The sequence below is a fragment of the Nocardia mexicana NBRC 108244 genome (assembly GCF_001613165.1).
Classification (GTDB): Bacteria; Actinomycetota; Actinomycetes; order Mycobacteriales; family Mycobacteriaceae; genus Nocardia; species Nocardia mexicana.
The window spans coordinates 1-55,520 of the sequence record NZ_BDBV01000052.1; the positions used below are offsets into that span (position 1 = coordinate 1).

Annotated in this window: 59 protein-coding genes and 1 riboswitch (1 of these 60 running past the window's edge); of the genes, 34 read left to right on the forward strand and 25 right to left on the reverse strand. The window is 69.3% G+C overall.

The window, feature by feature from the left end:
- On the reverse strand, positions 1-218 hold a 218-nt coding region (locus tag NM1_RS42395), incomplete at its 3' end, for a hypothetical protein (RefSeq protein WP_218022172.1).
- A gap of 152 nt (positions 219-370) precedes the next feature.
- Here NM1_RS42395 and NM1_RS20925 point away from each other — a divergent pair.
- Complete coding sequence (locus tag NM1_RS20925) at positions 371-1,648, forward strand: PucR family transcriptional regulator (protein ID WP_246011494.1); 1,278 nt, start codon at positions 371-373, stop codon at positions 1,646-1,648.
- 8 nt (positions 1,649-1,656) lie between these two features.
- Here NM1_RS20925 and NM1_RS20930 read toward each other — a convergent pair whose 3' ends face one another.
- Positions 1,657-1,890, reverse strand: coding sequence for a DUF2277 domain-containing protein (locus NM1_RS20930; protein WP_068022279.1), 234 nt, complete (start codon positions 1,888-1,890; stop codon positions 1,657-1,659).
- 158 nt (positions 1,891-2,048) lie between these two features.
- On the opposite strand from NM1_RS20930, the gene NM1_RS20935 reads away from it, so the two are divergent.
- Entirely contained in the window at positions 2,049-2,873 is an 825-nt protein-coding gene (locus NM1_RS20935) for a DUF1266 domain-containing protein (protein WP_068022282.1), read from the forward strand.
- A 147-nt stretch (positions 2,874-3,020) separates the two neighbouring features.
- Here the strand turns inward: NM1_RS20935 and NM1_RS20940 are convergent, their stop codons facing one another.
- Complete coding sequence (locus NM1_RS20940) at positions 3,021-3,941, reverse strand: hypothetical protein (protein ID WP_068022285.1); 921 nt, start codon at positions 3,939-3,941, stop codon at positions 3,021-3,023.
- A gap of 313 nt (positions 3,942-4,254) precedes the next feature.
- Between NM1_RS20940 and ftsH the strand changes: the two genes are divergently transcribed.
- The 19 genes from ftsH to NM1_RS21035 all read left to right on the forward strand — a co-directional run bounded on the left by ftsH (position 4,255) and on the right by NM1_RS21035 (position 23,415).
- Positions 4,255-6,669 (forward strand): ATP-dependent zinc metalloprotease FtsH, encoded by a 2,415-nt coding sequence (ftsH, locus tag NM1_RS20945; protein ID WP_068022288.1) that lies wholly within the window; start codon positions 4,255-4,257, stop codon positions 6,667-6,669.
- Positions 6,670-6,845: 176 nt separating this feature from the next.
- Complete coding sequence (gene folE / locus NM1_RS20950; RefSeq protein WP_246011510.1) at positions 6,846-7,469, forward strand: GTP cyclohydrolase I FolE; 624 nt, start codon at positions 6,846-6,848, stop codon at positions 7,467-7,469.
- A 20-nt stretch (positions 7,470-7,489) separates the two neighbouring features.
- Complete coding sequence (folP, locus tag NM1_RS20955) at positions 7,490-8,362, forward strand: dihydropteroate synthase (RefSeq protein ID WP_068022553.1); 873 nt, start codon at positions 7,490-7,492, stop codon at positions 8,360-8,362.
- A complete protein-coding gene (folB, locus tag NM1_RS20960) occupies positions 8,359-8,754 on the forward strand; it encodes a dihydroneopterin aldolase (RefSeq protein ID WP_068022298.1) in 396 nt (131 codons plus the stop codon). Before folP ends, folB begins: the two co-directional genes overlap by 4 nt.
- 34 nt (positions 8,755-8,788) lie before the next feature.
- Positions 8,789-9,340 carry a 2-amino-4-hydroxy-6-hydroxymethyldihydropteridine diphosphokinase gene (folK, locus tag NM1_RS20965; RefSeq protein WP_068022303.1) on the forward strand — a complete coding sequence of 184 codons (552 nt, stop codon included), beginning with the start codon at positions 8,789-8,791 and terminating at the stop codon, positions 9,338-9,340.
- Positions 9,341-9,345: 5 nt separating this feature from the next.
- The gene (locus tag NM1_RS20970; protein ID WP_068022556.1) at positions 9,346-9,816 is read left to right on the forward strand and encodes a DUF3180 domain-containing protein; all 471 of its coding nucleotides are present in this window, start codon (positions 9,346-9,348) and stop codon (positions 9,814-9,816) included.
- A 70-nt stretch (positions 9,817-9,886) separates the two neighbouring features.
- Positions 9,887-10,891, forward strand: a complete 1,005-nt coding sequence (locus NM1_RS20975; RefSeq protein WP_211339449.1) for a DUF6779 domain-containing protein — start codon at positions 9,887-9,889, stop codon at positions 10,889-10,891.
- 123 nt (positions 10,892-11,014) lie between these two features.
- Positions 11,015-11,974: a Rossmann-like and DUF2520 domain-containing protein gene (locus NM1_RS20980; RefSeq protein ID WP_068022308.1), complete on the forward strand. Its 960-nt coding sequence runs from the start codon at positions 11,015-11,017 to the stop codon at positions 11,972-11,974.
- Positions 11,974-13,035: a pantoate--beta-alanine ligase gene (gene panC / locus NM1_RS20985; RefSeq protein ID WP_084519854.1), complete on the forward strand. Its 1,062-nt coding sequence runs from the start codon at positions 11,974-11,976 to the stop codon at positions 13,033-13,035. Before NM1_RS20980 ends, panC begins: the two co-directional genes overlap by 1 nt.
- A 12-nt stretch (positions 13,036-13,047) precedes the next feature.
- Positions 13,048-13,467: an aspartate 1-decarboxylase gene (gene panD / locus NM1_RS20990; RefSeq protein ID WP_068022311.1), complete on the forward strand. Its 420-nt coding sequence runs from the start codon at positions 13,048-13,050 to the stop codon at positions 13,465-13,467.
- Positions 13,468-13,475: 8 nt separating this feature from the next.
- The gene (locus NM1_RS20995; RefSeq protein WP_068022314.1) at positions 13,476-14,267 is read left to right on the forward strand and encodes a type III pantothenate kinase; all 792 of its coding nucleotides are present in this window, start codon (positions 13,476-13,478) and stop codon (positions 14,265-14,267) included.
- 213 nt (positions 14,268-14,480) lie between these two features.
- Complete coding sequence (locus tag NM1_RS21000; RefSeq protein WP_373864059.1) at positions 14,481-15,080, forward strand: cysteine dioxygenase; 600 nt, start codon at positions 14,481-14,483, stop codon at positions 15,078-15,080.
- Positions 15,077-15,514 carry a rhodanese-like domain-containing protein gene (locus NM1_RS21005; protein WP_068022317.1) on the forward strand — a complete coding sequence of 146 codons (438 nt, stop codon included), beginning with the start codon at positions 15,077-15,079 and terminating at the stop codon, positions 15,512-15,514. Before NM1_RS21000 ends, NM1_RS21005 begins: the two co-directional genes overlap by 4 nt.
- Before the next feature lie 288 nt (positions 15,515-15,802).
- Positions 15,803-17,269 (forward strand): lysine--tRNA ligase, encoded by a 1,467-nt coding sequence (gene lysS / locus NM1_RS21010; protein WP_068022320.1) that lies wholly within the window; start codon positions 15,803-15,805, stop codon positions 17,267-17,269.
- Between the two features lie 114 nt (positions 17,270-17,383).
- Positions 17,384-17,749 (forward strand): histone-like nucleoid-structuring protein Lsr2, encoded by a 366-nt coding sequence (locus NM1_RS21015; protein ID WP_068022322.1) that lies wholly within the window; start codon positions 17,384-17,386, stop codon positions 17,747-17,749.
- 220 nt (positions 17,750-17,969) lie between these two features.
- Positions 17,970-18,593 (forward strand): FHA domain-containing protein, encoded by a 624-nt coding sequence (locus NM1_RS21020; RefSeq protein WP_068022325.1) that lies wholly within the window; start codon positions 17,970-17,972, stop codon positions 18,591-18,593.
- A 111-nt stretch (positions 18,594-18,704) separates the two neighbouring features.
- On the forward strand, positions 18,705-19,649 hold the full coding sequence (locus tag NM1_RS21025; RefSeq protein WP_068022327.1) for an esterase/lipase family protein: 945 nt from the start codon (positions 18,705-18,707) through the stop codon (positions 19,647-19,649).
- A 240-nt stretch (positions 19,650-19,889) separates the two neighbouring features.
- Entirely contained in the window at positions 19,890-22,436 is a 2,547-nt protein-coding gene (locus tag NM1_RS21030; protein ID WP_068022330.1) for an ATP-dependent Clp protease ATP-binding subunit, read from the forward strand.
- Positions 22,437-22,605: 169 nt separating this feature from the next.
- Entirely contained in the window at positions 22,606-23,415 is an 810-nt protein-coding gene (locus tag NM1_RS21035) for a phytanoyl-CoA dioxygenase family protein (RefSeq protein ID WP_068022332.1), read from the forward strand.
- Between the two features lie 39 nt (positions 23,416-23,454).
- On the opposite strand, the gene NM1_RS21040 is transcribed toward NM1_RS21035, so the two are convergent.
- The 3 genes from NM1_RS21040 to NM1_RS21050 all read right to left on the reverse strand — a co-directional run bounded on the left by NM1_RS21040 (position 23,455) and on the right by NM1_RS21050 (position 24,764).
- A complete protein-coding gene (locus tag NM1_RS21040; protein ID WP_068022334.1) occupies positions 23,455-23,736 on the reverse strand; it encodes a hypothetical protein in 282 nt (93 codons plus the stop codon).
- A gap of 172 nt (positions 23,737-23,908) precedes the next feature.
- Positions 23,909-24,172: an SHOCT domain-containing protein gene (locus NM1_RS21045; RefSeq protein ID WP_068022336.1), complete on the reverse strand. Its 264-nt coding sequence runs from the start codon at positions 24,170-24,172 to the stop codon at positions 23,909-23,911.
- Between the two features lie 130 nt (positions 24,173-24,302).
- Positions 24,303-24,764, reverse strand: coding sequence for a YfbM family protein (locus tag NM1_RS21050; protein WP_068022341.1), 462 nt, complete (start codon positions 24,762-24,764; stop codon positions 24,303-24,305).
- Between the two features lie 143 nt (positions 24,765-24,907).
- Between NM1_RS21050 and NM1_RS21055 the strand changes: the two genes are divergently transcribed.
- Entirely contained in the window at positions 24,908-25,546 is a 639-nt protein-coding gene (locus tag NM1_RS21055) for a vWA domain-containing protein (RefSeq protein ID WP_174556897.1), read from the forward strand.
- Between the two features lie 71 nt (positions 25,547-25,617).
- Here NM1_RS21055 and NM1_RS21060 read toward each other — a convergent pair whose 3' ends face one another.
- Positions 25,618-26,280: a response regulator transcription factor gene (locus tag NM1_RS21060; protein ID WP_068022345.1), complete on the reverse strand. Its 663-nt coding sequence runs from the start codon at positions 26,278-26,280 to the stop codon at positions 25,618-25,620.
- Between the two features lie 226 nt (positions 26,281-26,506).
- Positions 26,507-27,823: a sensor histidine kinase gene (locus tag NM1_RS21065; protein ID WP_068022347.1), complete on the reverse strand. Its 1,317-nt coding sequence runs from the start codon at positions 27,821-27,823 to the stop codon at positions 26,507-26,509.
- A gap of 127 nt (positions 27,824-27,950) precedes the next feature.
- On the opposite strand from NM1_RS21065, the gene NM1_RS21070 reads away from it, so the two are divergent.
- Together NM1_RS21070 and NM1_RS21075 are read left to right on the forward strand one after the other, a co-directional pair.
- Positions 27,951-28,910 carry an ABC transporter ATP-binding protein gene (locus NM1_RS21070; RefSeq protein WP_084519857.1) on the forward strand — a complete coding sequence of 320 codons (960 nt, stop codon included), beginning with the start codon at positions 27,951-27,953 and terminating at the stop codon, positions 28,908-28,910.
- A complete protein-coding gene (locus NM1_RS21075; RefSeq protein WP_068022350.1) occupies positions 28,907-29,788 on the forward strand; it encodes an ABC-2 transporter permease in 882 nt (293 codons plus the stop codon). Before NM1_RS21070 ends, NM1_RS21075 begins: the two co-directional genes overlap by 4 nt.
- Positions 29,789-29,831: 43 nt before the next feature.
- On the opposite strand, the gene NM1_RS21080 is transcribed toward NM1_RS21075, so the two are convergent.
- Positions 29,832-30,443, reverse strand: coding sequence for a TetR/AcrR family transcriptional regulator (locus NM1_RS21080; RefSeq protein WP_068022567.1), 612 nt, complete (start codon positions 30,441-30,443; stop codon positions 29,832-29,834).
- Between the two features lie 72 nt (positions 30,444-30,515).
- On the opposite strand from NM1_RS21080, the gene NM1_RS21085 reads away from it, so the two are divergent.
- Together NM1_RS21085 and NM1_RS21090 are read left to right on the forward strand one after the other, a co-directional pair.
- A complete protein-coding gene (locus tag NM1_RS21085) occupies positions 30,516-30,884 on the forward strand; it encodes a DMT family transporter (protein ID WP_246011496.1) in 369 nt (122 codons plus the stop codon).
- 112 nt (positions 30,885-30,996) lie between these two features.
- Complete coding sequence (locus NM1_RS21090) at positions 30,997-31,440, forward strand: OsmC family peroxiredoxin (protein WP_068022355.1); 444 nt, start codon at positions 30,997-30,999, stop codon at positions 31,438-31,440.
- A gap of 93 nt (positions 31,441-31,533) precedes the next feature.
- On the opposite strand, the gene NM1_RS21095 is transcribed toward NM1_RS21090, so the two are convergent.
- Together NM1_RS21095 and NM1_RS21100 are read right to left on the reverse strand one after the other, a co-directional pair.
- Complete coding sequence (locus NM1_RS21095) at positions 31,534-32,277, reverse strand: CbtA family protein (protein WP_068022356.1); 744 nt, start codon at positions 32,275-32,277, stop codon at positions 31,534-31,536.
- Complete coding sequence (locus tag NM1_RS21100) at positions 32,268-32,462, reverse strand: CbtB domain-containing protein (RefSeq protein WP_068022360.1); 195 nt, start codon at positions 32,460-32,462, stop codon at positions 32,268-32,270. The genes NM1_RS21095 and NM1_RS21100 overlap by 10 nt, the downstream gene beginning before the upstream one ends.
- A 38-nt stretch (positions 32,463-32,500) precedes the next feature.
- A riboswitch (cobalamin riboswitch) is annotated at positions 32,501-32,641 on the reverse strand.
- On the opposite strand from NM1_RS21100, the gene NM1_RS21105 reads away from it, so the two are divergent.
- On the forward strand, positions 32,639-35,353 hold the full coding sequence (locus NM1_RS21105; protein ID WP_246011497.1) for a discoidin domain-containing protein: 2,715 nt from the start codon (positions 32,639-32,641) through the stop codon (positions 35,351-35,353). Its footprint overlaps the riboswitch before it by 3 nt.
- Before the next feature lie 82 nt (positions 35,354-35,435).
- Here the strand turns inward: NM1_RS21105 and NM1_RS21110 are convergent, their stop codons facing one another.
- On the reverse strand, positions 35,436-35,753 hold the full coding sequence (locus NM1_RS21110; protein WP_068022365.1) for an antibiotic biosynthesis monooxygenase family protein: 318 nt from the start codon (positions 35,751-35,753) through the stop codon (positions 35,436-35,438).
- Between the two features lie 56 nt (positions 35,754-35,809).
- Between NM1_RS21110 and NM1_RS21115 the strand changes: the two genes are divergently transcribed.
- The 3 genes from NM1_RS21115 to NM1_RS21125 all read left to right on the forward strand — a co-directional run bounded on the left by NM1_RS21115 (position 35,810) and on the right by NM1_RS21125 (position 39,092).
- Positions 35,810-36,553 (forward strand): alpha/beta fold hydrolase, encoded by a 744-nt coding sequence (locus tag NM1_RS21115; protein ID WP_068022368.1) that lies wholly within the window; start codon positions 35,810-35,812, stop codon positions 36,551-36,553.
- A gap of 333 nt (positions 36,554-36,886) precedes the next feature.
- Entirely contained in the window at positions 36,887-38,056 is a 1,170-nt protein-coding gene (locus NM1_RS21120) for an acyl-CoA dehydrogenase family protein (protein ID WP_068022371.1), read from the forward strand.
- Positions 38,057-38,282: 226 nt separating this feature from the next.
- Positions 38,283-39,092 carry an enoyl-CoA hydratase/isomerase family protein gene (locus tag NM1_RS21125; protein WP_068022373.1) on the forward strand — a complete coding sequence of 270 codons (810 nt, stop codon included), beginning with the start codon at positions 38,283-38,285 and terminating at the stop codon, positions 39,090-39,092.
- Between the two features lie 7 nt (positions 39,093-39,099).
- Here NM1_RS21125 and NM1_RS21130 read toward each other — a convergent pair whose 3' ends face one another.
- From NM1_RS21130 to carD, 6 genes are all read right to left on the reverse strand, one after another.
- Positions 39,100-39,396, reverse strand: coding sequence for a DUF4190 domain-containing protein (locus tag NM1_RS21130; protein ID WP_068022376.1), 297 nt, complete (start codon positions 39,394-39,396; stop codon positions 39,100-39,102).
- Between the two features lie 62 nt (positions 39,397-39,458).
- Complete coding sequence (rlmB, locus tag NM1_RS21135; protein ID WP_068022378.1) at positions 39,459-40,427, reverse strand: 23S rRNA (guanosine(2251)-2'-O)-methyltransferase RlmB; 969 nt, start codon at positions 40,425-40,427, stop codon at positions 39,459-39,461.
- Between the two features lie 52 nt (positions 40,428-40,479).
- Positions 40,480-41,871 (reverse strand): cysteine--tRNA ligase, encoded by a 1,392-nt coding sequence (gene cysS / locus NM1_RS21140; RefSeq protein WP_068022381.1) that lies wholly within the window; start codon positions 41,869-41,871, stop codon positions 40,480-40,482.
- 102 nt (positions 41,872-41,973) lie between these two features.
- On the reverse strand, positions 41,974-42,462 hold the full coding sequence (ispF, locus tag NM1_RS21145; RefSeq protein WP_068022571.1) for a 2-C-methyl-D-erythritol 2,4-cyclodiphosphate synthase: 489 nt from the start codon (positions 42,460-42,462) through the stop codon (positions 41,974-41,976).
- Positions 42,463-42,476: 14 nt separating this feature from the next.
- On the reverse strand, positions 42,477-43,157 hold the full coding sequence (locus NM1_RS21150; protein WP_246011512.1) for an IspD/TarI family cytidylyltransferase: 681 nt from the start codon (positions 43,155-43,157) through the stop codon (positions 42,477-42,479).
- A gap of 80 nt (positions 43,158-43,237) precedes the next feature.
- The gene (carD, locus tag NM1_RS21155) at positions 43,238-43,726 is read right to left on the reverse strand and encodes an RNA polymerase-binding transcription factor CarD (protein WP_019931623.1); all 489 of its coding nucleotides are present in this window, start codon (positions 43,724-43,726) and stop codon (positions 43,238-43,240) included.
- Between the two features lie 359 nt (positions 43,727-44,085).
- On the opposite strand from carD, the gene NM1_RS21160 reads away from it, so the two are divergent.
- The 3 genes from NM1_RS21160 (at position 44,086) to disA (ending at position 47,548) form a co-directional block, all read left to right on the forward strand.
- Positions 44,086-44,856, forward strand: coding sequence for a copper chaperone PCu(A)C domain-containing protein (locus tag NM1_RS21160; protein ID WP_373864060.1), 771 nt, complete (start codon positions 44,086-44,088; stop codon positions 44,854-44,856).
- A gap of 53 nt (positions 44,857-44,909) precedes the next feature.
- Positions 44,910-46,301, forward strand: coding sequence for a DNA repair protein RadA (gene radA, locus NM1_RS21165; RefSeq protein WP_084519859.1), 1,392 nt, complete (start codon positions 44,910-44,912; stop codon positions 46,299-46,301).
- A 137-nt stretch (positions 46,302-46,438) separates the two neighbouring features.
- Positions 46,439-47,548, forward strand: coding sequence for a DNA integrity scanning diadenylate cyclase DisA (gene disA, locus NM1_RS21170; RefSeq protein ID WP_084519860.1), 1,110 nt, complete (start codon positions 46,439-46,441; stop codon positions 47,546-47,548).
- A 7-nt stretch (positions 47,549-47,555) separates the two neighbouring features.
- Here the strand turns inward: disA and NM1_RS21175 are convergent, their stop codons facing one another.
- Together NM1_RS21175 and NM1_RS21180 are read right to left on the reverse strand one after the other, a co-directional pair.
- Complete coding sequence (locus NM1_RS21175) at positions 47,556-48,203, reverse strand: DUF4232 domain-containing protein (RefSeq protein ID WP_068022391.1); 648 nt, start codon at positions 48,201-48,203, stop codon at positions 47,556-47,558.
- A gap of 98 nt (positions 48,204-48,301) precedes the next feature.
- Positions 48,302-48,925 carry a carbonic anhydrase gene (locus NM1_RS21180; protein WP_068022577.1) on the reverse strand — a complete coding sequence of 208 codons (624 nt, stop codon included), beginning with the start codon at positions 48,923-48,925 and terminating at the stop codon, positions 48,302-48,304.
- Between the two features lie 90 nt (positions 48,926-49,015).
- Here NM1_RS21180 and NM1_RS21185 point away from each other — a divergent pair, with 90 nt between their 5' ends.
- Entirely contained in the window at positions 49,016-49,894 is an 879-nt protein-coding gene (locus NM1_RS21185; protein ID WP_068022393.1) for an iron-sulfur binding domain-containing protein, read from the forward strand.
- Between the two features lie 24 nt (positions 49,895-49,918).
- Here NM1_RS21185 and NM1_RS21190 read toward each other — a convergent pair whose 3' ends face one another.
- The 5 genes from NM1_RS21190 to otsB all read right to left on the reverse strand — a co-directional run.
- Positions 49,919-50,557: a Uma2 family endonuclease gene (locus NM1_RS21190; protein WP_169814301.1), complete on the reverse strand. Its 639-nt coding sequence runs from the start codon at positions 50,555-50,557 to the stop codon at positions 49,919-49,921.
- Between the two features lie 47 nt (positions 50,558-50,604).
- Positions 50,605-51,498, reverse strand: coding sequence for a metal ABC transporter permease (locus NM1_RS21195; RefSeq protein ID WP_068022396.1), 894 nt, complete (start codon positions 51,496-51,498; stop codon positions 50,605-50,607).
- Positions 51,495-52,361, reverse strand: a complete 867-nt coding sequence (locus NM1_RS21200; RefSeq protein WP_068022583.1) for a metal ABC transporter ATP-binding protein — start codon at positions 52,359-52,361, stop codon at positions 51,495-51,497. Before NM1_RS21200 ends, NM1_RS21195 begins: the two co-directional genes overlap by 4 nt.
- A gap of 402 nt (positions 52,362-52,763) precedes the next feature.
- Entirely contained in the window at positions 52,764-53,609 is an 846-nt protein-coding gene (locus NM1_RS21205) for a metal ABC transporter solute-binding protein, Zn/Mn family (RefSeq protein ID WP_084519862.1), read from the reverse strand.
- Positions 53,610-53,927: 318 nt separating this feature from the next.
- Positions 53,928-55,520: the 3' portion of a trehalose-phosphatase gene (gene otsB, locus NM1_RS21210; RefSeq protein WP_068022402.1), read on the reverse strand. Its footprint extends 981 nt past the window's final position; the window shows 1,593 of its 2,574 coding nt (coding positions 982-2,574); its start codon lies beyond the right edge, outside the window; it ends in the stop codon at positions 53,928-53,930.

The window sequence follows — 55,520 nt, forward strand, 5'->3', positions numbered from 1 at the left end:
GCGGGCTTCGAGGCCGAACTCTTCGATGCCGATCCTGTCGCGGTCTTCTTCGCCGCAGCCTTCTTGGCCGCGGTCTTCTTTGCCGGGGCCTTCTTCGCGGCGGTCTTCTTCGCCGTGCGGGACTCGGCGGTCTTCCCGGCCGGAGCCCCGTCGGAATTCTCGGCGGGCGTACTGCGTGCTGACTTGCCCGCCTCCGGGGCCGGGTCGGTATTCGTCACGTTCTGCTCTCCCACGTGCGCTGCGTTGCGACTTTGTGAATCACTTCACTGAACTATGATCGTCACACAAGCGATATCGCGACTTCTTGGCCTTGACGGTCAATGGCCCCCGGGAGTTTTGTACTCTGAGAACAATTTTCGGAGGTACTCTCGTGACGATCGACGCGACCGGCGTGGTGGTGCGGCAGTGGCTCGCGGATTTCGTCGCCGAAACGCTGCGCACCGAGACGCTCGAGCAGGTGGTACAGCGGCTGAACCGGGAGATCATCGGTCGCGTCCCGGAACTCGCGGACCGTGACATGCGCCGCGACCTGGAGACCAGTACCCGGGCGCACGCGCTGGTCGTGCTGAGCGGCCTGACCCAGGACAAGCTGGACTATCCGGTGCCCGAGCAGGCGCACGCCTTCGCGCGCACCATCGCGCGGCGCGGCCACGATCTGCGGCTGCTGCTGCGGGTCTATCACGTGGGCCAGGAGGCCGTGCTCGAGTACATGACGGAGGTGCTCGAACAGCGTCGGCTGCCGCCGGAGACCGAACGTGCGACGCTGCTGCGCCTGTTCGACCGATCCATCCGCTGGATCAGCACCTCGATCGAGGCGCTCACCGACACCTACATGGAGGAGCGTGAACGCGGGCTGCGCGCGGCGCTGAACCAGCGCACCGAGATCGTGCGGGCGCTGCTGGCCGGGGAGGATCTGGATGCCGACCAGGCCACCGCCCGCCTCGGGTACCGCCTGGCACAGCGGCATCTCGCGTGCGTGCTGTGGACCGACGAGGATTCGGTCGCCGGTGCGCTGACGGCCGACGGCGATCCGGTACTGCCCGCGGCGCCGGGCGAGAGCGAGGCGCTGGGGCGGCTGGAACGGGTGGCCGCCCGGCTCGCGGGCGCGGTCGGCAACGGCGGGGTGCTGACGGTGCCGTCCGGCGCGGCCGCGCTGTGGGCGTGGATCGGAGTGGACGGCGACGCGGTCCCGGACGGCTCGGCAATGAGTGTCGAGCCCCCCGTACGGATCGCGGTCGGGACGCCCGCGGATCGGATCTCCGGGTTCCGGCAGAGCCATCGGGAGGCCGTCGCCGCCCGGCACGTCGCCGAGCGGGCGGTGCGCGCCGTCCCGCGGCTACTGCGCTATCCCGAGGTGGAGGTGGCCTATCTCGCCGGCGCGGACGAGGCGGCGATGCGGGCGCTGATCGACCGCGAACTCGGCGCGCTGGTGCGCCCGGATGCCGCTTCCGCCCGCCTGCGCGACACCCTGCACGCCTACCTGCGCTGCCACCGCAGTCCGGATGCCGCCGCGAAAAGGCTTGGGGTGCACAAGAACACGGTGCGCTACCGAATACAGCGAATCGAGGAGCTGCTCGGGCACCCGATCGAGCAGCGCAGCCTGCGACTGGAGATCGCACTGGACTGCGCGGCGATCTACGGGGTGTGAGCGGGCGGTCAGCGCAGGGGAGAGTCGGTGGTCGGCGGCAGGCCGCGGGTCGGCAGCTCCGCCAGCAGCGTGGTGGTCGCCGCGGCGATGGTGGCGACGGCCTTGTCGAAGGCGGGTTTCGTGGTGGACGACAGGCCGGACACACCACCGACCTTCCGCACGTATTCCTGTGCGGCCGCGTAGATTTCCTGCTCGGTCGCGGGTGGCTCGAGCCCACGCAGGACGGTGATGTTTCTACTCATGGCCAGAGATTAGCCCTCGGTTCCGGCCCGCGACAGCGCAACAATCTACAGCTGTGAAAATTGTGTGCTGGGTTCTCGGGTGGCTACTGCGGCGAACCGCGACGCCGAAGGTGGCGCAATTCGACACGGCCCAGGATCCATGGGACACAATCGGAGGCATGGCTGCCCGCGACGTGCCGACGCTGACCACCTTCCCCTACGAGGATCTGGACCGGCGCGAGGAGGATCACTGGTCCGGTGCGCAGGTCTCCGACGACGAGCTGCGCGCGCTGTCGCTAGGCGCGTTCTACTCGGCGCGCTGGGATGCCTTCCACGATGCGCTGCTACTCGGTCCCGAGCGCGAGCATCCGATGGGCGACCGGCGTGAGCTGGCCATCGACACCCTCACCGGCGCCTGGGGCATCACCGATGGCACCGAGGCGATGGCATCGATGGAGCAGTTGCTCGACGGCATGCACTCCCCGCTGTACGCGCTGGTGCACCCGCTGGTGACCACCGCGATCAATTCCCCCGAGCGGGACCGGTTCGGCGAGCGCGCCGACCGGCACCGCGCGTTCCTGCGGCAGGTCGGATCGTTCCGCGGCATGGACAATCCCGAGGCGCTGGTGCGCGATTACGACATCTGGTCGCAGGCGATCAAGCTCGGCCTCATCGACCACCTGGTGGAGCCGCTGCCCGCCGATATCGAGGCATGGGATCTGGCGCGCGTGGTGGCGGTGGCGCGGATGGCGTTCACCGCGGGGTACCTCGACGCCGAGGTCGCCTGGGACTACGTGATGCGGGCGCTGGCGCCCGCGCAGCGGCGCTACCGCAACTGGCGGCAGTTCGGCGACGCCTTCCTGACCGGCTGGACCTACTGGCAGGCATGCGAGGACCTGGCCGAACTCAAGTCGGGCGGGGTGGACCGGCGGCTGGAACTGGTTCGCCTGTGGATGCGGCCCACCAGCCCGTGGCGCCGCATCTCGCTGCAGCCCACCGAGTGATTCCGGCCAAAAGCGCGCCGGAATGACGAGGTGTCCGCGCGCGAATGACTAGAGGGCGTTCGCGCGCGCGAATGACAGAGGGCGTTCGCGCGCTCGAATGACGAAGGCCCGCGCCGAATGGCGCGGGCCGGTTTCGTCCTGTGGCGTTCAGTCCGGCAGGGAGCGGAGGATGCCCCGGCCGTAGCGCTGGAACTGGGCGTCGTCGACCATGCCGAGCGAGTGCCGCTCGACCAGCAGCTCCCATTCCGAATACAGCTGCGACACACCGGGATCCGGCGGTGCGACGGCACCGTCAGCGGATTCGCGCTGGATCGCGAAGGTGAGCGCGCCCACGACCCGGTCGGTATCGGCGCGGTCGACGCCGGTGAAGTGCAGCGTGGCATTGCCGTCGGTGACGTCGACGCCGTATTCGCCGGTGGTGTCGGAGTCGTCGGTCAGCCGTGCGGACAGCAGCGCCCCGACGGGCATCTCGTAGGCGTAGCGGGCGGCCGAGCCGACGGAGACGAACAACATCCGCCCGGTGGTGACCGCCAGCAGCCCGCGGCCGCGCCCGGTCGGTGGCTCGGCACTGACCAGTGCGGCCTCCAGCGCGAACTCCTCGGGCGTGACCAGCCGGTGCAGTGCCGCGATCGCCGAGCGGGCCTCGCGCCGCGGCGCCATCCGGCGCACGGCGCGATCCACATCGGCGCGGGAGGGGCCGGACTTGCCCCAGGCGGGGGCGGGAGGTGTGAGATCCGGCATGGACATGTCGATGCGCTGGGTCGCCACGATCTGGGCGTTGATCCGCTCCACGATCACGGTGGCGGCCGGCACGTCGTGCTCCGCGATCAGCACCGGGAGCGGGGTGCGGTCGGCGGGAATGCCGGTCAGTAGCGAGGTGGGGTACCGCAGATAGATTTCGATGACGACGGCGTCGTCGGTGCGCCGGTTCAGCCTGACCTTGAGCAGATCGGAGATCGGCACGTCGAGCACGCGCTCGCCGTCGGTCCCGCCGGGGCGCAGCACCTGCAGGCGCCCGCCGCCATGACGCAGAATCGCTGTGGGTGTCCGTAGCTCGACTATGTCCATACCCCCTGCGCTTGTTGTGTCGTCGCTCACAATAGGACGTGCATGCCATGATTGTTGCCACTCGGGTAGACACCCACAGGTGTCGGGCCCGGGAGGACGGGAACCACCTGCGTTCTCCGACCGTTTACTACCTGAACTGCCATCAGCTGCCGAACTGCGCGATGTATCGAGTAGACCGTACGCGGTAACGTGGCTTGTCCGCATCCGTTCCGCCGGACCCGGCCGGGATTCGGAATGGTTACGGCCAACGCTCGACGCATCGTAGGCACGCACCGGAATTACCGGAAAGGACTGGCCCGCCGGCCGACGCTCTATGAACCGCAAGACAGTGTTTCGCAACCTGGCCATAGTCGCGGGCATCCTGCTCGTGATCTATCTGGTCAGCTACTTCAGCAACGACACGCGCGGCTGGAAGAACGTCGATACCTCGGTGGCGCTCACCCAGCTGCAGGACAAGCCCAACGTCAAGCAGGTCCAGATCGATGACAAGGAACAGCAGCTGCGCATCACCCTGAACAAGGGCAACGATGCGACCGGCGGCCAGACCCAGATCATCGCCAAGTACCCCGGTGGCAGCGAGGTCTCCGCCCAGGTGCTCAAGGATGTGCAGGACTCGGGCGCGCCCTACAACACCTCGGTCAAGCAGGACAGCTGGTTCACCCAGATATTGCTGTTCGTGCTGCCGATGGTGATCCTGCTCGGCCTGTTCGTCTTCGTGATGGCGCGCATGCAGGGCGGTGGCCGCGGCGGCATGATGGGCTTCGGCAAGTCCAAGGCCAAACAGCTGTCCAAGGACATGCCCAAGACCACGTTCGCGGACGTGGCCGGCGCCGACGAGGCGGTCGAGGAGCTCTACGAGATCAAGGACTTCCTGCAGAATCCGGCGCGCTACCAGGCGCTGGGCGCGAAGATCCCGAAGGGCGTCCTGCTGTACGGCCCGCCCGGTACCGGTAAGACGCTGCTGGCTCGGGCGGTGGCCGGCGAGGCCGGGGTGCCGTTCTTCACGATCTCCGGTTCGGATTTCGTCGAAATGTTCGTGGGTGTCGGCGCGTCGCGCGTGCGCGACCTGTTCGACCAGGCCAAGCAGAACAGCCCCTGCATCATCTTCGTCGACGAGATCGACGCGGTCGGCCGCCAGCGCGGCGCGGGCCTCGGCGGCGGTCACGACGAGCGCGAGCAGACGCTGAACCAGCTGCTGGTCGAGATGGACGGCTTCGGCGACCGCACCGGTGTGATCATCATCGCGGCCACCAACCGCCCCGACATCCTGGACCCGGCGCTGCTGCGTCCCGGCCGTTTCGACCGCCAGATCCCGGTCAGCAACCCGGATCTCGCGGGCCGGCGCGCCATCCTGCGCGTGCATTCGTCGGGTAAGCCGATCGCGCCCGACGCCGACCTGGACGGGCTGGCCAAGCGCACCGTCGGCATGTCCGGCGCCGATCTGGCCAACGTCATCAACGAGGCCGCGCTGCTGACCGCGCGCGAGCACGGCAACGTGATCACCGGCCCCGCGCTCGAGGAGTCGGTGGACCGCGTGATCGGCGGCCCGCGCCGCAAGAGCCGCATCATCAGCGAGCACGAGAAGAAGATCACGGCCTACCACGAGGGCGGTCACGCCCTGGCCGCCTGGGCGATGCCCGATATCGAGCCGGTCTACAAGGTGACGATCCTGGCCCGCGGCCGCACCGGCGGCCACGCCATGACCGTGCCCGAGGACGACAAGGGCCTGATGACCCGCTCGGAGATGATCTCCCGGCTGGTCATGGCGATGGGCGGCCGCGCGGCCGAGGAACTGGTGTTCCACGAGCCCACCACCGGCGCGTCCTCCGATATCGACCAGGCCACCAAGATCGCCCGCGCGATGGTCACCGAATACGGCATGAGCGCGCGGCTGGGCGCGGTCCGCTACGGCCAGGAACAGGGCGACCCGTTCCTGGGCCGCACGATGGGCACCAGCCCGGACTACTCGCACGAGGTCGCCCGCGAGATCGATGAGGAGGTGCGCAACCTGATCGAGGCCGCGCACACCGAGGCCTGGGCGATCCTCAACGACTACCGCGACGAGCTGGACTCGCTGGCCACCGCGCTGCTCGAGCGCGAGACGCTGCACCGCAAGGACCTCGAGGAGGTGCTGTCGACCGTCGACAAGCGGCCGCAGATCACGGCGTTCAACGACTTCGGCAACCGCGTTCCGTCGGATCGGCCGCCGGTGAAGACCCCGCGCGAGCTGGCCGCCGAGCGCGGCGAGCCGTGGCCGGACGAGCAGGAGGAGGCGGTCAAGAAGGCCGCCGTACAACCGGTTCCGGCCAACGGCTATCCGCCGGAGCCCGGCCATCAGGCCGCGCAGCCGGGTTACGGATATCCGGCGCCGCAGCCGAGCGGCTACCCGCAGCCCGGCGGTTCCGGGCCCGCGTATCCGCGCCAGGGCGGCGGCACGCACGGTTCGCGGCCCGATTACGGCGCCCCGGCCGGATGGTCGGCGCCGGGTTGGCCGCCGCAGGAGGAGCAGTCCGGTCGGCAGCCGGGCCCCGGTGCGCCGGGCCCGGGATACGGCGGCGCGCAGGGTCAAGGTGGCGCGCCGGGACAGGGCGGTTGGGCGCCGGCGGGTGGCCAGCGTTACGGCCGTCCCGGGTGGAACCAGCCGGGCGATCCGGAGGGGCCGGGCTACGGCCGGCCCAACGGCGAGGGCGAGGGCAGCGAATGGGACGGACCGAACGGCCGGCACTGATCGCCCTGTGATTAGGCTCGAGGTACGGGGTGCCGAGGAATTGCCGGTGCCCCGGTCGCGTTCGAGGCTAGAGGGCCGCGACCCGCACTGCCGGGCGCGATTGATGACTTGAGTTGTGGAGGTGTCCTCGAGTGTCGGTCAACAACCGTGCCGTTGCCGAATCCGACGCGTCGTCCGTGGTCGCGGAGGACTTCGAGTCCGCCGTGAGCCCGGTCGCCCTGGACACCGGCCGCCCCTTCGACCAGGACCGCGCCGAGGCGGCCGTCCGGGAACTGCTGCTGGCGGTCGGTGAGAACCCCGACCGCCCGGGCCTGGCCGATACCCCTGCCCGCGTCGCCCGTGCCTATCGGGAGATGTTCGCGGGCCTGTACACCGAGCCCGACTCGGTACTGAACACCACGTTCGACGAGGGACACCAGGAACTCGTGCTGGTGCGCGACATCCCGCTGTACTCGACGTGCGAACACCATCTGGTCTCGTTCCACGGTGTCGCGCACGTCGGGTACATCCCCGGTCCGCACGGTCGCGTCACCGGGCTGTCGAAGCTGGCCCGGCTGGTGGACCTGTACGCCAAGCGGCCGCAGGTCCAGGAGCGACTGACCAGCCAGATCGCCGATGCGGTGATGCGCAAGCTGGATCCGCGCGGGGCGATCGTGGTGGTCGAGGCCGAGCATCTGTGCATGGCGATGCGCGGCATCCGCAAGCCCGGCGCCAGCACGACCACCTCCGCCGTGCGCGGTCTGCTACAGACCAGCGCGTCCTCCCGCGCGGAGGCACTCGATCTGATTCTGCGGAAGTGAGTGAGCGTGCCGTGTCCGGACTGACGCAGCTCCCGCAACCGCGCGGGGGGCGTTCCTGCGTGGTGATGGGCGTCGTCAACGTCACCAGCGACTCGTTCTCCGACGGCGGGCGCTATCTGGATCCGGGGCTGGCCATCGCGCACGGTGTGCGGCTGTACGAGGCCGGTGCGGACATCATCGATGTGGGCGGCGAATCGACCCGCCCGGGCGCGGTCCGCATCGACCCGCAGATCGAGGCGGACCGGGTGGTTCCGGTGATCCGTGGCCTGGTCGCGGCCGGGGTGCCGACCAGCGTGGACACCATGCGGGCGGGCGTCGCCGAGGCGGCCGCCGCGGCGGGCGTTTCGGTGGTCAACGACGTCTCGGGTGGCCGGGCGGACCCGGACATGGTGAAGGTGGTTGCGGCGGCGGAGATTCCGTGGATTCTCATGCACTGGCGCGCGGCCGCCGACTACCGGCACACCGGCCCCGCCGAACATTACGACGACGTGGTCTCCGAGGTGCGCGAGGAGCTGTCGATCCAGGTGGATCTCGCCATGTCCGCGGGCGTGCACCCGAGCCGCCTGGTGCTCGATCCCGGCCTGGGTTTCGCCAAGAACGCCGCGCACGACTGGGCCCTGCTGGGCGCCCTCCCCGAACTGACCGCCCAGGGGCTGCCGGTGCTGATCGGCGCCTCCCGCAAGCGGTTCCTCGGTGCGCTCCTGGCCGACGCGGGCGACGGGACCCCGCGCCCACCCGACGGCCGCGAGGTCGCGACGGCCACGGTGTCGGCGCTGGCGGCCCTGCACGGCGCGTGGGGTGTGCGAGTGCACGACGTGCGGTCCTCGCTGGACGCGATCGCGGTGACGGATGCCTGGCGGCGGGCCGCCGGCGAGAGACAGGGGCGCGAGTGAGTTCCGACCGCATCGAGCTGCGCGGGCTGCGCGCCTACGGTCACCACGGCTGCTTCGACTTCGAGCGCCGCGACGGCCAGGAATTCGTCGTCGACATCACCCTGTGGATGGATTTCGCATCGGCCGCGAAATCCGACGATCTGGACGACACGGTGGACTACGGCGCGCTGGCCGGTCGCGCGGTGGCGATCGTGACGGGCGAGCCGCGCAACCTGATCGAGACGGTGGTCTCCGAGATCGCCGACGACGTGATGACCGATCCCCGCGTCGCCGCCGCCGAGGTGGTTGTGCACAAGCCGTCGGCGCCGATCCCGCACACCTTCGCCGATGTGCGGGTGGTCGCGACTCGCGGCCGCACCGATACCCGATCCGGAGCGGTATCGGACGGATGAGTGTGCCGGAGTGGAAGATTCGTGAGGTGGGGGTATGAGCCGCGCCGTATTGTCGATCGGGTCGAATCTGGGTGACCGGGCGGCGCATCTGCGCAGCGTGGTCGATGCCTTTGCGCCGCATCTGGTTGCGGTGTCGTCGGTCTACACGACCGCGCCGTGGGGGCCGGTGCCGCAGGAGGACTACCTGAACGCGATTGTGCTGGTGGACGATCCGGACGCCGGGCCGTGGGAGTGGTTGCGGCGCGGGCAGGAACTGGAACGGGCGGCGGGCCGGGTGCGCGAGGTCCGGTGGGGCGCACGGACCCTCGACGTCGATGTGGTCTGGTGCGGGGAACATCGCGACGGCGGCGTGCACGCGGTCCGCAGCACCGATCCGGCGCTGATCCTGCCGCATCCGCAGGCGCACAACCGCGCCTTCGTGCTGGTGCCGTGGCTCGAGGTGGAGCCCGACGCCGTGCTCGAGGTGGACGGGGTGCCCCGCCCGGTGCGGGACCTGCTGTCCGTGCTGGACTCCGGCGAGCGAGAAGGGGTGCGTCGCACCGATATCGCACTGCTCTCGGATTCGAGGCACAGGACGCACTCATGAACGTCATGAAGCCGACGCGGCTGCTGGACCTGACGGCGAATGTGCTGATCGCGGCCGTCGTCGCGTGGATCGCCACGCGCTGGGCCTATTCCAGCTTCCCGCCGATCACCGTGATTGCGGGCGCTTCGCTGTATCCGGTGGCCGCGCTGGAGGCGGTGCTGGCCTTCATGATTCGCGCGCGGGTCGGCGACCGGCGCATCGGCGACGGCCCCAAACAGCTGCATCCGATCACCGCCGCCCGCGCGGTGGCGCTGGCCAAGGCGTCGGCGCAGGTGGGTTCGCTGGCGGCCGGTGTCTGGCTGGGCTTTCTGATCTGGGTGTTCCCGCAGCGCTCCACGCTGCGCGCCGCGGCCGCGGACACCCCGGGGGCCATCGTCGGTCTGGTGGCGGGCGTGCTGCTGGTGGCGGCGGCCCTGTGGCTGGAGTATTGCTGTCGCGCACCGCATGACCCGCCAGACGAACCGGCAACTTCGTAGCAAACTTGTTGCTCGGAATCACCGACCGACCTGGCAGCCGGAACTCTCCATCCGAGCTACCCTGGCGTGCATGGTTTCACCCTCCCGTAGCAGTACTTCCCGTCGACGGCGGGACGACGCGGGAAAATTGTTCGTCGGTGTTTTGATTCTGCTCGGTCTGATTGCCAGCGTTTTCCTGATCTTCAGCAACAGCCTGCAACTGATCCGCATCGGTCTGGTGGCGGCGCTGTGGGCGGCCGTGATCGGCGCATTGGCGGCCACTCGATACCGCCGTGAGTCGGCGGTCGATCAGGCCAAGGCACGTGATCTGCAAACGGTGTACGAGCTGCAGCTGGAACGGGAAATCAACGCCCGGCGCGAGTACGAGCTGGGGGTGGAGGCACGGGTCCGCGAGGAGGTCGGTGCCGACGCCGCCGAGATGGCCGCACTGCGGGCCGAACTCGCGGTGCTGCGGGAAAGCCTGCAGCGGCTGTTCGACGGTGATCTGCCGGTGGAACGGCCGGCCCTGCGCGCCGACGCCGTCCGCATGCAGGAGCTCCCCGAAGCGGCGGCGAACGGTAGCTCGTCGGAAACCGAGACCTGGGACGCGTGGAGTTCGCCGATGGTCCCGCGTGCCTCGATGCGGCCGGTCTTCGAACCCGACCATCCCGAACCGCCGATCTTCGCGAGCCCCGACGACGATCCGGTGACGGCCGAAACCGCCGTGGTCTCGGCGGATTTCGGGGAGACCGAGGACGGTGCGGATGAGGTGGAGTCGTTCGGGTACGCGGAGTACGGACATGCCGATCGGCGCACCGAGCCGATCGGCGGCGCGCAGCGCAACGGGTGGGAGTCCGATTCGAACGGGTGGGAGTCCGATTCGGTCGTGACGCGGTCGGCCGAGCGGCTGTCGCCGAATCCCGGCGGTGGTGAGGTGGAGCCGCCGTGGGCGCCCGCGCCCGCCGCCGCGCCGGTGTCCGTCGGGAGCGCCAGCTCGCGGCGGCGTCGACGGGCGGAATCGGAGGGCGACGCCTATCCGGGGCGTCAGCTGTCGGTCGCCGAGATCATGGCAAATCTCCGCTCGGAGCAGAGCTGAAATTTCGGCTCGTGGGCAACATCACCGGCCCAGGATCTGTCCGCGGCCGGAGCCGCGGCCTATTCTCGGTGTCGATACGTCCGGTACCCGCGCGGCGGGACTGGAACGACTTTCGAGAGGACAATGGTGACCTCTGAATCTGCGCGGCCCGAGGCGGGTCGCAGTGCCTCAGGGAGTGATCCGGCGCCCGCACGGCTGACGGTGGGAATCGTCTCGGCGGGACGCGTGGGATCGGCGTTCGGCGCCGCGTTGGAGCGCGCCGGGCATGTGGTCTTCGGTGTCTCCGCGATCTCGGACGATTCGGTGCGGCGCGCGCACACGCGGCTGCCGGATTCGCAGATCCTGCCCGCCGAAGAGGTGGCCGCCCGCAGCGAACTGCTGGTCCTGGCGGTCCCGGACAGTGAGCTGCCGGGCCTGGTCGCCGGACTGGCGAGCGCGCAGGCCGTGCGGCCGGGCACGATCGTCGTGCACACCTCCGGCGCGAACGGCATCGCGGTGCTGGCGCCGCTGACCGAGCGCGGCGCCCGCCCGCTGGCGATTCATCCGGCGATGACCTTCACCGGGCACGACGAGGACGTCGCCCGGCTGGGCAACGCCTGCTTCGGGATCACCGCGGCCGACGAGGTCGGCTACGCCATCGCGCAGTCGCTGGTGATCGAGGTGGGCGGCGAGCCGGTGCAGGTGCCCGAGGAACACCGCACGCTGTATCACGCCGCCCTGGCGCACGGCAGCAATCATCTGGTCACGTTGATCGTCGACGCCGTCGCCGCGCTGCGGGCGGCCCTCGACGGTCCGGGGCTGCTCGGCCAGCAGCAGGTCGACGACCAGCCGAACGGGCTGGCCGAACGCATGCTGGCGCCGCTGGCCTCGGCCGCCCTGGACAATGCGCTGCGGCGCGGCCAGTCGGCCCTGACCGGCCCCGTGGCACGCGGCGACGTGGACGCGGTCGCCGCCCACCTCGATGCTCTCGCCGACGTCGACCCGCGCCTCGCCGCCGGTTACCGCGCCCAATCGTTGCGCGCGGCCGAACTCGCCCGCACCAACCCCGCCCTGATCGATCTGCTGGCGGAGGAGAGGTACTGATGTCCGCCCCGAAACCGAATCTGCAGGCGCTGCGCGCGGCGTACAAGCCGGGCGAGCTGAACATCGTGCACGATCCCGGCACGCTGACCGCGGTGTCGAACGCGCTGCGCTCGGTGGGCCGCTCGGTAGCGCTGGTGCCCACCATGGGTGCGCTGCACGAGGGGCATCTGCAGCTGGTGCGCCAGGCCAAGCGGACCAACCAGATCGTCATCGTCTCGGTCTTCGTGAACCCGCTGCAGTTCGGCGCGGGTGAGGACCTGGACAAATACCCGCGCACGCTCGACGCCGACGTGGACATGCTGCGCGGTGAGGGCGTCGAATTGGTGTTCGCGCCCAGCGCCGCCGAGATGTACCCGGACGGGCCGCGCACGTCGGTGCACCCGGGCCCGCTCGGCGCGGAACTCGAGGGCGCCTTCCGCCCGACCCATTTCGCCGGCGTGCTGACCGTCGTGGCGAAGCTGCTGCAGATCGCGCACCCGCACGAGGCGTTCTTCGGCGAGAAGGACTACCAGCAGCTGACCTTGATCCGGGAGATGGTGCGGGACTTGAACTTCGACGTGAAGATCGTCCCGGTCGCCACCGTCCGCGAGGCCGACGGTCTGGCCATGTCCTCGCGCAACCGGTACCTGGAACCGGCGCAGCGCGAACTGGCCACCACGCTGTCGGCGGCGCTGGCCGCGGGCCGCCATGCCGGTGGACAGGGGCCGGACGCGGTGCTGGCCGCGGCGCGGGCCGTGCTGGACGCCGCGACCGGTGGTATCGACGTCGACTATCTCGAGCTACGCCGGGCTGACCTGGGGCCGATCCCCGCGGCAGCGGATTCCGTTGCGGCAGTATCGGATTCCCCCTGGAGCGGCAATGCCCGCCTGCTCATCGCCGCGCGCCTCGGCGCCACCCGGCTCATCGACAATGTGGCCCTGTCCGTCGGAACCCCGGCGGTGTCCGATGCGGCGTACACGGGTCCCTCCGTGGTTACGCAGGCTGCCGCCTCCGGGCCCGTCGCTCCCGCCGGTGGCCACCCGACAACTCCCAATACCCAGCCTGCCCAGGCGAATCGGTAGGAAAGGCCGCCCATGTTGCGCACCATGATGAAATCGAAGATCCACCGCGCCACGGTGACCCACGCCGACCTGCACTACGTCGGCTCCGTGACCGTCGACCCGGATCTGATGGATGCCGCCGATCTGCTCGAGGGCGAGCAGGTCTGCATCGTCGACATCGATAACGGCGCCCGGCTCGAGACCTACGTCATCGCGGGCGAGCGCGGCTCCGGGGTGATCGGAATCAACGGTGCCGCAGCGCATCTCGTGCACCCGGGTGATCTGGTGATCCTGATCGCCTACGCCATGATGGACGAGGCCGAGCTGCGCGAGTACGCGCCGCGGGTGGTGTTCGTCGACGAGCGCAACCGCCCGGTGGAGCTGGGCTCGGATCCGGCGCACGCACCCGCCGGATCGGGGCTGTCCTCGCCGCGCACGCTCACTCCCGCATAGGTCGCCGGATGCTGCTGACGATCGACGTCCGCAACACCAGCATCGAGATCGGCCTGTTCTCCGGCAGCGGGGAGCACGCGAAACTCGGGCAGACCTGGCGTATCCACACCAATCCGCTGCTGACCGCCGACGAGTTCGGCATGCAGCTGCGCGGGCTGATCGGCGATCAGGCCGATCAGGTGATCGGGGTGGCGGCGCTGTCGACCGTGCCGCCGGTGCTGCGGGAACTGCGGGAAATGCTCGGCCGGTACTGGAGCCACGTGCCGCACGTGCTGGTGGAACCGGGTGTGCGCACCGGCATTCCGCTGCTGGTGGACAACCCGAAGGAGGTCGGCGCCGACCGCATCGTCAACTGCCTGGCCGCGTACCACCGCTTCCAGTCGCCCGCCATCGTGGTCGATTTCGGCACCGCCATCTGCGTGGACCTGGTGTCGGCGAAGGGCGAGTTCATCGGCGGCGTCATCGCGCCCGGCGTGGAGATCGCGACCGAGGCGATCGTGGAGCGGACCGCGCTGCGCCGGGCCGAACTCGCCCGGCCGCGCTCGGTGGTGGGCAAGAACAGCATGGAGTGCATCCAGGCGGGCGCGGTATTCGGCTTCGCCGGACTGGTCGACGGCCTGATCGACCGCATTCGCGACGAGAACGACGCCTTCGCGGGCGACGACGTCGTCATCGTGGCGACGGGGCAGACGGCGCCGCTGATCGTGCCCGAATCCGAAACCATCGAACGCCATGAACCCCACCTGACGCTGGACGGGCTGCGCGTGGTCTTCGAGCGCAACCTGCAGCGCCGCAAGTAGCGGGCCGGATGTGGGGAACCCAACACGATGCTTGCACCGGGAGCGCGCACTGCTAGACTTCCGCTCGTGTCTTACCGCGTGAGCAACCAGGAGTGTTGTCGAGGCTGATTCGCCTCGGCTGATGTCGGGGCTTCGCATTCCCCGACCATTCTCACTTCTCCTGGAGTTCCGCTCATGCGCTCCTCTGCAGTTTCCTATCCCGCACGTACCCGTGTGCCCTCGCATCCCGGCGTCGCGCCGAATTCCGGCGTCCGGCTCGGCAGCGAGATCACCGAGCGTCCCGTGGCCTCCGCGCTGCCCACCCAGCTGCGCCCGGCCGACCTGCTGCGCTTGACCGACGAGGGCGCCGAGGACGTGCTGGCCGGGCGCTACGACCACCTGTTACCGGCGAACGGCAGCTGGCCCGCCGACAACCGCTGGGCGGTCCGGCTGCTCGCCGACGACGAGGTCGATGTCTGGCTGATCAGCTGGGTGCCCGATCGATCCACCGAGCTGCACGACCACGCCGGCTCGCTGGGCGCGCTCACCGTGCTCAGCGGAGCGCTCTCGGAATTCCGTTGGAACGGAAAGGAATTGCGTCAGCGCACGCTGTCGGCCGGGGACCAGGCGTCGTTCCCGCTCGGCTGGGTGCACGACGTGGTCCGCGCGCCCGACCAATTCGCGGGTGCGCCCGAACCGTCGAATCCGACGCTGTCCGTGCACGCCTATTCACCACCGCTCACCGCCATGTCCTATTACGAGGTCACCGGCCACGGCACGCTGCGCCGCTCCCGGACCGTCCTCACCGACCAGCCCGAAGGCGACGTGAAATGACCCACGTGACGTACGGAATCGATCAGATGCTGGAGAACGCGCGGGAGCAACTGCGGCGGATCTACGCGTTCGAATTGCCGGAGGCGATCGCCCGGGGTGCGCTGCTGGTCGACATCCGGCCGCAGGCGCAGCGGGTGAAGGAAGGGACGCTGCCGGGTGCGCTGGTGATCGAGCGGAATGTGCTGGAATGGCGCCTCGACCCCACCAGTTCCGCCCGGCTCGCCCTCGCCGCGGATCACGACGTGGAATGGATCGTCGTCTGCTCGGAGGGCTACACCTCGAGCCTGGCCGCGGCGTCGCTGCAGCAGCTGGGTTTGCACCGGGCCACCGATCTGGTGGGCGGGTATCAGGCGGTGAAGGCGGCCGGATTGCTGTCGGTGGCCGCGGGCGCCCCGCACATCGCCCGCGAGGTGGTCGCGCTCGCCTCGTTGTAATTCCGGCCGATTGCGCTCGAATTACGGAGCAACCCAGCGCATTTCGATCGACTGTCCGTTACGTCACAATTCTCGGGTGGTGGTTGCGGGCCTCGTGTTCCGTGCTCGAGTCGATGCCGATTCGTTACTGCGCGGGCGTGCTCGGGCAGCGCGCAAAACGATTTCCGGCGCACGCTAGGGTAGATCGTTGTGAGCACCTCGAACACCCCTTCGTCCGGTAGCTCCGCGGGTTCGGTTCCCGCGGGGCAATCCCGTCCTGCCGCAGCGGAAGTCGACGTTCCCGAGCAGATGCGGATTCGCCGGGAGAAGCGGGAGCGGCTGCTCGAAGAGGGCGGCGAGGCCTATCCGGTGGTGGTGCCGCGTACGCACACCCTGGCCGAAATTCGGGCCGCCTATCCGGACCTGGCGGCCGACACGAGCACCGGGCTGCAGGTCGGTGTCGCCGGGCGCGTCATATTCATGCGTAATACCGGCAAGCTGTGTTTTGCGACGCTGCAGGAGGGCGACGGCACCAAGCTGCAGGCGATGATCAGCCTGAACGGTGTCGGCGCCGACGCGCTGGCCGCCTGGAAGGCCGATGTGGACCTCGGCGACTTCGTTTTCGTGCACGGTGAGGTGATCTCCTCGCGCACGGGTGAATTGAGCGTCATGGCCGATTCCTGGTCGATGGCCGCCAAGTCGTTGCGGCCGCTGCCGGTGGCGCACAAGGACCTGAGCGAGGAGTCGCGGGTGCGTCAGCGCTACGTCGACCTGATCGTTCGGCCGGAGGCCCGGGAAATGGCGCGGACCCGGGTCAAGGTGGTGCGTGCGGTGCGGAATGCGTTGGAGCGCAGGGGTTTCCTCGAGGTCGAGACCCCGATGCTGCAGACCCTGCACGGCGGTGCGGCGGCGCGCCCGTTCGTCACCCACTCCAATGCCCTCGATATGGAGCTTTACCTGCGCATTGCGCCGGAGCTGTTCCTGAAGCGCTGCGTGGTCGGCGGCATCGAGAAGGTTTTCGAGGTCAACCGCAACTTCCGAAACGAGGGCGCCGACTCCACGCATTCGCCGGAGTTCGCGATGCTGGAAACCTATGAGGCCTACGGCACCTATGACGATTCCGCGCGGATGATGCGGGAATTGGTCCAGGAGGTGGCGCAGGAAGTCTTCGGCAGCCAGGTCGTGACGCTGGCGGACGGCACCGAATACGATCTGAGCGGCGAGTGGACCACGGTGGAGATGTATCCGTCGCTGTCGGACTCCCTCGGTGTTGCGGTCACGCCCGAAACGACCGTACCGGAATTACTGGCGCTGGCCGATCGGGTGGGCCTGGAAATTCCGCAGGACAAGGGCTACGGTCATGGCAAACTCGTCGAGGAACTGTGGGAACACACCTACGGCGACAAGCTGTACGCACCGACTTTCGTGCGCGACTTCCCGGTCGAGACCTCCCCGTTGACCAGACAACATCGCAGCAAGCCGGGCGTGACCGAGAAGTGGGATCTGTATGTCCGCGGCTTCGAGTTGGCGACGGGGTATTCCGAACTGGTCGATCCGGTGATTCAGCGGGACCGGTTCATCGATCAGGCGAGATTGGCGGCCGCGGGCGACGATGAGGCCATGCGCCTTGACGAGGACTTCCTCGCGGCGATGGAACACGGTATGCCTCCGACAACCGGAACCGGTATGGGAATCGATCGGTTGCTGATGGCGTTGACGGGGCTGGGAATCCGGGAAACGATACTGTTCCCAATTGTGCGTCCGGCCGCTCGCTGAGCGGTCGGATTGAATGCCGAAGTCTCGTCTTGGAAATCTCGGAATTCGAGGTATTCTCAACTCGGGCATCGGCCTGGTATGCGGGTCGCACGATTTCGAGAGGACGTTCATCTCATGGCAAAGAAGGTCACCGTTAGCCTGATCGACGATGTCGACGGTGAGTCCATCGCGGACGAGACCATCGAGTTTGCGATCGACGGTGTGTCGTACGAGATCGACTTGTCCGCGGCAAATGCGGCAAAGCTGCGGGACGGATTGGACCAGTGGGTCTCCAGTGCGCGCCGGGTCAGCGGTCGGCGGCGCAGCAAGCCGGCGGGTGCGACGGCGGGTGCGACCAAGAGTCGGGTGTCGATGGATCGTGAACAGAGTGCGGCAATTCGCGAATGGGCGCGCCGCAAGGGTCACAAGGTCTCCGCGCGCGGTCGTATCTCCGCCGACATTACCGAGGCTTACAACAAGGAAGTGGGTCGTAGCAACTAGTCCTGGCATCCAGGGCACGGCTACTCGTTGTTGCTTTCACCGCTGCCGTCCGGAGGAAATCGTGCACCGTCCGGACGGCAGCGGTATTTTCATATCGATTCCGCATAACCGATGGCCGACGTTTGTCGCCACGTGATCTTGCTCGGGTGGGGGCCGCGCGGCACCATGGAACCGTGCGAACGACGTCACTGGCTGAGTGGAGAGTTGAGGGACCGGCGCAGTGACCAGATTTCAGGGATCGTTCCTGCGATTCAACGACGAGACGGGTAGCCGCCAGGAGTTGGTTCTTTCCCCCGAGCGCGAACGCGTCACGATCGGACGTTCACAGCAGGCCGATCTGACGCTGGCGTGGGACGCCGAGGTATCCCGGCTGCACGCGTCGCTGGAGTATCTGGGCGCGCACTGGACGATCGTGGACGACGGGCTGTCGCGCAACGGGACGTTCGTGAACGGGGAGCGCCTGGTGGGCCGGCGGCGGCTGTCGCCCGGCGATCGAATCCGGGTGGGCACCTCGCTGCTGTCGTTCCACGATTTCACCGGCGTCGCCGACGACGCCACCCGCACCTCCACCGGATCGCTGCCCACGCTGCGATCGCTCACCGAGACCCAGCTGTCGGTGCTGATCGCGCTGTGCCGTCCCTATAAGAACAACGCCGGTTTCGCGACGCCCGCGCCGAATCAGCAGATCGCCGACGAGCTGTACCTGAGCGTCGACGCGATCAAGACCCATATGCGCACGCTCTTCTCGAAGTTCGGCGTCGAGGACCTGCCACAGAACCAGAAGCGCGTCCGCCTGGCCATGCTGGCCATGCAGAGCGGCATCATCTCCGAGCGCGACTTATAGCCCACCTCCAGTCATTCCCGGCGTGCTCTTGGCCGGGATCTCCCATTCCACCCTGCACTGGAACATGTTCTGGTTAGCCTACCCAGAACACGTTCCAGTTTGGGAGGGATCATGCGGCGGTTACCGGGATCTTTGCTGGTCATCATGGCCCTGGTCGCATTGTCGGTGGGTTTGGCGAGCCCGGCTCGGGCCGACTATCCGGTCGTCTACAACTTCTTCGCCGGGATCCCGAACGAGCTGCGGCATCCGGGCGGCTCGCTGCCGGGGTCGAACGACTGGTCGTGCCGCCCCACTCCCGAACACCCGGATCCCGTCGTGCTGGTGCACGGAACCGGCGGTGGCGCCCAAACCAATTGGGGCGTATACGTTCCGCTGCTGGCGAACGAGGGGTACTGCGTCTACTCGCTGACCTACGGCGCCCTCGACCTGCCGTGGCCGCTGTCGGCGATCGGCGGGATGCGCCCGATCGAGCAGAGCGCGGCGCAGGTCGCGGCCTTCGTCGGGCGGGTGCGCGCGGCGACCGGGGCCGCGAAGGTCGACCTGATCGCTCATTCGCAGGGCAATATCGTCGGCAACTACTTCGTGAAGCGGCTGGGCGGTGCGGAGCAGGTGAACCGCTTCGTCGCCCTCGCCGCACCCTGGCTGGGCACCTTCGATCCGATGATGGACCCGGTGCGTGCCTTCGCGCGGCAGCTCGGTGCCGAACCCGCCGTCGACGCGATGCTGAGCGCGGGGCTGTGCGCGCCCTGCGCCCAGATGGCCGGGCACACCGAATTCATGAACGCGCTGCTCAGCGATGGCGTCTACGACCCGAACGTCGAGTACACCAATATCGAGACGGTCTACGACGAACTGATCGTGCCGTACACCGTGGGTCTCACGCCGGGCCCCCGGACGACGAACGTCCTGGTGCAGGACGGCTGCCCCGCCGACTACTCCGATCACGCGGGGATAGCGGGCAGCGAACGGGCCGCGACCGTCGCGCTCAACGCCCTGGATCCGGAGCATCCGCGGCCGGTGCCCTGCCGATTCGCCCCACCTCTCACCGGTGGGTAGGGCAAAGTCCCTGTTCGCTGTCGGCGTACGTCCTGGCGAAACGATCCGGGCAACGGTCGCGTTATGACTGAATGACTCGTGTTGTCGCCGGTTCGCAATAGGGTGGACGGACGACGGCCGTGACCCCCGCCAACTAGAGTGGAGGCGGGGGATGTGACCCCAGGGCTTCATGGCAGGCTGACGCTCAGTCGACTGAAGCGCCGGTAGGCCGTAGAAAGCGGAGCAGGAAGTGAGGGAGCGATGTTCGAGAGGTTCACCGACCGCGCTCGGCGGGTCGTTGTCCTGGCCCAGGAAGAAGCCAGGATGCTCAACCACAACTACATCGGCACCGAGCACATCCTGCTGGGCCTGATTCACGAGGGTGAAGGTGTCGCGGCGAAGTCCCTGGAGTCTCTGGGGATTTCGCTCGAGGGTGTGCGTTCGCAGGTCGAGGAGATCATCGGCCAGGGCCAGCAGGCGCCGTCGGGGCACATTCCGTTCACCCCGCGCGCCAAGAAGGTGCTGGAGCTGTCGCTGCGCGAGGCGCTGCAGCTCGGCCACAACTACATCGGCACCGAGCACATCCTGCTCGGCCTGATCCGCGAGGGTGAGGGTGTCGCGGCGCAGGTGCTGGTGAAGCTGGGCGCCGACCTCAACCGGGTGCGCCAGCAGGTCATCCAGCTGCTGTCCGGCTACCAGGGCAAGGAGCCGGTGGAGTCCGGCGCCCGCGGGGAGTCGGGTACGCCGTCCACCTCGCTGGTGCTCGACCAGTTCGGCCGCAACCTGACGCAGGCCGCGCTCGAGGGCAAGCTCGACCCGGTCATCGGCCGCTCGAAGGAGATCGAGCGCGTCATGCAGGTGCTGAGCCGCCGCACCAAGAACAACCCGGTGCTGATCGGCGAGCCCGGTGTCGGTAAGACCGCCGTGGTTGAGGGCCTGGCGCAGGCCATCGTGAACGGCGAGGTCCCGGAGACGCTGAAGGATAAGCAGCTCTACACCCTCGACCTGGGTTCCCTGGTCGCGGGCAGCCGCTACCGCGGTGATTTCGAGGAGCGCCTGAAGAAGGTGCTCAAGGAGATCAACACCCGCGGCGACATCATCCTGTTCATCGACGAGCTGCACACGCTGGTCGGTGCGGGCGCCGCCGAGGGCGCGATCGACGCGGCGTCGATCCTGAAGCCGAAGCTGGCCCGCGGCGAGCTGCAGACCATCGGCGCCACCACCCTCGACGAGTACCGCAAGTACATCGAGAAGGATGCCGCGCTGGAGCGCCGCTTCCAGCCGGTGCAGGTGGGCGAGCCGACGGTCGAGCACACCATCAACATCCTGAAGGGCCTGCGCGACCGGTACGAGGCGCACCACCGGGTGTCCATCACCGACGGTGCCCTGGTCGCGGCCGCCACGCTGGCCGACCGCTACATCAACGACCGGTTCCTGCCGGACAAGGCGATCGACCTGATCGACGAGGCCGGTGCGCGCATGCGCATCCGTCGCATGACCGCCCCGCCGGACCTGCGCGAGTTCGACGACAAGATCGCCGACGCCCGCCGGGAGAAGGAAAGCGCGATCGACGCGCAGGACTTCGAGAAGGCCGCGCGGCTGCGCGACAAGGAGAAGCAGCTCGTCGCCAAGCGTGCCGAGCGCGAGAAGCAGTGGCGTTCCGGCGATCTGGATGTCGTGGCCGAGGTCGACGACGAGCAGATCGCGGAGGTGCTGGCCAACTGGACCGGTATCCCGGTGTTCAAGCTCACCGAGGAGGAGACCACCCGTCTGCTCCGCATGGAGGACGAGCTGCACAAGCGGATCATCGGCCAGGAGGATGCGGTCAAGGCCGTCTCCAAGGCCATCCGCCGCACGCGCGCCGGTCTGAAGGATCCGAAGCGTCCCTCGGGCTCGTTCATCTTCGCCGGTCCGTCCGGTGTCGGTAAGACCGAGCTGTCCAAGGCGCTGGCGAACTTCCTGTTCGGCGACGACGACGCGCTCATCCAGATCGACATGGGCGAGTTCCACGACCGCTTCACCGCCTCGCGGCTGTTCGGTGCCCCTCCGGGCTACGTCGGCTACGAGGAGGGCGGCCAGCTCACCGAGAAGGTGCGCCGCAAGCCGTTCTCGGTCGTGCTGTTCGACGAGATCGAGAAGGCCCACCAGGAGATCTACAACACCCTGTTGCAGGTCCTGGAGGACGGCCGCCTCACCGACGGTCAGGGTCGCACGGTCGACTTCAAGAACACCGTGCTGATCTTCACCTCGAACCTCGGCACCTCGGATATCTCGAAGGCCGTGGGTCTGGGCTTCACCCAGTCCAACAGCGAGGGCTCGAACTACGAGCGGATGAAGCTGAAGGTCAACGACGAGCTGAAGAAGCACTTCCGGCCCGAGTTCCTCAATCGCATCGACGACGTGATCGTGTTCCACCAGCTCACCACGGAGCAGATCGTGGAGATGGTGGACCTGATGATCGGCCGCGTCGGCGTGCAGCTGAAGAACAAGGACATGGAGATGGAGCTGACCGACCAGGCCAAGAGCCTGCTCGCGAAGCGCGGCTTCGACCCGGTGCTGGGCGCCCGCCCGCTGCGCCGGACCATCCAGCGCGAGATCGAGGACCAGCTGTCGGAGAAGATCCTGTTCGGCGAGCTCGGTGCCGGCCAGATCGTCGAGGTCGACGTGGAAGGCTGGGACGGCGAGAGCGCCGGCGAGGACGCCAAGTTCACCTTCACCGGTCGGGCCAAGCCGCCGAAGCCGGTCGAGGACGAGGAGCAGCCGGTCGAGGTGCTGGCCGGAGACTCCGCGGCGGCGTCCGGGGAGTAAGTCCATCCGCAAAGCCCCGTTCCACCAGGTTTGCCTGGGGAGCGGGGCTTTTGCGTTGTCCGGCCGTCGGGCATTGTTCGACTCGCAATGGCGGGTCCCGGAGAAATTCGGTGGCGGCGCGTCCGGCGGGTGAGGCATCGTCGAAGCGGATCGACGACGAAAGGACCGCATGCTCTCCGAGGAACAGATCGAGGCGTTCGTCGCGGACGGATTCGTGAAGGTGGAGGGGGCGTTCCCCCGTGCGGTGGCCGAGGCCGGGCGGGAGATCCTGTGGCGGGCAACGGGATGCGACCCGGACGATCCGTCGACGTGGACGCAGCCGGTGATCCGCCTCGGCGATCATGCCGAGGAACCGTTCCGGCAGGCGGTGAACACCCCGGCGCTGCGGGAGGCCTTCGATCAGCTGGTCGGGGCGGGCCGATGGTGGCCTCGGGGGAGCCTCGGCACCTTCCCCGTCCGATTTCCCAGCAGCGCCGAGCCCGGTGACGACGGCTGGCATGTCGACGCGAGTTTCGAAGGCGACGATCCGGCGAACTTCCTGACCTGGCGGCTCAATCTGTGGTCGAAGGGACGGGCGCTGCTGATGCTCTTCCTGTTCTCCGATGTGGGCGCGGACGATGCCCCGACGCGCATCCGTGTCGGATCGCATCTGCGGCTGCCGAGTGTCCTGGAGCCGTTCGGCGCACCGGGTGTCCCGATGGGGGAGTTGGCCGATACCTACGCGGCCACCGCCGACCTTCCGGAGGCGACCGCCACCGGCGAGGCCGGAGACGTCTACCTGTGCCACCCCTTCCTCGTGCACGCCGCCCAGCCCAACCGGACGGGCCGCCCGAAGTTCATGGCCCAGCCGCCGCTGATCCTCCGCGAGCCGTGTGTACTGAACCGGCCCGACGGCGCGTATTCGCCTCTGGAACAGGCGATTCGGCGAGGACTACACGCTCCGATCGACCCGTCGTCCGCTCAGGTTCTCGGGCAGTAGAGCGTCCAGGGCCTGTGCGGCCGAATCCCTTGCAGCTCTTCAGGAGCGCGTCATTCCGCGGTAGCGGGTGGACGCAGGGTTGGTGACGAGGGCGAGGGCGCCCAGGACAGCCCCGGTGTAGCCGAGGAGGGCCGCGTAATGGCCTGCGGGCAGGGCCGGGCCCAGGAGACTTCCTATCCCCGCGCCTGCCGCCGCTCCGGCCGCGGCACCGATCAGGCCGGTCAGCGCAGCCCGCGCGAGCGGGGTGTGCCCGACGACCGCACCGGCGAACACACCGACGATCAGTCCGATGAGCAGCACCGACAAGATCGGTACGAGCATGGCGGTATCTCCTGTTCCGCGTGGTCGGGTGTGATTACCAGACTTCCGGAACATCGGCCGGCGCGGCATCGGGGATCACCCGGAACCACACCCTGATTCCCTGGTCAGCGCAGCCGCTCGGGCCGTGCGGCCGAGCGGCTCCCCGTGCCGGAGAAGCCACCCGGAGCCGGGGCTACCGGCGCGGGCGGCGAGTGCGGCGCAGCACCTCCAACCGGGTCAGGTACTGGTCCTCGTCGATCTCGCCGCGTGCGAACGCCGACCGCAGGGTGCCGACGCCGCGGTCGCGCCACCGGGCCCGCCGGGAGACGAACACGAAGGCGATGACGGCGAGCCAGAACATGACCGGGAAGATCCAGAAGAACGGCCAGGGGTGCCAGCCGTCGTTGTAGTGGTCGGCCAGGAGGGACACGGCCTCGGGACTTGCGTAGATGTTCATGGCTCCCAGCTTGTTCCGAACCGCCGCCGGTGACATCGGCGCGCGAGCGACAAACGGAATACGTCTGTGCACGTAGTCAGGCCCGGACGTGCGTGGTCCGCGTCTTCGTCCGGACGCCGTGGCGGACGCCTCAGCCGAAGGACATGACGGCGCCGGACCCACCGGCGGCGGCGAACTCGAAGAATCGCCTCAGGTGCAGGTAGTTCGTGCGCAGGTAGTCCAGGGCGTCGTCGCCGTCGTGCCAGATGCTGGGGTAGACCTCCTGCGCCGTCATCTGCTCGGCGTCGAAGTGTCGCGCCAGCTGCTCGAACGGGGTGTTGCGCAGCACGTCCGCGGTTTCGTGCACAAGTACGGCGTCCCACGCGCTCAGCGTGCCGTCGGAACCGATCGACTCGCCGTCCAGGAACAGATCGATCTCCAGGTGCGCGCATTCGAACAGGTAGCGCAGCCCGTCCCAGGCCTTGTCGATATAGCCGTCCGGTTCCCCGTCCCGGTCCAGCTCCCACAGGAATTCGTGCACATTCTCCGGATTCGCGCCGATCCGGTCCAGTTCGGCGGGCGTCACCCGGCTGAACGACATCACCATGCCCATCGCAGATCCCCCAATCGCTCGCAGCAGATGTTTCGAGCGCTCACGCTAGACCGGGGGTCCGACAGATTCGCCGAGCTCGAACGGGCCCGAGCCGGCGCGCGTACCGTGGGTGGCGCCCGCGCAAACGATCCGAGAGTGCACCGATGACCGATCCCGACCTGACACTCATCGCCGTCCTGCTCGACCGCTCCGGTTCCATGCAGTCGATCAAGTCCGATACCGAGGGCGGCTTCGCCGCGTTCCTCGACGAACAGCGCGCGGTGCCGAAGCGCATCGAGGTGACCCTGGCCCGGTTCGACACCGAATACGAACAGCTGTACGCGAATTGTCCACTGGCACAGGTGCCTCCGCTGCAACTGCAGCCGCGCGGGATGACCGCCCTCTACGATGCGGTCGGCCGACTGGTCACCGAGGTCGGCGCGGAACTGGCGCAGCGCCCCGAGGACAGGCGCCCGAGCACCGTGATCGTCGTCGTGCTCACCGACGGCCACGAGAACTCCAGCAGGGAATGGTCACACGCGGCGGTCAAGTCGCTGATCACCCAGCAGCAGGAGGTGTACAGCTGGAACTTCCTGTTCCTGGGGGCGAATATGGACGCCGTCGCGATCGGCACCGAGATGGGCTTCGATCCGCGGCAGGCCATCACCTACGCCGCCGCTCCGGGCGGGGTGGCCGGGGTGTTCCGGGCCGCCGCGGGCAATTCGGCGAGGCTGCAGTCCGGCCTCGGCGCGCCGGTCGGTTTCACGGAAGACGAACGGCAGCAGTCGAATCCGGGCGGATAATTCTGCTTCCGACGGCAGCGTACCCGCGCCGCCGAGCACGGGTCGTCGGCGGGTTCGTGCACGGCCGACCTTCACTGCCAGCCCGGCCGCACCAGTCCCGACTCGTAGGCCATGACCACCAGCTGCGTCCGGTCGCGGGCGTTGAGCTTCAACAGGATTCGGCTCACGTGCGTGCGCGCGGTGGCAGGGCTGAGGAACAGCCGCTCGGCGATCTCGGCGTTGGTGAGGCCCTCGGCGACCAGCGCCATCACCTCGCGTTCGCGATCGGTGAGTTCCGACAGCTCGGCGGCCGGCGCGGGCTTTGCGCGCGAGGCAAATTCGGAGACCAGGCGCCGGGTCACGCTGGGGGACAGCAGCGCATCGCCCGCGGCCACTACCCGCACCGCCTTCACCAGATCGGCCGGTTCGGTGTGCTTGACGAGGAAACCCGTTGCGCCCGAGCGCATTGCCTCGAAGACGTACTCGTCGAGCTCGAAGGTGGTGAGCACCACCACCTTCACCTCGGATAGCGCGGCGTCGGCCGCGATCTCGCGCGTGGCGGCCAGGCCGTCCAGCACCGGCATGCGGATATCCATGAGCACCACATCCGGCCGCAGCTCGCGCGTCATCCGGACGGCCTGCTCCCCGTTGTCGGCCTCGCCGACCACCTCGATCCCGTCCTGCGCACCCAGCAGCGCCACGAACCCACCGCGCACCAACGCCTGATCGTCGGCCACCAGCACCCGAATACTCACCGCACCTCCCGATACCGAAGCTCATTCACGAAGCCCACCGACGGGGATAGCCGCACCCCTGCCGTGCTCCCGCACCCCGCACAAGCTCCGCAGCGGGTGCGTGAACACGCATGGGGTGCGAGACGGTCGGCCCTCGCGCCCCGTGTCTGTTCCTGCACCCCGTACAAGCGTTGCAGCGGGTGCGGGAACGCGCAGAGGGTGCGACGGGGTCGCGGTGTGGCTCGGGTCATCGGGCGTCTCCGGAGGTGGTGGAGTCGTCGAGGTGCGGGATCGGGAGATCGGCGTGGACGCGGAAGCCGCCGTCGGGGCGCGGTCGCGCAGTCAGCTCGCCGCCGAGGGCGTGGGCCCGCTCGATCATGCCGGGTATCCCGTTGCCGCCTCCGGCTCCGGACTGTGGGGAAGTCTCAGGGGCACCGGTGTTTCCGTGGTCCGTCGACTGCCGAGATGGCTCCGAGAAGCCCGTGCCGTCACGAGCCGTGAACTGCTGTGGAGACGCCGGGCAATTCTGCCCGGCCCCGATGTCGTCGATGGTCAGGTGCAGGGTGTCGGGGGAGAAGTCCACGGTGACAACGGCTTCGGCGCCGGGTGCGTGGCGCAGCACATTGGTCAGCGACTCCTGGACGATGCGGGCGGCCGCGCCGTCGAGCACCGCGGGCAGGCGCTGGGGAGTGCCGCGGGTCTCGGTTCGCACTGTCAGCCCGGCGGCGCGTGCGGGGCCGAGCAGCGTCTCCAGGTCGGTGATGCCGACGGCCGGGGTTGTCGGCGCCGCAACGGTTTCCGCGCCGGACCGGATCGAGCGCAGCAGCGCGTGCACCTCGCCGAGGGCGTCGCGGCTGGTCTGTTTGATCGCCGCCAGCGAGGTGGCCGCCTGGTCGGGCTTGCGGTCCAGCAGTTCCAGCGCCACCGACGACTGCACGTTGATCACCGACAGGCTGTGCGCCAGCACATCGTGCAGATCGCGGGCGATGGCCAGACGCTCCTCGGTGGCGCGCTGCTCGCGCTGGGCCAGCTCGCGGGCCCGCTCCGCCTCCTCGTTGCGCCGCGCGACCTCGGCCCGCTGCCGCCGCGCCACCAGCACCGCCCGGCGCTGCCTGATTCCCTCCGCCATCGCGACCAGCACGCTCAGCCACGCCAGCAGACCGGCCGCCTGCCAGCTGTTGGTCGAATACCCGCGCAGGGCCGGAATCGGCCACACCATCAGTAGGTATCCGAGCGGCAGCAGCGGGTAGGTGTACCAGCGTGACCCCCGGCCGGCCGCGGTGAGGAAGGCGATGACCAGAGAGATGAAGATCGGCCCGTAGCCGTAGCCGACCAGCAGGTATATGGCCGTGGCCGCCAGTACCCCATAGAGCACGGCCTGCGGGTAGCGGCGGCGGACCACCAGCAGCAGCGGCCCGGCCACCAGCAGCACGTAACCGAGCGCGTCGAGGGCGCGGGTCCCGCTCTGATGCACGTTCGCCGCGCTGCCACCCGCCAACTGCGCGACGGCGACGACGACCGCGGGCAGCACATCCCGCAAACCCGGCCACACCCTCGACTCCACACCCGAACGGTAGCGCCGCCACACCGCGAACGGGAGCTACGCACCGCGAATTACGTCCAGATACGTACGCCGGGTCACGCCGGACGGCGGATGTGTCGACCCTGGTCGCGGGCGGATTCTCAATGGCATGAACGATTCGGTACGAGACAGCGACGGCAGGTCCGCCCGCGCCGCGTCGGCGCCCGACACGGCCGCGGTCGTGGTGACCGATGCCCTGACCAAGACCTACGGCACCCACACCGCCGTCGACGCCGTCGGCATGACGGTCCACGCCGGTGAGATCTACGGCTTCCTCGGCCCCAACGGCGCCGGGAAGACCACGACCCTGCGCATGCTGGTCGGCCTGATCCGGCCCACCTCCGGCGCGGCCACGGTGCTGGGAAGCCACCCGGGCGACCCGGAAACGCTGCGACGCATCGGCGTTCTGATCGAGGGTCCGGGCTTCTACCCGTACCTGTCCGGCCGCGACAACCTGCGGCTGCTCGCCCGCTACCGCGGCGTCGAGCGCGACGGCGTGGAGCAGGCGCTGGAGCGGGTGGGCCTGGCAGATCGGGCGCACGACAAATTCCGCACCTATTCGCTGGGGATGAAGCAGCGGCTCGGCGTGGCCGCGGCGCTGCTGGGGCGTCCGGACCTGCTCATCCTCGACGAACCCACCAACGGGCTCGATCCGGCCGGGATGGCCGAGATGCGGGAGCTCATCACCGGACTCGCCGCCGACGGGCACACCGTCGTGCTGTCCTCTCACCTGCTCAGCGAGGTGCAGGAGATTTGCGACCGCGTCGGCGTCATCTCGCGGGGCCGTCTGCTCACGGAGGCGACGGTGAGCGAATTGCGCGGTGCGGCAACGCTTTTCCTGCGTGCCGAACCGGTGGAGCTGGCCTTCCCCGCCGTGCGGCGGGTGGTGGGCGATCGATCCGCGTTGCTGACCGCCGCCGGCATCAGAGTGGATGCCGGTACGGCAATGGCGCCGACGGTGGCGCGCGCGGTGATCGAGGCCGGTGCGGATCTGCTGGAGCTGCGCACCGACGAAAAGTCGCTGGAGGAAGTGTTTTTCGAGATGACGAAACTGGAGGAAGCGGTATGAGCCTCAGGCAGGCAACCGGATACAGCGGCGTGCGCGATGTGCTGGCCTGCACCGCCGCGGAACTCGATCGGCTGCGCAAGTGGCCCGCGTTCTGGGTCGTGCTCGGCACCTGGATTCTGCTGAATCTCACCTTCGCGTACCTGTTCAACTACCTGGCATACACCACGGGCGACAGTTCGCGGATGTCGAACGGGCAGCCGCGTGACGTATTGCTCCAGTTGATGCTGCCCGCCGCCGTGCCGGAGGTGTTCACGCAGGGCATGGCGATGTTCGGCGGTGCGCTGATGCTCGTGCTCGGCGCGATGGTCACCGGTAGCGGATACGGTTGGGGCAGTTGGAAAACCGTCCTCACACAGGGGCCCGCCCGGGTCAGCGTGATGGCCGGAACCGTATTGGCGCTGGCCGCCGTGGTGGTCGCGCTGGTCTGCGCGGCGTTCGTGATCGACACCGGGGTGGCCGCGGTGATCGGCTCCGTGCAGGACGGTTCGCTGGCGCTGCCGTCGCCGGGCCGGGCGCTGCTCGGGATAGTCACGGGCACGGTCATTCTCGGGATGTGGACGCTGGCCGGTGCGCTGGTCGGCGCCATCGCCCGAGGTCCCGCGCTGGCCGTCGGTCTCGGCCTGGTCTGGGTGCTGGTGGTGGAGAATCTGCTGCGCGGCGTCGGGGCGATCTTCTCGCCGATCCAGGCGATCACCGACTACCTGCCCGGTACGGCGGCCGGATCGCTGGCCGGTGCGATGCGCACGGTCGGAGGCTCGGCGACGCCCGGGGTACTGGACGTCCTGTCCCGACCGGTGTCGTTCGCGGTGCTCGGTGTGTACATCGCGGTATTCGTCGGCGCCACCGTGTGGTTGGTCAAGCGCCGCGACATGGTCTGAGCCGCAAGATAATACGTAGCCGCTGATGGGAAACCATCAGCGGCTACTCGTGTTTCGAACTCGAACCGAGGACTCCGTACGCCAGCCGTTCCAGGGCTGCGGTGATCTGCTCGGGGGTCAGTTTGCGGGAGCGCTGGCGGCGGTAGACCTCGGCGGAGAGCGGGGCGAGCAGGATGTCGATCAGCGAATCCGGTTCCGGCACTTCGGCTTCCGTCAGGAGCGCGCGGACGTGGGCGTGCCAGAATCCGTACGCCCCGGTCGCGAAGCGGGCGCCGCCGCTCTCGGCGCCCAATACCAGCGGCGAGTGCGTTTCCAGCAGCTCGACCATCGCGGCATAGAAGGCGGCCAGGCGCTCGGCCGGTGCGGCGCCGGGGCCGAGCGGGGGTGGGCCGCCGAGCAATTGCTCCTGCAGGGCGCGTTCGTGTTCGTCCAGCAGCGCGAGAGCGATGGAGGCGACGTCGGGGTAGCGGCGGTAGAGGGTGCCGCGTCCGACCCCGGCGGCCTTGGCCACGTCGTCCATCGTCACCGTGCGGGGGTCGCGGGCCGCGAACAGACCGGCCGCCGCGGCGCGGATCTTCGCCCGGTTGCGCGCGGCGTCGGCCCGCTCGACGGGATCGCTGGGAGCCCGCGCGAACAGGTCGGATCGGGAGGTCATGGGCGCCACTGTAAGCCACCGGGAATATGTGGACAATACGTCCGGTTGAGTCGGCCATAAGGATATGTGGACATGATGTCCACATATGTGGAGCGCTCCACCGCGATGAGGAGTACCGAAATGAACTGGCTGATCCTGGTTTTCGCGAGTCTGATCGAGATCGCCTGGTCGCAGAGCATCAAGCCGACACAGGGATTCACCAAGCCGCTGCCGACCCTGCTCTGCTTCGTGCTGGCCGCCGCGGCGGTGTATCTGCTGTCGCGGGCGATGCAGACGCTGCCGGTCGGCACCGCGTACGCCGTGTTCACCGGCATCGGCGCGGTCGGGGCCATCGGGCTGGGGATCGTTGTGCACAAGGATCCGTTCAGCGCCGGTCGGGCGCTGGCGCTGGCGATGATCGTCGGGGGCATCGTGCTGGCCCGCGTGACGAACCCGGAATGAGCGGGATCATCGGTGCGGGTCGGCGGGCGTGCCCGCGAAGGAGTACGGGCGGGCGGCCGAGCGGGTAGGTTCGGTCGAGACGGCAATCCATTCCGACTGTGAAAGGACAGTGATGCCAACACGTACCGCGCGCACCGCTTGGACCGGGGGCCTGCAGGATGGCTCGGGCCAGGTCGAGCTGGCGAGCTCCGGCGTCGGCAAGTTCGACGTGTCGTTCCCGAAGCGGACCGCCGACACCGCCGATGGCACCACCAGCCCGGAGGAACTGATCGCCGCCGCGCATTCGTCGTGCTATGCCATGGCGCTGTCGGGCCAGATCGGCAACGCCGGCGGCACGGTGCAGAGCCTGGACGTCAACGCCGATGTCACGCTGGGCCCGGATCCGGCGGGCGGCTTCCACATCAGCACCATCAAGCTGACCGTCCGCGGCAAGGTCGACGGGCTGGACGCCGCGGGTTTCCAAGCCGCCGCCGAGGGCGCCAAGACCGGCTGCCCGATCAGCAAGGCCCTGGCCGGTGTCGGCACCATCGAACTGGACGCCGCGCTGGAATCCTGACGAGGTAGCGACGGGTGCCGGGCGGCCATGCGCCCGGCGCCGACGGAACGAGGGCGGTGCGATCGCACCGCCCTCGACGTTCATCGGGCCCGATTACGCGGCGACCGCCGCCCGCTTGCGATCCGCGAACTCCGTGAGCGTCGCGAAGGCCAGGCCCAGCACCGCCCACAGCGTGGCCGACACGGCCAGCGACGACACCCGGAACTGCCACAGCAGCGTGGCCGGGAAGTCGTCCTTCACCTCGTTCACCCCGGGCAGCGCGATGTACCCGATCGCCGTCACGGCCACGAAGGCCGCCACCGCACCGGCGAATCGGACCGTGCTCAGCTGCGCGGACAGCAGGCGGTGCACGAATACCGCGGCGCCGACCGCCGCCAGCCCGAGCAGAACCGCCGCCACCCACAGCAGGGTGCGCTCGTTGATCGTGTCCGGCTCGCCCACCGCGGGGGGATTGGCCGGGTACTTGAAGAACGGCACCGCGGTGATCGCGAGCCAGCCGCACAATCCCAGTGCCACAGCCAGTTTCGGCCCCGGCAGGCTGGTGTGGCGGCGGGCGAAGTTGGCCGCCGCGGCGAAGATCGCGCCCAGTGCCAGCCCGGACAGTCCGAGTGCGAGGAATTCGCCGAACTTCTGCCCGCCGCGGCTGACCAGTGGTTCTTCGGACTCTTCGTGGGAGTGGCCGCCCTCCGCGGCGCCGGCGGCCTCCTCGATGGCGATGGCCGATTCGACCTTCGGCTCGCCGATGACGAACCCCACGGTGCCCGCCAGCAGCCCGGCGATGAGTCCGGCCAGCAGGCCGCGTAGGAGCAGGGTCTTGAGCGAACCGGTCAGTGGCACGGCACGCCCAGCAGGTGTCGCCCGTCGTGCATCAGCTCGTGCAGGTACATCCCGCTCTGGGAGACCGCGCCCTGATCGAAGCCGACCAGGTACAGCGTGAGCAGTGCCAACAGGACGACGCCTACCGCAACGAGCACGGTGGCGAGCGAATCGGTTGCGCGGCTGGGGGCGTGCGCGATGGCCATGGTGGTCCTCCTTCGGGGATGGTCGCGTCCCCGCGAGCGGGTCTAGCAACGACGGTGCCGATGTCTGGCTCGCCGGCGGATGAGGCCGGATTACAGTGGCGCGACCGCCCCGGAATCGCACCGGGTTACCGCGTCACCGTCGCTGTGGTCACCTGAACTGTGACACCCTGAGTTATGTGGCGTCAACTGCGCGATCGTCATTCGGCCGCCGCCCCCGGCTGCTGATCGGTATCGTCGCGGCGATCGTGACCGTGCTGGTCGTCGCCGCGATCGTGGTTGCGGTGCGTTCGCGGTCCGGGGAATCGCCGCTGTCCTATCCCTGCCCTGGGGACTCCGTTTCCGCCGAGCCGGGGTGGGCGCCGTCCTCGGAGTCGTTCGCCGCGGGCTTCGAGGCGCACCCGTTCGTCGGCAACGGTTATCTCGGCCTGCGGTTGCCGCCCGCCGGGACCGGGTACGCCGAGACCGGTGAGCGCACCGGCTGGCCGCTGTACACCCCGCGCTACGACGGTGCGTTCGTGGCCGGACTGTACGGGCGCGAACCGGCGCTCGCCGACGGGCTGACGGTGGCCGCGGCACTGCCGAACTGGTCGACGCTGCAGGTGCGGGTCGGCGACGAAACCTTTTCTCCGGCAACGCCACCCGCCCAGGTATCGAACTTCCGGCAGACCCAGCTCCTGCGCTGCGGCATGGTGCGGACCGAGCTGACCTGGACCACGCGCGACGGCCGCGCCACGGATCTGGCCTACGACGTGTTCGCCGATCGCACCGATCAGCATTCCGCCGCAGTGCATCTCACCGTCACGCCGCACTGGGACGGGCAGGTGACCGTGACCGATCTGCTCGATTTCACCGGTGCCCGCCGCATCGATCGAACCGGGTTCTCGTCCCCGCGGCCCGCCACGGTCAATGCCGAATTCCGCACCCGGGCAACGAATGTGGTCGGCAATGTGGCCTCGGTGCTGGCCGCCGACGGTTCTGTGCGGCCGCAGGAGTCCGGTCAGCAGGCGACATCGGCCGTCACGTCCGGGAGGCCCTACGAGGTCACCAAGTTCGTCGGCGTCGACACCGGGCTCACCGCCGCCGACCCCGGCCGCTCCGCGATGGAGGCCGCGCGCCGGGCCGCCGACCGGGGATGGCCGAATCTGCTTGCCGCACAGGCGCAGGCGTGGCGCGGGTTGTGGGAGTCCGATATCGAAGTGCCCGGCCGCCCGGATGTGCAGCGCTGGACTCGTAGCGCGCTGTACTCGCTCTACTCGGCCACGAATCCGCGGCAGGACAACAGCCTGTCGCCGACCGGGCTGAGCAGTGACAACTATGCCGGTCTGGTCTTCTGGGATGCCGACATCTGGATGTATCCGGGGCTGCTGCAGTTACAGCCGGAGCTGGCGCGGTCGGTGGTCGAGTACCGCTACAAGACCCTGCCGGGCGCCCGCGAGAACGCCCGGCGCCTCGGCTATCCCGGCGCGTTCTATCCGTGGACCAGTGCGAGCACCGGCGACCTGTGGAGCGAATGCCACAGCTGGTCGCCGCCGCACTGCGTGACCCAGATCCACCTGCAGGGCGATGTGTCGCTGGCCGCGTGGCAGTACTACCTGGCCACCAAGGACGTCGGCTACCTGCGCGACCGCATCTGGCCGATCATGTCGAGCCTCGCCGAATTCTGGGCCGCCCGTGCGACTCCGAACCCGGACGGCAGTTTCTCGATCCGCGATGTCGCCGGGCCGGACGAGTACAGCAACGGCGTCGACGACGGGGTGTACACCAATGGCGTTGCCGCCGTGGCGCTTCGGAACGCGGTCACGGCGGCGCGGATCGTCGGCGCGCCCGCACCGGCGGAATGGACGGCGGTCGCCGATCGGCTGCGCATGCCGTTCGACGCCCGCGACGGCATCTTCCTGCAGTACGAGGGCTACCGCGGATCGGAGATCAAGCAGGCCGATACGGTGCTTCTGCAGTATCCGCTGGAGTGGCCGATGCCGCCGCAGGTGGCGGCGAAGACGCTGGACTACTACGCCGAGCGCACCGATCCGGACGGGCCCGCCATGACCGACTCGGTGCATCAGATCGACGCCGCGGCCAACGGTGAGGCGGGCTGTTCGGTGGGCACCTATCTCGATCGTTCGGCCCGCCCCTTCGCCCGCGAGCCTTTCGGGCAGTTCGCCGAAGCGCGCGGCGAGAAGGCGGGTGCCACGGATCCGCACGCCGGTGCCCCCGCATTCTATTTCACAACGCTCGCAGGCGGTTTCGTGCAGGAGTTCACCAACGGGCTGGTGGGACTGCGCCTTCGCGAGGACCGGGTGCGGCTGGACCCGCTGCTCCCGCCGCAGCTTGCCGACGGGGTGACGGTGCGCGGATTGGATTGGCAGGGAAGGGTTTTCGATGTCGCTGTCGGTCCCCGGCACACCACGGTCACGCTTCGGTCCGGAGACCCGCTGCCGGTGGAGACCGCCGAGGGCATTCGCCGGGTCGAGTCGGGACGCCCGCTCGAGCTGCCGACCCGCCGCCCCGATCTGGACCCCACCGCCGATGCCGCACAGTGCAAGACGGCCATGGCGTCGAGCGAACAGCCCGGCGATTACGCGGAGGCCGCCGTCGACGGCGATACCGCCACCAGCTGGCTGCCCGCCGCCGACCGGGCCGAGCTGACCGTCGACCTGGGCGCGGTCGGCGCCGTCACGCGAGTGACACCGCTGTGGAACGGGCCTGCCCCGGCATCGTCCGAGATCGCGATCTCCCGCGACAACCGGACCTGGGTTACTGTGCCGCGCAACGAAAACGGCGAGCTGACGACCCCCTCCTACGCCCGCTACGTCCGTATCCGGCTCACCGGCGCCGATCCAGCCGCCGATGCGGGCATCCGCGAACTCGACGTCACCACCGCGCCGGGGTAGCCGCTGGAGCATGCCGGGACCTCGCCGTGGATTCCGGCCGAAGCATGCCGGAATGGCGGAGCGGTCCCGGGCTCGCCCGGCGCTACTCGGCGGCGGACTTCGCGGGGACGTCCAGGACGACCTCGAATTCCAGCAGCGATGCCCCGGAGGCCACCGGCTTGCGGGCCTGGCCCGCGTGCGCCTCCTTGGCCGGGCCGTCGCGCCACGCGGCGAACGACTCCTCCGAATCCCACTGCGTGACAACGAAGTACCGCTCGTCCCCGGCGACCGGCCGCAACAGCTGGAAACCGAGGAATCCGGGGGAGTTCTCCACCGCGTGTGCCCGCGCGGCGAACCGCTTCTCCAGCTCGGGGCCCGCGCCCTCGGGAATCTCGATCGCATTGATCTTCACAACAGCCATGCGCACCAGGCTAGCGCTCGCGCACCCGCACCTTCCGCGGACGTATCGTCGAGGCGATGTTGTACGACGAGGGTGGCGCCGGGGCGCCGATTCTGTTGCTGCACGGGCTGATGGGCAGCGCCCGGACCTGGCGTGCGCATCTGGACTGGCTGCGGGAGTTCGGACACGTGTACACCTTCGATGCCGCGGGTCACGGCCGTCCGGCACCCGCGGAGCTGAGCACCGAGGCGTTCGTCGCCGACCTCGCGACGGCCACCGCGGAGATTCCCGAACCCATGGTGGTGATCGGGCATTCGATGGGCGGGCTGCACGGCTGGGTATTCGCGGCGGAGTATCCCGAGCGGGTGCGGGCCCTCGTGGTCGAGGACATCGCCCCGGACTTCCGCGGCCGCACCGCCCGCGACTGGGCCGCCATGATCGAGGCCTGGCCGCAGCCTTTCCCCGATGCCGACGCCATGCTGGACTTCTTCGGCCCGGTGGCCGGGCGATACTTCCTGGAATCGTTCGAGCACGGCCCCGACGGCTACCGCCTGCACGGCGACGTGACCACCTTCCGCGACATCTCCGAGGAATGGGGTACCCGGGACTTCTGGGACCAGTGGCGCGCCGTAAAGGCCCCCGCGCTGCTGTTCGAGGGCGAGCACACCATCACCCCACCGGGCCAGATGCGCGAAATGGCACAGGTGCACCCCGGCGCCCGATACGAACTGGTCGCCGACGCCGGGCACCTGGTGCACGACGATCAACCCGCCGTCTACCGCGCCGAGGTCGAGCGATTTCTGCGAGAGGTGCTCGACTGAACCGCCGATGCGTCCAAGGCCGATATGCGGGAGACCCGACCATCCTGCTCACAACTCGTGGAGCTGAGACCGCGCGACCTGGCCGCCCGTTGCGGCGGGCTCCCGCTTCCCGTCGCTCGACGCCGAGCGCGCGCCGTCACGGGCAGGTGCGAAGCTGGCTCCGGGCGCTTGCGGTGAACTGAAATTCCACGGATATTTGCGAGAAGGGCCTTGGTTACATGCGCAAATATGTGGTGAAGTGAGCCGCCAATCGGTTTGATGGCGGTCGCCTGCAGTCCAGGGGGACCGCCGTCGTATGCTCGTCGCACGCCCCCGAACGAAGGTGACCACACGATGATCGACTTCTCGATTCCCGCCGACCTCGCCGCCGAACGCGACCGGATTCGCCAGTTCGTCATCGACAAAATCGTTCCCTACGAGCGCGACGCCCGGCTGACCGCGCATGGCCCGAACGACGAACTGCGCCAGGAGCTCGTCGAGCTGGCCCGCGCCGAGAAGCTACTGACCGTCCAGGCCCCGGTGGAACTCGGTGGGCGCGGCCTGTCGCATATCGAACAGGCCGTGCTGTACGAGGCGGCCGGTTGGTCCACCCTCGGCCCGGTCGCGATGAACTGCGCCGCCCCCGACGAGGGCAATATGTTCCTGCTCTCCAAGGTCGCGAACCAGGAGCAGACCGACCGCTACCTGATGCCGGTGATCAACGGCCACCAGCGCTCGGTCTTCGCCATGACCGAACCCGGCGGCGCCGGGTCCGACCCGGGCCAACTGGCCACCACCGCCACCTTCGACGGCGAGAACTTCACCGTCAACGGCCGCAAATGGCTCATCACCGGCGCCGACGGGGCCAAGACCTGGATCATCATGGCGCGGCTGGAGGCCAACCCGCACCTGCCCGAAGGCCCGACGCTGTTCCTGACCGAGGGCGACGCCCCAGGCATCGTCATCGAACGCACCATGAACACCATGGATCGCAACTACGTCGGTGGCCACGGCGTGGTGCGCTTCGAGAACCTGGTGCTGCCGAAGGAATCGGTGCTCGGCGAGACCGGCCAGGCGATGCGGTACGCGCAGCTGCGGCTGGCCCCCGCCCGGCTCACCCACTGCATGCGCTGGCTCGGCGCCGCCGAACGCGCCCAGAGCATCGCCGTCGACTACGCCAAGACCCGGACCGCCTTCGGCAAGCCGATCGGCGAACACGAGGGCGTGTCGTTCATGCTGGCCGACAACGAGATCGCGCTGCACCAGTGCCGCCTGACCATCTGGCACGCCTGCTGGCTGATGGACCAGGGCCACAAGGCCCGCCACGAGAGCTCGATGGCCAAGTCGTACGTGTCCGAGGAACTGTTCAAGGTGACCGACCGCTGTGTGCAGGTGCTCGGCGGCATCGGGATCAGCGACGAGACCGTGGTCGAGATGATCTTCCGCGATATGCGCGCGTTTCGGCTGTACGACGGGCCGACGGAGGTCCACAAGTGGGCGATCGGGCGGCGGGTGCTGCGTTAGTCGGCGGTTCGCTCCGGCTCGCTCCTGCGTCGCATTGCCGGGCTCTGTTGGTGGGTCGTGGGTTGACAGTGTCAGCCCTTGCCTCGCGGGTTGCGTGGGTGGGGAGGGTCGTGATCTTGTTGATCGCGGTGTTACGGACGCTGTCCGGTCCGGCAGGGTTTCCCGGCGGTGCGGCCGGGCCCGAACCCGGGCGCGGGCAGCGGCAACAGAACTAGGATCTTCTCGTATGAGTTCGGAATTGCACGTCGATGTCTCTGCCGGAATCGCCGTGCTCACGCTCAACCGTCCCGCTCAGCAGAACGCCTTCACTCCGACGATGGCCGCCGAGCTCGGCACGGCGCTGCGGCGCTGCGATACCGAGGACGCCATCCGCGCGGTGATCATCACCGGCACCCCGCCCGCCTTCTGTGCCGGGGCCGATCTGTCCAACCGGGTCGGCGACGTCACCGGCACCATCGATCCGGCGCCGTGGCGGATCCGCAAGCCGGTGATCGCGGCCGTCAACGGGCATGCCGTCGGGATCGGCCTGGCGCTCGCGCTGCAGTGCGACCTGCGGTACATGGCCCGCGATGCCGTATACGGGCTCAACCAGGTCCGGCGCGCGGTCGTCGCGGACGGATACGCGCACTGGACGCTGCCGCGGCTGGTCGGCATGGCCAACGCGGCCGACATCATGCTCACCGGCCGCACCTTCGACGGCGACGAGGCCAAGGCGATGGGCCTGGCCAACAGCTGCCTGTCGGCCGGTGAGGTGCTGCCGACGGCGCTCGCGGTCGCGCACGATATCGCCGGTGGCTCGGCGCCGCTGCCGGTCGCGCTGTCCAAGCGGCTGCTGTGGGAGAGCCTGGGCATGAGCGCCGAGGCGGTCGGCCGGTTGGAGACCGATCTGAACAACTACGCGGCCCAGAGCGTGGACGGCGGCGAGGGCATGGCGGCCCTGCGCGACCGGCGCCAGCCGAAGTGGACCGGCAGCGTCAGCGCCGAGTGGCCCGCCTGGGGAGTTCCGATCGAGCCGGACCGGCCCGGCTTGGGCTGATCCCGGCTCAGGCGTTGCCGCCGACCAGCATGAACATGAACAGGATCCCGACCAGCACCATCAGAACGGTGCCGACGATGCCCAGGATGTAGCCCACCAGCACCTGCATGCGACCGCCGATCTGGCCGCCGGAGGCCTCGATCTGGTCCAGCGCCCGCTTGCCCATCGTCCACGCCACGGGACCCAATGCGCCGCAACAGAATATGCTCAGCGCCCCGAGCAGCAGGATCGTTGTCGCGTGTGGGTGCTCGACCGGGTTCCCGATCTGCTGCTGCTCGAGCCAGTAGTACGGGGGCTGGTTCATGGCCACCGATCAAGTCTATGGGGACAAGCCCGGCGAAAGCGCGCTGACGCGCAAGGTCGCGGTCAGATTCGGCGCTGCCGGGCGATATCGGCCAGCACCACACCCGCGGCCACCGAGGCGTTCAGCGACTCCACCGGACCCGCCATCGGAATGCTGAGGATGCTGTCGCAGGTGTCTCGGACCAGGCGCGACAGGCCCTTGCCCTCCGAGCCGACCACCACGACAGTCGGTGCGCTGCCGTCGAATTCGTCGAGCGTGGTGTCCCCGCCCGCGTCCAGGCCCACGATCTGCAGCCCGGCGTTGGCGTAATCCTTCAGTGTGCGAGTCAGATTGGTGGCGCGGGCCACGGGCAGCCGGGCCGCGGCGCCCGCGCTGGTGCGCCACGCCACCGCCGTCACGCTGGCGCTGCGGCGCTGCGGAATCACCACGCCGTGTCCGCCGAAGGCCGCCACCGAGCGGATCACCGCGCCCAGGTTGCGCGGGTCGGAGATGTTGTCCAGGGCCACCAGCAGCGCCGGTTCCGGTGCGCCGCGGGCGGCATCCAGCAGATCGTCGGGATGCGCGTAGCGGTACGGCGGGACCTGCAGCGCCATGCCCTGATGCAGCCCGTTGCTGCTCATCTTGTCCAGGTCGGTGCGCGGCACCTCCAGGATCGAGATCCCGGTGTCCGCGGCGAGTTTCACGGCCTCGGTGAGCCGCTCGTCGTTCTCGGTGCCGACCGCGACGTACAGCGCGGTCGCGGGCACACCGGCGCGCAGGCACTCCACCACGGGATTACGGCCCAGCACCAGTTCCGGACCGCCGTCGCCCTTGCGGGTGCCGGGCCGCCCCGCGGGGCGGCCCTTCGCCGGTGCGGCCTTGGCCGCGGCCGCCGCTCGCTTGGCGGCCGGGTGGTACTTGCGCGCGGTCGCCGGTGGGGTCGCACCCCGGCCCTCTAGGCCGCGGCGGCGCTGCCCGCCGGAGCCGACCGTCTGGCCCTTCTTGGTGCCGCCCTTGCGGATTGCGCCCCGCCGCTGCGAATTGCCTGCCATCAGTACGCCTTCCGAGCCGTAGGGGACACCCGTGCGCGAGGAGACGCGCCCATCACGCCTCCTTGTTCAGGGACCATTCCGGCCCCTCCGGGGTGTCGGTGACCTCGACACCGGCCTCCTTCAACCGGTCGCGCACCGCATCGGCGGTGGCCCAGTCCTTATCGGTGCGGGCCTGCTGACGCCGGTCCAGCTCCGCGCGCACCAGGACGTCGAGAGCATCCAGGGCGGAGGAGGAGTCGGCCGGATTCAGCCAGTGCGGATCCAGCGGATCCACGCCGAGGATGCCGAGCATGGCGCGCGCCTGCGCCGCCGATTCCCGGGCGATGTCGGTCGCGCCGGATTCCAGTGCCTTGTTTCCCTCGTGCACGACGCGATGAATCTCGGCCAGCGCCCGGGGAATTGCGAGATTGTCATCGAGCGCCTCCGCGAACGCGTCGGTCCACTTGCCGACCGGAACCTCTCCGGCGCGCTCCACCGTGCGCTGCACGAACGCCTCGAGCCGCTGATAGGTCTGGGCCGCGTCGCGCAGCGCCTGATCCGAATACTCCAGCATCGAGCTGTAGTGCGCGCTGCCCAGATAGAACCGAAGTTCCACGGCGCGAACGTTTTTCAGCACATTGGGCACCGAGAGCGTATTGCCCAGCGATTTCGCCATCTTCTCCCCGCCCAGGGTCACCCAGCCGTTGTGCAGCCAGTACCGGGCGAAGCCGTCTCCGGCGGCACGCGACTGGGCGATCTCGTTCTCGTGGTGCGGGAACACCAGATCCATACCGCCGCAATGGATGTCGAATTCCGGTCCGAGATAGAACTCGGCCATCGCCGAGCATTCCAGATGCCAGCCGGGCCGCCCCGGGCCCCACGGCGACGGCCAGGTCGGCTCGCCGGGCTTGGCGGCCTTCCACAGCGTGAAGTCGAGCGGATCGCGCTTGCCCTCGCCCGCGCTCTCGCCCTGGTGGACGTCGTCGAGCCGATGGCCGGACAACTTGCCGTACTCGGGATAGCTGCGCACGTCGAAGTAGACGTTGCCCTCGGACGGATAGGCGTGGCCGCGGTCGATCAGCCGCTGCATCAGCTCGACCATCTGGGTGATATGCCCGGTGGCGCGCGGTTCCACCGAGGGCGGCAGCACCCCGAGCGCCTCGTAGGCGCGCTGGAAGGCGCGCTCGTGCGTGGCAGCCCACTCCCACCAGGGGCGGCCCGCCGCCGCGGCCTTGTTCAGGATCTTGTCTTCGATATCGGTGACGTTGCGGACGAACGCCACATCATTGCCGTTGGCGACGAGCCAGCGGCGCAGCACGTCGAACGCGACGCCGCTGCGCACGTGACCGATGTGGGGATCGCTCTGCACGGTGGCGCCACACAGATACAACGAAACACGGCCGGGGACCAGCGGCGTGAAATCACGCAGGGTCCGCGTTTCGGTGTCGAACAGGCGCAGAGTCACGACCAGCCATCCTAGCTATGGGCAAAGAGCGAGAGTACGGGCGGTTTATTGCAGGGTACGGGCGCACGGATCACGCGCGCATCCTCGGGTGGGAGCCGGGGTTCAGTGCGAACCCGGACAGTCCTCGGTACAGCGCTGCAGCAGCGCGGTCGCCACCGCCGCCACGCCCTCGCCGCGGCCGGTCAATCCCAGGCCGTCGGTGGTGGTGCCCGATACCGAGACCGGTGCACCCAGAAGTTCTCCCAGCACCTGCTGGGCCTCGCCGCGGCGCGGCCCGATCTTGGGCCGATTGCCGATGACCTGCACGGCGGCGTTGACGATCGCGTAACCGGACTCGTCGAGCAGCCGCCGCACCTCCTTCAGCATGGCGGCGCCGGACACGCCCTCCCACTCGGGACGGCCGGTGCCGAACACCGCGCCCACGTCGCCCAGGCCCGCCGCGGACAGCAGCGCGTCGCAGAGCGCGTGCGCGGCCACATCGCCGTCGGAGTGCCCGGCGCAGCCGCTGTCGCCCTCGAACAGCAGGCCCGCGATCCAGCAGGGGCGGCCGGGCTCGATCGGATGCACGTCGGAGCCGATGCCGACGCGGATGTCCATTGTTCCGGTCATGCCGGCACCTCGCGAATGTCACTGTCGGCGAGCAGCGTTCGGGCCAGGCGGAGATCGAGCGGGGTCGTGATCTTGAAGGCCATGGGATCGCCGGGGATGACCCGGACGCTCGCGCCGAGGAGTTCGACCAGGCCCGCATCATCCGTAGCGGGGACGGCGTGCGCGTAGGCCTCGCGCAGCAGCCGGGCGTCGAATCCCTGGGGAGTTTGGATCGCACGCAGCTGCGCGCGATCGGGGGTGCCGGTCACATCGCCGCGCTCGTCGACCGACTTGATCGTGTCGGTCACCGCGACACCGGGGACGACCGCGCGCTGGCCCGCGCGCAGTTCGCCGACCACCCGGGCGATGAGTGCGGGCGGCGTCAGGGCGCGCGCCGCGTCGTGAACCAGGAAATGGTCGGCCTCCGGCGCGGCCGCGATACCGGCGCGCACGGAATCGGTGCGTTCGGTGCCGCCCGCGACCACGCTCACCGGCACCGGGGCGTCGTCGGTGCGGTGCGGGCTCCGACCGTTGCGTCCTGCCGCCCGGGCACGAGTGGCGAGCAGGACCTCCGCCTCACCGATCAGCTCGGCGGGCACCATGATCACGATGCGGTCCACGACCTCGGACGCGATCAGGCCGTCCACAGCGAGTGTGAGCATGGGCCTGCCGCCGACCGGGACGAAAGCCTTGGGCATCGATTCGCCCAGGCGTACGCCCTGGCCGGCGGCAGGCACCAGCGCCACGACACGACTGTCGTCGTGCGTACTTCTCACGGTCAGGAAGCCGCGGCGAGAACCTCGTCGAGCAGGGTCTCGGCCTTGACATCGTCGGTGCCCTCAGCGAGGGCGAGCTCACCGACGAGGATCTGGCGGGCCTTGGCCAGCATGCGCTTCTCGCCGGCGGACAGGCCGCGATCCTGCTCCCGACGCCACAGGTCACGCACGACCTCGGCCACCTTGTTCACATCGCCGGAGGCGAGCTTCTCCAGGTTGGCCTTGTAGCGGCGGGACCAGTTCGTCGGTTCCTCCGTGTGCGGCGCACGCAGCACCTGGAAGACCCGATCGAGACCCTCCTGGCCGACGACGTCGCGGACGCCGACGTACTCCGCGTTCTCCGCGGGAACCCGAACGGTGAGATCGCCTTGTGCGACCTTCAGGACCAGATACTCTTTCTGCACACCCTTGATGGTGCGAGTCTCGATAGCTTCGATCAGCGCCGCTCCGTGGTGGGGGTAAACGACGGTGTCTCCGACCTTAAAAATCATGTGTCCCGTGCCCCTTTCGATGTTCACAGTTTAACATGCGACTCGGTAACGGCGCGATCAACGACGCAGGTCAGGGCCACAACGGGGGAGCGGTGGGGGTTGACAGAACCGCGTCCGTGTGCATCCCCTTGTGCCAGAACGGCTTCCGAGCGGCGGCCGACCGCGCCTACCGCCGACTTCTCGTCGCGGGCACCCGAGTGTCGAAGCATAGACCGCCGCAAATCCGGCCGCCGGATCGCCCGTCGCGGTGGCAATGGCCATAGACACAACACCCGACACGGGGGGTTCGGCGTCAACTACTACGCTCCCTACTACTACTCTGCATCGTGGAGTGAGCCGGTCGACATGGAGGACAACCCGTGACTGCCCTGAATGCCACCACAGCGTCGAAGGCGCCACGGCGTGCCGTGCGTAAGGCGCCGCGGAGTGCCGTTGCTGTTGCCGCCCTCGCCGCGGGCGCGGCCCTGGCGCTGTCCGGCTGTGGCGCGGGCCAGATCTCGCAGACCGCCTCGCAGGTCGCGGCCGTCAACGGCAACAGTGCCGACGTCGGGCAGGTGGCCCTGCGCGACGTGCGCATCCTGCTGCCGCAGTCGGAGCAGTACACCAATGCCAAGGGCGGCAAGGCGGTCCTCGCCTTCAGCGCCGTCAACGCGGGTGAGTCGAAGTCGGACGAACTCACCAGCATCACCTCCGATCTGGGCACGGTGAAGATCACCCCGGGCAGCCCGCAGCTGAAGTTCCAGCAGACCATCGTCGCGGGCCTGCAGCCCGGGGCCGCCGGCGAGCAGGCCGGACACGGCGATGAGCACGCCGCCCCCACCAGCGCCGCGGCGCCCACCAGCTCGGCCGCGCCGACCACCGCCGCCCCGAGCAGCGCCACCGCGTCGAGCACGGCTCACCCGGAGGGGCACGGCGCCGCGGAGCACCCGGCCGAGCCCGGCAAGCCGATCCTGGTCGAGATCAGCGGCCTGACCCAGAACATCACCCCGGGCCTGACCTACAAGGTGACGTTCAACTTCAAGGAGAACGGCACCGTGCAGGTCGACGTCCCCGTGGACGCCGGGCCGGATGCCGCGCGCAAGGAAGACAAGGCCGCGGAGGGCGCGGGCGAGGGCAAGAGCGGCCACTGAGAATGGCGGGCGTGCTCCGCTGACATGTCGTCCGAACCACTTAGGCTGCGTTCGTGGCCAAGGTGAAGTCGCTGTATCGCTGCTCCGCGTGCGGGCACGAGGTTGCCAAATGGGTGGGGCGGTGCCCGGGGTGTAGCGAGTGGGGGTCGATCGAGGAGGCGGCGGCCGCCCCGGCCATGGGGTCGGCCGGGCGCAAGGCGCTGCTGCCCTCCACCGCGGCGGCGCCGATCTCCACCATCGACTCACAGGTCACCCGGGCGCGGTCGACCGGCGTCGGCGAACTCGACCGGGTGCTCGGGGGCGGCGTCGTGCCCGGATCGGTGGTGCTGCTGTCCGGCGAGCCCGGGGTGGGCAAGTCGACGCTGCTGCTCGAGGTCGCGCACCGCTGGGCCCGGCAGCGCGACGAGCGGTCGCTGTACGTCACCGCCGAGGAGTCGGCGGGCCAGGTGAAGCTGCGGGCCGACCGCACCGACGCGGTGCACGAAAGGGTCTATCTGGCAGCCGAATCCGATCTCGCGACCATCCTCGGCCACGTCGAGCAGGTGCGGCCCACCCTGCTGGTGGTGGACTCGGTGCAGACCATGCTCGCCGCCGACGCCGACGGGGTGATCGGCGGCGTCACCCAGGTACGCGCGGTGACCGCGGCGCTCACCTCGCTCGCCAAGGCGAGCGGGATCGCGGTGCTGCTGGTCGGCCACGTCACCAAGGACGGCAATGTGGCCGGGCCCCGCACCCTGGAACATCTGGTGGACGTGGTGCTGCAGTTCGAGGGCGACCGCCACTCCACGCTGCGCATGGTGCGCGGGATCAAGAACCGCTTCGGCAGCGCCGACGAGGTGGGCTGCTTCGAACTGCACGACAACGGCATCTCCGGAGTCTCCGACCCTTCCGGGCTGTTCCTGCATCACCGCGCCGATCCGGTGCCGGGAACGGCGATCACGGTCGCCATGGACGGCAAGCGCCCGCTGCTCGGCGAGGTGCAGGGCCTGACCGTCGAAACCCAGATTCCGACGCCGCGCCGGGCGGTGAGCGGGCTCGACTACAACCGGGTCGCGATGGTGCTGGCCGTGCTGCAGAGCCGGTGCGGGGTATCGCTCGGCAAGGCCGACGTCTACGCGGCGACGGTCGGCGGCATGCGGTTGTCCGAACCCGCCGCGGATCTGGCAATCGCGTTGGCGCTCACCGGCGCCGCGCGGGACCGGCCGGTGCGCGCGGGGATGGTGATCCTCGGTGAGGTCGGATTGGCCGGAGAGGTGCGGCGCGTCACGGGGCTCGGGCGTCGACTCGCCGAGGCCGAGCGGTTAGGTTTCACGGAGGCGTTGGTGCCGCCGGGCGTGGACCGCTCCGGCATCGCCATGAAGGTGCACGAGGTGTCGGATGTCCGGGCGGCCATCGCCCGGGGCCTGCAGAAGCGAAATCGCGAGCGTGCGGAGGCTGCCGAATGAACCCAGGCCGGTGGGTCACCAACCTGCTGGGCAGGCCCGCGCCGGAACCGTCGGAGCCGAAACGGGCTGTGCCGCAACCGGACCGCGATCCATCGGCGGGCGAGCCGGGTTCCGAAGAATCGATGCGGGGGAGTGTCATGACAGGGCGAAAGACGGCGGAGCCGAGCCGAACGGGTCGTCGCACCGCAACACCGGAGGCGACCTCGCCGGACATGGTCGCGCGCCTGGTCCCCGGCACCGCTCTGCGCGACGGCATCGACCGGATCCTGTTGGCGCGCACCGGTGCGCTGATCGTGCTGGGGTACGACGAGGCGGTCGAGCAGATCTGCGACGGCGGCTTCGAGCTGGACGTGGAATTCTCGCCGACCCGACTGCGCGAACTGTCGAAAATGGATGGCGCCGTGGTGATCTCGACCGACGGCACGCACATCCGAAGGGCCAATGTGCATCTGGTGCCGGATCCGGCGCTGCCGACCGAGGAGTCGGGCACCCGGCACAAGGCCGCCGAGCGCACCGCCGCGCACACCGGCCTCCCGGTGGTGTCGGTGAGCCGGTCGACCGGAATCGTCACGGTGTACGCGCCCGGCACCCGGCAGGTGATCCAGCCGTCGGAGGTCATCCTCTCCCGCGCCAATCAGGCGATGGCGACCCTGGAGCGCTACCGGTCCCGGCTGGACGAGATGACCAGGCAGCTGTCGCTGGTGGAACTGGAGGACTACGTCACGCTGCGCGATGTGCTGACCGTCGTGCACTGCCTGGAACTGATCCGGCGGGTGGCCCGCGAGATCGACTCCGACGTGGGGGAACTCGGTGTCGACGGCCGCCAATTGGCGCTGCAGCTGGCCGAGGTGGTGGGCAACACCGACGGCGTGCGCCGCCTGGTGGTGCGCGACTATCTGCGCGCCGACCGGGTCGACGACGCCGCGATCGACCGGGCCCTGGCGGAACTCGACGAACTGCTCGAGGTGGAACTGCTGGAGCCGACGAATCTGGCTCCGCCCCTGGGCTTTCCGGCGACGATCGAGGCACTCGACACCGGCGTCGGCCCGCGCGGCTACCGGCTGCTCGCCGAGCTTCCCCGGGTCTCGCTGCACGCGGTGGAGCCGCTGGTGGCCGCGTTCGGATCGCTCCCGGGGCTGCTGTCGGCGACCACGGCCGAACTCGAGGCCGTCGAGGAGGTGGATGCCCTGTTCGCGCGCCAGGTCCGGGAGGGGCTGTCCCGGCTGGCCGAGTCCGGCAGCGTGTAACCGGCGTTCAGCCGATGTTGAACGTCTCCGGCGCGCTGCGGACCGAACCCAGCTGGGCGACAACCGCGTACGCGCCCGGCGGCACCTTGACCCGCTCGCCGGCGCAGCCCGGCTGCGAGGTCGTCCCGGACCAGGTGAGCGTGAACGCCGCCTGCTCACCGCCCTTGAGCGTGCGCATATCGGTGGGGCCGCCCTGATCGCAGTCGGTGTTGGACCACAGCCGGCGCTGGCCGTCCAGCGATTGCACCGTGACCTGCTGCATCCCCGACCCCATATCGCGCTGGCAGGCGGTGGTGGAGATATTGGTCGCGACGATGCCGAACACGGGCTGCTCGCCCGTCTTGTAGGTGGGCTGCCCGACCGTCACCTTGACCGCCAGCGACTGGTCCGGGCATGCCGCCGCGGAACCGCTCGCGGTGGCCGACGCGGACTGCGAGGTGCTGGGTTCGGGCGTGCTGGATCCGGCGGCGGCCTGGCTCACGGGCGCCGAGGTCGAGGTGGTCGCGGCGTTCGGGTTCTTGTCGTCGCCGCCGCCGCGCAGCAGCATGACGGCCAGCCAGATCACCAGTACGAGGGCGACGACCAGGGCTCCGATGGCGAGCAGGCGGCGGCGCCAGTAGATCTCCGGAGGGAGCGGTCCGTTCGGTTCCAGCACGCAACAACGGTAAGGGCACGATCGGGCACGCCCCGCTCAGCGCCCCGGCGTGTCGGGGTGGAAGTGGCGGCGGCGCCGGGTACCTTTCCGCGCTCCCGTCAGGCCACCTCGCCGATGTTCCCGACCGCACGGTGGAGCTTGACCCGGCCGTCCTCGAGTTTGTAAGTGACACAGGCGATCGCGCATTCGCCGGTGGCGACCCGCTGCGAAATGGTCATCGATCGCTGCATCAGCAACCGACTGGTTTCCACGACGTGGCGGGCCTCGAGCTCGTCCACCCCGGTGAGTCCCTCACGCCGCCCGATCAGGATCGACGGGGTGACCCGCTCGACCACGCTGCGGATGAACCCGCCGGGGACGTCGCCGCCGTCGAGGGCGTCGATGGTCGCCCGCACGGCGCCGCAGGTGTCGTGGCCCAGCACCACGATCAGCGGCACGTGCAGCACCTCGACGCCGTATTCGATGGATCCGAGGACCGAGGAGTCGACGACGTGGCCCGCGGTGCGCACCACGAACATATCGCCCAGCCCCTGGTCGAAGATGATCTCCGCGGCCACGCGGGAGTCCCCGCACCCGAACAGAATCGCCGACGGCTGCTGCCCGGCGACGAGCTTGGCCCGGTCGGCGGCGCCCTGACTAGGATGCTGCAACGTGCCGTTGACGAACCTGTCGTTGCCCTCGCGCAGGGCCTTCCAGGCGCTGATCGGGTTGGTATGAGCCATGTGTCCCATTTTCCACAGCGTGATCATTACTGGCGAGTCCGTGAAGTTACGCCCCGGCAAACAGCGCCCGATTGTGATGGAAGGGCGACGGTGAGCATCGATACCGACACCCTCATCGACTGGTACGGCGAGGCCGCCCGCGACCTGCCGTGGCGGCGCTCCGGGGTGACGGCGTGGCAGATCCTGATGAGCGAGATCATGCTGCAGCAGACGCCGGTGGCGCGGGTGGAGCCGATCTGGCGGGAGTGGGTGGCGCGCTGGCCGGTGCCGTCGGCGATGGCGGCCGCCACGCAGGGCGAGGTGCTGCGCGCCTGGGGCAAGCTCGGGTATCCCCGGCGGGCGCTGCGGCTGCACGAATGCGCGCAGGTGCTGGCCGCCGAGCACGGGGACGAGGTGCCGTCCGACGTCGACGTGCTGCTGGGCCTGCCGGGCATCGGCGCCTATACCGCGCGGGCGGTGGCGTGCTTCGCCTACGGGCAGCGGGTTCCGGTGGTGGACACCAACGTCCGCCGGGTGGTCGCCCGCGCCGTGCACGGCCGCGCGGAGGCCGGTAATCCGGCCGCCCGCGACCTGGCCGAGACCGAGGCCCTGCTGCCGGAGCGGATCGACCGCGCCGCAACGCTTTCCGCGGCGCTGATGGAGCTCGGCGCGACCGTGTGCACGGCCCGCAATCCCGACTGCGCGCGCTGCCCGCTGCCGCGCTGCGCCTGGGTGAGCGCCGGTCGCCCGGCGTCGGACGTGGTGCGCCGCACCCAGAAATACGACGGTACCGACCGCCAGGCCCGCGGCCGCCTGCTGGACGTGCTGCGCGGCGCGTCCGGCCCGGTCGAGCGAATCGCCTTGGACCTGGCCTGGACCCGCGACCCGGGCCAGCGCGACCGCGCCCTGGACTCCCTGCTGGTAGACGGCCTCATCGAACAAACCCCGGACGGCCTGTTCGCCCTAGCGGGTGAGGGCGGTGCCGCCTAGCCGCACGGCGCAGCCGTCGCCGGATCAGTCGGTGCCCTCGTCGAGTTGCTGCCAGGTGACACGAATATCCAGCGGGGTGAGAGTCTCGATGGCCGGGGCATTCGGATCGGTACGGCTGCGGTGGCCTTGCGACACGTATCGCCCCGCCGAGTCCAGGACGAGCATCTCCACCGAGATCGCGGGCCCGTCGTCGTTGGCCATCCGCACGATCCAGTAGTGCTGGATACCGTAGCGGGCGTACTCGGCCCGCTTATCGATCAGATCCGCCGTGACCGTAGTGGGAGATACGACCTCCACGGCCAGAATCGTGTCGCCGGTCGTCGGCTTTCTCTTCCACCTCGGCCGGGAGTGCTCGATACAGCGGTAGACGATGACGTCGGGTCGTTTGAAGTGGAACGGCACCTCGGATACGAGCATGTCCAGGTCACGATTGACACGTAGACAAGGCTCGGCCGGAGATCGCTTGGCATTGGCGTCCAGCAGTGCGCGTTCGATATTCCGGGATACCGCGTTGTGATTGGGGGATGCCGATTCGCAGAAGACAACCATGCCGTCTTTGATCTCGATGGCCCGGGAAACCTCCTCGGGCATCTCGAGATAGGCGTCCAGGTCGACGGGTTGGCTGTAGGTCTTCGGGGAAGACCAGTCGAATGCTTCCGACACGATGACCGTCCTTCGGCTGGTTGACAGAGCCATCGTAGAGCAGCGGGCTACGGCTGAGCTGCGGTCGCGAGGGCCGGGGTGGCGTGCGTGCGGCGGGTGCGGGTGCCGATTAGGCGGCAGATCAGGTAGATGGCGAAGGCGATGGCGGTGATGAAGGTCGACACCGGGACGCCGGGGGCCAGCGAGAGCAGAATGCCGCCCACCGCGGAGATTTCGGCGAAGACGATGGCCAGCACCGTGGCGCGGAGCGGGTCCGCCGTCACCCTCGCGGCGGCCGCGGCGGGGGTGATCAGCAGCGACAGCACCAGCAGGGCGCCGACGATCTGAACGCCGAAGGCCGCGGTGATGCCGAGCAGCACCGCGAACACCACCGACAGCGCGCGCACCGGAACGCCGCGGGCGACGGCCACCTCCGGGTCGGTGCTCGCGAACAGCAGCGGCCGGTAGACGATCGCCAGCACCGCGAGCACGCCCACCGAGCACACGGTCAGCATGGTCAGGCCGCCGTTGCCGACGCTGACCACCTGCCCGGTCAGCAGCGAGAACTTCGACCCGGCGCGGCTGGGCCCCAGCCACAGGAACAGCACCGACAGGCCCAGCCCGAACGACAGCACCACCGCGATCACCGAATCGCGTTCCCGCGCCCGCGATCCCAGCACGCCGAACATGACGGCCGCGATCACCGATCCGGCTATCGCGCCGAGTCCGACACCGACCCCGGCCAGCAGCGCCGCGGCCGCACCGGTCAGCGACAGTTCGCTGGTGCCGTGCACCGCGAACGACATCTGACGGCTCACGATCAGCGGCCCGATGGCGCCCGCCAGCAGGCCCAGCAGCGCCGCCGCCAGCACGGCCTGCTGCACGAAGTCGTAGGACAGCAGGTTCGCCGTGGTGTGGAAGTCGAACATCTTGGTGAAGACGTCGGACAGCTTGTCGATCATGCCTGCACCGAACCGGACGTCTCGCCGTGGCAATGGCCGCCCGCGACGCCGAGCGCGTCCATGGCATCGCCCGTGCCGACGACCACCAGCCGCCCGCGCACCCGCAGCACGTCCACCTCGGTGCGGTACAGCTCCGACAGCACCTCCGAGGTCATCACCTCGTCCGGCGTGCCGATCCGGAACTTTCCGTCGACCAGATACAGCACCCGGTCCACCAGCGGCAGAATCGGATTGATCTCGTGGGTCACGAACAGCACCGCGGTGTCGTGCTCACGGCGTCGCTTGTCGATGAGTTCGGACACCAGCCGCTGATTGGCCAGATCCAGGCTCAGCAGCGGTTCGTCGCACAGCAGCACCCGCGGATCGCCCACCAGCGCCTGCGCCACCCGCAGCCGCTGCTGCTCGCCGCCGGACAGCGATTCCAGCGGGGCGTGCGCGTAATGCCCGGCGCCGACCTGCGCCACCGCGTCGGCGACCTTGCGCCGCCGCTCCTTTCGCCCGCGCCACCCCAGACCCCAGCGGTGCCCGTCGACGCCGAGCCCGACCAGGTCGACGCCGCGCAACTGCACGCCGGAATCGATCGTCTTCTGCTGCGGCACGTAACCGATGTGCGGATTCCCCACCCGCGCAGGCGAACCCGCGATATCGACGGTGCCGTCCGTCGGCTGCAGCTGACCCAGCAGCATGCGCAACAGCGAGGTCTTGCCCGATCCGTTCGGCCCGAGCACGGCGATGAACTCACCCGGCGCGACCTCCAGGTCGAGCCCCTGCCACAGCGTCCGCTCCCCGAACGACAAGCGCGCATCCCGCAGCCGCACAGCGGGTCGTGCCTCGTTCGTCTCCGGGTACGCGGCACCGGTCAGGGGCGCGGCGCCGTCGACGGTATCGCTGCGCTGCGCGTTGTCCGAGGCGAGAGCTTCCGTCGGCGCGGTATCTCCGTCATCGTCGCAGGCCGGGCAGCCGGGGACCGGCGCCGACTGTGGGGCCGGGCGTCCGCCCGCAACGTCTCGCGCGACAGCCTCCGATCGGTCGTCCACCTCCGAGTTGCCGTTGCGGCCGTCGAATAGCACTGGGGCGGTGGCCCTTTCCTGGTCGGGGCCGGAGACGGGCGCGGCGCCCGGCTCGGCCGGGCGCTCGCTGGTGGGGGTGCCGTTGTCCGGTGAGCCGGTCGGCGGCGCGGGTGTAGGGGACTGCGCGTCGACCGGCTCGGTAGGTGCAACTCGTGCACTCGTGCGAACGTTCCCGGACATCGGCAACTCCTGTCGTCAGCCCAGGGCCTTGGCCAGGGCCTGGGCGTTCCCGGTCTGCCAGCCGATGTAGTCGGTGCCCTCGGGCAGGGTTTCGGTCACCTCGACCACCGGCACCCCGGCGGCCTTCGCGGATTCGGCGACGTCCTCGGTGGTCTTGTCCTCGGTCTGCACGTTGTAGACCAGGGCGCGAACCTGCTTGGCGGTCAGCAGGTCCCGCACGGCGGCCACATCGGCGGGCGCCGGATCGGTGCCCTGCTCGACGGCCTCCTCGAATCCGTGCGGCGTGCGGTCCTCGGCGCCGGCGGCCAGCAGTAGGTAGTGGGCCAGCGGCTCGGTCTGCAGCACCGGCGACTTCGGGTGCTCGGTCGCGATCTTGGTGGTGACCGCGCCGATCTCCTTCAGCTTGCCGCGGAAGGCATCGGCGCGCTCGGTGAAGGCCTGCGCGTGTTCGGAGTCGGCCGCGCCCAGGTCGGCGGCGATCTTCGCGGCGACCGCGTCGACGGTGTTCACGTCGTACCAGACGTGCTCGTTCTCGTCGCTCTTGTCGGCCTTCAGCTCGAACGCGTTGATGGTGGGTTTGCTGCGACCCTCGGCGGCCTTCTCGGCAAACTCGTCGTAGTGCCCGCCGTTGACGATCACCAGCGCGGCGTCGCGGATATCGGCGGCGTCCGTGGGCGTGGTCTGGTACTCGTGCGGATCGTCGGTCGGGCTGTCGATGATGGACTTGACCTCGACGTCGGGTCCGGCGATCGCGGCGGCGATGCTGCCCCAGACATTGGTCGAGGCGACGACGGTGAGTTTGCCCGAGTCGTTGCCGGAGCTCCCGCAGGCGGTCAGGCCCGCAGCGGCCGCGACCCCCATCGCGGCGGCAGCCATTCGAACGGCGAAACTTCTGGTCACGCGGGGGTACTCCTGACACGCACTAACGGAAACGATTTCCATTTAAATGTAGCGTATGTGTCCATATCCATCGGCATCGATATGTCCGATTCGGCTGTGATGCCCGGCACGGGCGGTGGATTCCGGCCGAAAGCAGGCCGGAAATGACGGGATGGGCATGCCGGAACGACCGGTGGGGCATGCCGGAATGGCGGCGGAGGGGGTCCGGAAAGGCGGCAACGGCCCGCTCCCGATCGGGAGCGGGCCGTTGCGATGCCCGTAAGCCGTACTACCGCTGCACTATTGCGCCAGGGCGGGCACCGGCTGACTCAGCAACTGCGCGCATCGCAGCAAACCCAGGTGGCTGTAGGCCTGCGGATGATTGCCCAGGGACCGCTCGGCGACCGGGTCGTACTCCTCGCTCAGCAACCCGGTCGGCCCGGCCACGTCCACCAGCTGCGCGAACAGCGCCTCGGCGTCGGAACGCTTGCCGATCAGCAGGTATGCCTCCACCAGCCACGCCGCGCACAGGTGGAAGCCGCCCTCGCCGCCGGGCAGGCCGTCGTCGTGGTGGTAGCGGTACACCGTGGATCCGCTGCGCAGCTCCGCCTCGGTCGCCACGACGGTGGCGGCGAACCGCGGATCCGACGGCTCGATCAGCCCGCTCAGCCCGATGTGCAGGGTCGCCGCATCCAGGTCGGTGCCGTCGTAGGCCGCGGTGTAGGACTGCACCTCCTCGTTCCAGCCCTTGGTGCGGACCTCGTCGGCGATGGTGTCGCGCAGCTCCAGCCAGGCCGTATCGACCATGCGGTGGAATTTTTCCGCCAGCCGCAGCGCGCGGTCGACGGTCATCCAGCCCATCACCTTCGAGTACACGTGGTGGCGCGGGTTGCCGCGGATCTCCCAGATGCCGTGATCGGGCTCGCGCCAGCGCCGCTGCACCGCGGACACCATGGCGTGCACCAGTTCCCAGTCCCGGTCCGGCAGCGCCTTGGCGGGATCGGTGATGCCCTTGCGCTCCCGCGCGTCCGCGAGCCCCGCGATGAGGTCCACGATCGGCCCGAACACGTCGAGCTGGACCTGCATATTGGCCGCGTTGCCGACCCGGACCGGCCGCGAACCGGCGTAGCCGGGCAGCTGATCGAGCACGGCCTCGGGCCCCAGCGTCTCCCCGTAGAGGGTGTACAGCGGATGCAGGCGCTCCGGCCCGGCCAGTGTCTCCAGCACCCGGTGCACCCATTCCAGGAACTCCTCGGCCTCGGTGACCGAGCCGAGCGCGACCAGGGCGTGCGCTGTCATCGAGGCGTCGCGCAGCCAGCAGTAGCGGTAGTCCCAGTTGCGCACGCCGCCGATGTCCTCCGGCAGCGAGGTGGTGGCCGCGGCCATGATCGATCCGGACGGTGCGTGCACCAGCCCGCGCAGCGTGAGCGCGGACCGCTTCATCAGATCCGGCTTCAGCGGCGGCAGCTCCAGCTCCTCCGACCAGTCCCGCCAGTAGCGTTCGGCCTCACGCCGCCGCTCCGGCTCGCTGACCATGGCGGGCGCGAGATCGGAGGTGCCGCAGCGCATCTCCAGCACGACCGGCCCGAGGGAGGCATCGATGACGGCGCGGGCGGTCTGGTGGATGCCCTCCTCGACGATCTGCCACTGCACGCCCGGTGAGCGCAGCACGATCGGATCGTTGGTGCCGTGCACCCGCAGACCCGCGGCTTCGACCTCCAGATTGACAGGCACCTGGCCGAACTCGGGCCGCGGCGCGAACGTCACCACGGCCTTGGCGTCACCGGTGATCACCCGGGTCAGGTCGGTGCGCTCGGGCGCGACGTCGTGCGGCAGATAATCGACCACCTGCAGGCTGGCCCAACGGGTTTCGACGGTCATGGTGCCGTCGAC

Bases quoted from the DNA above. Each gene is read 5' to 3' on its own strand.
- NM1_RS20935 (WP_068022282.1), top strand. From the start codon at position 2,049: ATGGCTGCCCGCGACGTGCCGACGCTGACCACCTTCCCCTACGAGGAT.
- NM1_RS20975 (WP_211339449.1), top strand. From the start codon at position 9,887: ATGGTTTCACCCTCCCGTAGCAGTACTTCCCGTCGACGGCGGGACGAC.
- NM1_RS21180 (WP_068022577.1), bottom strand. From the start codon at position 48,925: ATGGCTCATACCAACCCGATCAGCGCCTGGAAGGCCCTGCGCGAGGGC.
- lysS (WP_068022320.1), top strand. From the start codon at position 15,803: ATGCGGATTCGCCGGGAGAAGCGGGAGCGGCTGCTCGAAGAGGGCGGC.
- NM1_RS20980 (WP_068022308.1), top strand. From the start codon at position 11,015: ATGGTGACCTCTGAATCTGCGCGGCCCGAGGCGGGTCGCAGTGCCTCA.
- rlmB (WP_068022378.1), bottom strand. From the start codon at position 40,427: ATGGCAGGCAATTCGCAGCGGCGGGGCGCAATCCGCAAGGGCGGCACC.
- NM1_RS21150 (WP_246011512.1), bottom strand. From the start codon at position 43,157: ATGCCCAAGGCTTTCGTCCCGGTCGGCGGCAGGCCCATGCTCACACTC.
- folK (WP_068022303.1), top strand. From the start codon at position 8,789: ATGAGCCGCGCCGTATTGTCGATCGGGTCGAATCTGGGTGACCGGGCG.
- NM1_RS21125 (WP_068022373.1), top strand. From the start codon at position 38,283: ATGAGTTCGGAATTGCACGTCGATGTCTCTGCCGGAATCGCCGTGCTC.
- NM1_RS21035 (WP_068022332.1), top strand. From the start codon at position 22,606: ATGCTCTCCGAGGAACAGATCGAGGCGTTCGTCGCGGACGGATTCGTG.
- NM1_RS21205 (WP_084519862.1), bottom strand. From the start codon at position 53,609: ATGGGGGTCGCGGCCGCTGCGGGCCTGACCGCCTGCGGGAGCTCCGGC.
- NM1_RS21045 (WP_068022336.1), bottom strand. From the start codon at position 24,172: ATGAACATCTACGCAAGTCCCGAGGCCGTGTCCCTCCTGGCCGACCAC.
- NM1_RS21015 (WP_068022322.1), top strand. From the start codon at position 17,384: ATGGCAAAGAAGGTCACCGTTAGCCTGATCGACGATGTCGACGGTGAG.
- NM1_RS21085 (WP_246011496.1), top strand. From the start codon at position 30,516: ATGATGTCCACATATGTGGAGCGCTCCACCGCGATGAGGAGTACCGAA.
- NM1_RS21040 (WP_068022334.1), bottom strand. From the start codon at position 23,736: ATGCTCGTACCGATCTTGTCGGTGCTGCTCATCGGACTGATCGTCGGT.
- NM1_RS21070 (WP_084519857.1), top strand. From the start codon at position 27,951: ATGAACGATTCGGTACGAGACAGCGACGGCAGGTCCGCCCGCGCCGCG.
- ftsH (WP_068022288.1), top strand. From the start codon at position 4,255: ATGAACCGCAAGACAGTGTTTCGCAACCTGGCCATAGTCGCGGGCATC.
- NM1_RS21195 (WP_068022396.1), bottom strand. From the start codon at position 51,498: ATGATCGACAAGCTGTCCGACGTCTTCACCAAGATGTTCGACTTCCAC.
- NM1_RS21115 (WP_068022368.1), top strand. From the start codon at position 35,810: ATGTTGTACGACGAGGGTGGCGCCGGGGCGCCGATTCTGTTGCTGCAC.
- panD (WP_068022311.1), top strand. From the start codon at position 13,048: ATGTTGCGCACCATGATGAAATCGAAGATCCACCGCGCCACGGTGACC.
- carD (WP_019931623.1), bottom strand. From the start codon at position 43,726: ATGATTTTTAAGGTCGGAGACACCGTCGTTTACCCCCACCACGGAGCG.
- panC (WP_084519854.1), top strand. From the start codon at position 11,974: ATGTCCGCCCCGAAACCGAATCTGCAGGCGCTGCGCGCGGCGTACAAG.
- NM1_RS21055 (WP_174556897.1), top strand. From the start codon at position 24,908: ATGACCGATCCCGACCTGACACTCATCGCCGTCCTGCTCGACCGCTCC.
- NM1_RS21120 (WP_068022371.1), top strand. From the start codon at position 36,887: ATGATCGACTTCTCGATTCCCGCCGACCTCGCCGCCGAACGCGACCGG.
- NM1_RS21030 (WP_068022330.1), top strand. From the start codon at position 19,890: ATGTTCGAGAGGTTCACCGACCGCGCTCGGCGGGTCGTTGTCCTGGCC.
- NM1_RS21050 (WP_068022341.1), bottom strand. From the start codon at position 24,764: ATGGGCATGGTGATGTCGTTCAGCCGGGTGACGCCCGCCGAACTGGAC.
- NM1_RS21075 (WP_068022350.1), top strand. From the start codon at position 28,907: ATGAGCCTCAGGCAGGCAACCGGATACAGCGGCGTGCGCGATGTGCTG.
- NM1_RS21005 (WP_068022317.1), top strand. From the start codon at position 15,077: ATGACCCACGTGACGTACGGAATCGATCAGATGCTGGAGAACGCGCGG.
- disA (WP_084519860.1), top strand. From the start codon at position 46,439: ATGACAGGGCGAAAGACGGCGGAGCCGAGCCGAACGGGTCGTCGCACC.
- NM1_RS21130 (WP_068022376.1), bottom strand. From the start codon at position 39,396: ATGAACCAGCCCCCGTACTACTGGCTCGAGCAGCAGCAGATCGGGAAC.
- NM1_RS20930 (WP_068022279.1), bottom strand. From the start codon at position 1,890: ATGAGTAGAAACATCACCGTCCTGCGTGGGCTCGAGCCACCCGCGACC.
- NM1_RS21025 (WP_068022327.1), top strand. From the start codon at position 18,705: ATGCGGCGGTTACCGGGATCTTTGCTGGTCATCATGGCCCTGGTCGCA.
- NM1_RS21080 (WP_068022567.1), bottom strand. From the start codon at position 30,443: ATGACCTCCCGATCCGACCTGTTCGCGCGGGCTCCCAGCGATCCCGTC.
- NM1_RS21100 (WP_068022360.1), bottom strand. From the start codon at position 32,462: ATGGCCATCGCGCACGCCCCCAGCCGCGCAACCGATTCGCTCGCCACC.
- NM1_RS21110 (WP_068022365.1), bottom strand. From the start codon at position 35,753: ATGGCTGTTGTGAAGATCAATGCGATCGAGATTCCCGAGGGCGCGGGC.
- NM1_RS20970 (WP_068022556.1), top strand. From the start codon at position 9,346: ATGAAGCCGACGCGGCTGCTGGACCTGACGGCGAATGTGCTGATCGCG.
- NM1_RS20940 (WP_068022285.1), bottom strand. From the start codon at position 3,941: ATGGACATAGTCGAGCTACGGACACCCACAGCGATTCTGCGTCATGGC.
- NM1_RS20995 (WP_068022314.1), top strand. From the start codon at position 13,476: ATGCTGCTGACGATCGACGTCCGCAACACCAGCATCGAGATCGGCCTG.
- NM1_RS21090 (WP_068022355.1), top strand. From the start codon at position 30,997: ATGCCAACACGTACCGCGCGCACCGCTTGGACCGGGGGCCTGCAGGAT.